This window comes from Lactiplantibacillus mudanjiangensis (assembly GCF_005405385.1).
GTDB lineage: Bacteria > Bacillota > Bacilli > Lactobacillales > Lactobacillaceae > Lactiplantibacillus > Lactiplantibacillus mudanjiangensis.
Genome location: NZ_BJDY01000007.1, coordinates 114,414 through 172,084, shown reverse-complemented (window position 1 = coordinate 172,084; position 57,671 = coordinate 114,414). Strand labels below are relative to the sequence as shown.

Here is a 57,671-nt window from a genome sequence, read left to right as displayed (position 1 = left end):
GTTGAAAGCTACTTTTTAGCAATAATTGTTGATGAGAAGAGTACTACTGATCAAAACTGGTCGTACTTGCCACCTACCGTTCGCCCACATTGAGCCGGAACGCTGTGGGCGGACCGGTTCAGCCAAAAGGCGGTCTGAACCGTCGTTTTTGAACCACCAACCCCGTGTTTCAAAAACGCCAAGCTCTAAGCGATAAATCGCTTAGAGCTTCCCACGGCTGGGTTCAATGTGGACTCACTCTCGGTTATGATGGTGATTGTTTGCGATATAACCGAAGTCAGCCAGTGATGGCACCGGCCGTGAAAATATCGTTGGTCCGGGTGGTTTTCCCGGGCTTACGAGGTGAAAGCCCGCATTTTGGCTTGAACCGGTCCCAACAGCCGGCAAAATCACTGGCTGGCGTAGGTTGACAATTTAATCCAACTTAAGTCAATGTTGGTAAGGTTTCGACCAACATATTTAATTTACCTTTAGGAAGTAATAAAAAACACCGTCATTGAGTCACAATGGCGGTGCTTCGCTTAAGCAATTTCAAATTCTGGATCAAGCAGTGTCACAGTTGCATCTGCTAAACCAACGATTTCAAGTTTCTTTTCTTTGGTGACAAAGATCGCACCATACAGGTCATCGCGATCAATACCCCAGTTATCTTCTGGTTGACCGGCGAAGAAGAGACGGGTCGTTTCAATTTCACCATCGATAGATTTTTTAGAAAAAATCGTTACACTAAGCAAATCGTTTTGCCGTGGATAACCCGTTTTTGAATCTAAAATGTGATGATAGGATTGACCGTTGATTTCAAAATGGCGTTCGTAGATACCGCTAGTCACAGCCGAACAAGCGCCAATTTTAACGCTGGCAATCGCATTACCACGTGGAGACAGTGGATTTTGAATGCCCACACGCCATTGGTGATCGTCATGTAGCGGTGAGTCGCCAACCATTAACAAGTTACCACCGAGATTAATCATGCCAGCGCGCTGACCAAAAGCTTCCCAGTAGTCTTGAATACGATCGGCGATGTAGCCCTTAGCGATACCACCTAAATCTAGCTCCATCCCAGCTTGGGTTAAATAAACACTAAAGAGCTGGTCGTCTAGTTCAACGCTAAAAGGATCAACGAGTTTTAAACGTGCGTCAATTTCAGCCTGGGTTGGTAGTTGAGCATCATCGAAGCCAATCCGCCAAAGTTTGACGAGTGGGCCGATTAACGCATTAAAGCCAAAGTGTTGTTGACTGAGTAAAATGGCTTGTTTAACTAACGAATACGTGGCCGCTGAGACTTGAACCGGATGCTGACCCGCGGCATGGTTAATCGCCATGACTTCTGAATGGAGTCGATTAACCGTTAGTCGATCTTCATATTGATCAATGAGCTGGTTGGCTTGGGTCAAGTAGTCGTTCGTATCGCTACCAAAAAGTGTTAAATCAATATCGGTTCCCAACGCGTAATGTGAGACGTGGCGACGTTGTTGTGCCAGTTCGGAAATCGCCGGTTGACCGGCATCGTTTAAAGTAGTCATGTGATCAGTCCTTATAATTAGTAGTCTTTAAATCAAAATACCGTGGCAATGATCAATTTCATGTTGGATAATTTGGGCGATCCAATCAGAAAATTGTTGTTGCTGTGGCTTGAAGTTGCGGTCCTGAAACTTGACGGTGATTTGATGGTAACGTGTTGTCGAGCGTTCACCGGTTAGTGATAAACACCCCTCGGTCGCTTGATAAGCATCATGCTTGTTGATGATTTCGGGATTAAACATGACAACTGCCAATGGTCCCATTTGAACGACAATGGCGGCCTTATTGCTACCAATCATGTTAGCCCCCATGCCGACGCACTCGTTGGCATGGGCTTTTAAGGTCTCTAAAAGGTCGGTGGCCAGTGGTAAGTCCGCTTTGGTGGCGGGAACGGCTGGATGAGCCAATTGGTTAGGATCATGAACGATCGGTTTAATCATAAATAACAGCCTCAGTTTCTTGATAAGTTTAGGTCTATTATAGGCGTGATTTTATGTCGATCGCAAGTTAAGAAAATGGCGGGTTCTATACTGGGGGAGGTAAGCTGGCGTGAGGTGTATAGGCCTCATTTTAACAGCGATTTAAAGTACAAGATTACCCCCTGTTAGCCCAAATTGCGTTAAACTTGAGACATCAGGTTTTGAGGAGGGCTTAATAGATGGCAGTATTTAGTGATGAAGAAAAAGTTCAAATTTTAGCGGACTTGGTACACATTGAATCCGTTAACGATCATGAAGCATTGGTGGCACAATATTTACAAAAGTTGTTTGCCGATCATGGGATTGATGCGCAACTCATGGCCGTTAGCGATGGCCGAGCTAATTTGCTTGCCGAAATCGGGACGACTGGGCCGATTTTGGGTATTTCTGGTCATATGGATGTGGTGACACCGGGTGATATCTCAAAATGGACGAGTGATCCGTTTACGTTAACTGAACGCGATGGCAAGTTGTATGGTCGTGGTGCGACGGATATGAAATCAGGCTTGGCCGCAATGGTCATTGCTATGATTGAAATTGAAGCGGCACACACATTGAAAAATGGCCGTATTCGTTTAATGGCAACGATTGCTGAAGAAGTCGGCGAAACTGGTTCACAGGCATTCTATGAAGCGGGGACGATGGACGATGTTGATGCCTTATTGATTGGTGAACCGTCTGGCTATAATATTGCATATGCGCATAAGGGGTCGATTGATATTGAATTAACGTCACAAGGTAAAACGGCGCATAGTTCAATGCCGGAGGCCGGCTACAATGCATTAGATCCGTTGATTGATATTTTGGCACAAGCGAACCATGTTTTCCGTGATAGTGATCGTACCAGCGATTTATTAGGAAAGCTGGTTTTCAATAGTACGGTTTTACAAGGTGGTAACCAGGTGAACTCGATTCCAGGTGAAGCGCATGCTGAACTTAATATTCGCTCGATTCCAGAGTTTGATAATGAGACGGCCATTGCCGCTTTGCAAAAATTAGTCGATCAACAAAATGCCCAAGGAGCCCAGGTTAACTTGAGCGTTTTCATGTCACAAGATCCGGTTGCGGCGCCTAAAGACACCCCATTGAGTGATTTGGCGGCCAAGATTGGTGAATCATATGCGGGCGAACCTATTCCAAAATTAGCCATTCCAGCAGTTACGGATGCCTCGAACTTGTTGAAAGACAAATCAGCTGATTTTCCATTTATCATGTTTGGTCCGGGGAACATGACGCCCCATCAAGTTGATGAAAACGTTGATCGGCAGATGTATTTGGACTTTATCAAATTATACGAACAACTTTTTGTGACTCATTTGAAGTAATCAACTAAAGGTTGAAAGTTAAATGTTATTGATCGAAACCATACCAACATTGACTTAAGTTGGATTAAATTGTCACCTACGCCAGCCAGCGATTCTGCCGGCTGTGGGGACCGGCTCCAGCCAAAGTGCGGGCTGCTACCTCGCTTTTGAGCCTAGCCAAAGCCACCAGTCTCAAAAGTCGTCCATATCGTAAAGTTCGGGAAGATCACCCGGACTAACGATATTTTCACGGCCGGCGTCATCACTAGCTGGCTCCGGTTAGATGTTAATCAAGTTTGTAGTCACTAACATAGCCGAGAGTGCCTCCACATTGAGCCCAGCCGTGGGAGTCTCTTAGCGATTTATCGCTTAGAGACTGGCGCTTTTGAAACACGGGTTGGGTGGTTCAAAACGACGGTTCGCCCACAGCGTTCCGGCTCAAGGTGGGCGAACGGTAGGCGGCAAGTATGACTAGTTTTGATCGATGAATGCTTATCATATCAACGATTATTGCTAAAAAGTAGCTTTCAACCTTTAGTAATCAATAAAAAATCAGCACCTCAGTCAATATCACTGGGTGCTGATTTTTTATTGATAATTAGGTTTTTTCAATGGTGTTGGTGTTGCTAATGAGGTGCCATTCAACGCCGTTTTAGTACTGGTTGGAATCTTTCCATGTTTCGGACTCCAACCCGTATCTTTAGTTAACTTAAAGGTGGTTTTCCCGCGGGTTAACGTCATTGTTGTGGCATCTTGTAAGGTCACTTTGATGGTGCCAAATTTAGCATGGGTCAAGGTTGCTTGACCATTGTCACCTAGCTTTAAGGTGACATGTCCCTTGACCGTGGTGTGATTTTTTTGGAACCACGCTGCTTTTTGATTGCTTGTTAAGTAAAGTGCGGCCCCTTGAGTTGTACTGACCCAGCGACCTAGATAGTCAGTTTTCCGAACTTTGCTGACTGCAGTTAGACTAGGTGTGGCTGATTGAACCGTTTGATCTTGATTGTTATTCAAAGAGTCATTGGCGACTGTTTGACATCCTGCTAATCCCAATGCCAACAGTACCATGACGCCGAGCATTCCCCGTAAATTTTTCATGCTGATTCTCCTCCGCCGTGCTAGCAGGGTTCGCCCCCCACACTTTTTTAATTATAGTAGAAGTGGCGGATGAACGGAACCGAAACGCCTAACTTTTTTCATTAAAAATATTGTCATCTGATACGATAAATTCGAGCTGATGCTTGGTTTTATCGGCATGTTGTATACGCCATCAAGCCCCTAAATTAAATATTCCGTTTATATAATTTCAGTAATATAACAAATAAATTTAAAGTATTTTTTAGCGTGATGAAAGCTTGAATCAATTACCTTTGTCGCGATTCAGGATAAAAACCAGATATAGGCAAAAATCGAGAAATGAGCTACTATATATAGTATCGAATTTGATTGAGAACACCATTGATTGTAGGACTGTACCAATGCTCAATTGAAGCCAACGAACGATTTTTGAAAAGTGGGGATTTTATGACAACGACAACAACGACGGATGTGTTAGACCAATTAAGAGCGTTGCCCGTGATTAAGCGTGACGGCACACAAATGGCTTTTCACCCATATAAACTAGATTTTGTGTTAACGCAATTAGTCACTGATGACGCGCAACGCGAAGCGATTAAGCAAGCGCTAGTGGCGCATTATCATGGTGCCACACAAATTGAAACGCGAGAATTGCGGCCAGCTTTAATGACGATTTTTAAACAACTTGGGTTACCGTTAGCTGCTAAAAAGTATCAAGATTATTTTGTGCAAGAACAACATCGCTTTTCACAAGCAACTAATGTTCGTGAACGAATTGAAAAGTTGTTTCAGCGTGATGCCAGTGTTGTTCATGAAAATGCGAATAAAGATAGTAATGTTTTTAATACCCAACGTGATCTTGAAGCTGGGGCGGCCAGTCGAGCGTTAGGTTTGAAGATGTTACCTGACATGGTAGCAAAAGCCCATTTACGGGGCGATTTACATTGGCACGACTTGGACTATTCACCGGTGACGCCAGAAACTAACTGTTGCTTGATCGATTTTGATGGCATGTTCAAAAATGGTTATAAGATTGGGAACGCAGAAGTCGCTTCACCACGCTCAATTCAAACGGCAACTGCACAAATGGCCCAAATTATTGCCAACGTGGCGTCACTTCAATATGGTGGTTGTTCAGCAAACCGGGTCGACCAGTTGTTGGCCCCATATGCCGAAATCAATTACCAAAAGCATTTGGCTGATGCCAAAAAGTGGGTGGCCGCTGATAAACAGACTGCTTTTGCTAAAGCGAAGACGAAAAAAGATATTTATGATGCCATGCAAGCTCTCGAATATGAAATCAATACTTTGTATTCATCACAAGGTCAGACGCCGTTTACGACGGTTAACTTCGGTCTTGGGACTAGTTGGATTGAACGTGAAATCCAAAAGTCGATCTTAGCGATTCGGATTAAAGGGCTTGGCAAAGAACATCGGACGGCTATTTTTCCGAAGTTAATCTTCACGATCAAACGTGGGTTGAACTTGAGTCCTAATGATCCTAATTATGATATCAAGGAATTAGCGATTGAATGTTCGACTAAGCGGATGTATCCCGATTTATTAATGTATGACAAGATCAAGGAATTAACAGGGAGTTTTAAAACCCCGATGGGCTGTCGTTCTTTCTTACAAGGTTGGCGCGATGAGAATGGTGTCGAAGTCAATTCTGGGCGGATGAACTTAGGTGTTGTGACCGTCAATTTACCACGGATTGCTTTATCAGCGCATGGTGATGTTGACTTGTTCTGGGAAATTTTAAACGAACGGCTTGGCTTATGTCATCAAGCCTTAGCTTATCGAATTGAACGGACGAAAGAGGCTAAGCCAACGAATGCCCCATTGCTCTATATGTATGGAGCCTTCGGTAAGCGACTCAAGGCTGACGATTCGGTTGATGAATTATTCAAGAACCAACGGGCAACCATTTCACTAGGCTATATTGGCATTTACGAAGTTTGCACGACTTTCTTTGGTCCCGATTGGGAAAGCCAACCAGCGGCGCGGGTCTTTGCCGAAAAGGTGGTCAAAGCCTTGCGTGATAAGTGTGATGACTGGGCGACTGAAAGTGGCTATCATTACAGTTTATACTCAACACCAGCTGAATCATTGACAGATACGTTCTGTCGTGATGATATTGAAAAGTTTGGGCGGATTCCAGATGTCACAGACAAAGAATACTATACGAATAGCTTCCATTATGATGTTCGTAAACACCCATCGCCATTTGATAAGCTAACAATGGAAGAAAACTTTCCACAGTATGCTTCTGGTGGTTTTATTCATTATTGTGAATATCCAAACTTGACCCAGAATCCAAAAGCTTTGGAAGCCGTATGGGATTGGGCTTATGATCATGTCGGTTACTTGGGAACAAATACGGCCATTGATCAATGCTTCAAGTGTGGCTTTAAAGGGGAATTCAAAGCGACCGCGCGTGGCTTTGTTTGCCCACAATGTGGTAATCATGATCCAAAATATTGTGATGTGGTTAAGCGGACTTGTGGTTATTTAGGCAATCCACAACAACGGCCGATGGTTCATGGTCGTCATGTTGAAATTGCGTCACGTGAAAAAAATATGTCTCCGGAGATGATTAAAAATGCCGCGCGCTATGAAAGGACCAAACAATCCGATGCCGAAAGAATGGCTGGCAGAGGAGTTAAGTGAACAATACGTCGCTGATTATAAGGCCTTTAACTTTGTTGATGGTGAAGGGGTTCGGTGTTCACTTTATTTAAGTGGTTGTCCGTTCCGTTGTCCAGGGTGTTATAACGTGGCCGCGCAAAATTTCCACTATGGGCAACCGTATACTCAGGAATTGGAAGATCAAATTATCGAGGACTTGAGTCAATCATATGTCCAAGGGTTAACCTTACTAGGTGGCGAACCGTTCTTGAATACGCAAGTTGGTATTCGGATTTGTGAACGTATTCGACAAGAGTTCGGTCATACCAAAGATATCTGGTCTTGGTCTGGCTACACTTGGGACGAATTGCTAAAGGATTCGGATGACAAGCTTAAAATGTTATCGTTGATCGATATTTTGGTCGATGGGCGTTTCTTACAAGATAAGATGGATTTGACGCTTCAATTCCGAGGCAGTTCCAACCAACGGATTATTGATGTCCCCAAGTCTTTAGCAGCCAATGAGGTTGTGATTTGGGATAAGTTAAAACGGTAAATAAAATTGCATGGCGCTGGGCAACGGCCAGGCCATGCTTTTTTTGACCCTAAATGAAGGTTGAAAGTTGACTTTGGTAATGATCACTGATCAAAAGTAGAGCGACTTGCTATCTGCCGTTTGCCCACAGCGGTTCGGCTCAATGTGGAGGCACTCTTGGCTGTGATGGTGATACGCGATTTATTGGTATTTGCAATACAAGCGGAGCCAGCCAGTGATGGCGCCGGCCGTGAAAACATCGTTAGTCCGGTGATTCTCCCGGACTTTACGATGTGGATGACTTTTAAGACTAGCGGTTTTAGCTAGGCTTAAAAGCGAGGTGGAAGCCCGCTTTTTGGCTGGAACTGGTCCCCACAGCCGGCAGAGAATCACTGGCTGGCGGAGGTGGCTAAGCACGACTTAAAGGTTTTACCGTCATATTTAAACGTCTAATTATAATCAGAAATGAGGAGAGTAAATAATGTTACAAGTTTTAAAGCAATGGCAAACACGGTATTCATATTTCTGGGATCATTTGAATGTTTTACGAGCGGGTATTTTGGGTGCTAACGATGGGATTATCTCCGTTTCAGGGATCGTGCTTGGAGCCGTTGGGGCTGATCTGAGTAACACCACTTTACTGATTAGTGGCATTTCTGGGATGGTTGCCGGGGCTTGCTCAATGGCGGGTGGCGAATACGTCTCTGTCAGTGCACAACGTGATGTCCAACTACAAAAGTTACAATTGCAAGCTGTGGCGGATCATCAAGTGATTGATTTAACACAAACGAAGATCCAGAAACGGGATGTTTTGAATCCATTACATGCAGCGGGGATGTCGATGGTTTCATTTATGTTCGGTGCCTTAATTCCATTATTAGCAATTAGTCTATCAAGTCCAAGCTGGCGCTTAATTAACACCGTGTTGGCGATGATGATTGCATTATCGTTGAATGCCACTGTGAGCGCGGGACACGCGGCAGTGCCAGTTCGAAAAGTGATTCTACGAAACATTTTGGTTGGTGTCGCGACAGCGTTAATCACCTATGTGATGGGCACATTGCTTGGTGGTCAAGTTTAAAACTGGTTAGTTGTGTACAAATTAATGATAGATTTGAGCTAAAATTCGGGATTTAAGGTCGAAATTTTAGTTATAAGAGGCTATACTAATAGTGTGTTAATATATATTGACACTTTAGTCATTGATGAAATGAGGTCCTTTATAAGATGTATCGCTTTTTTGTTCAACCACAAGTTGATCAACGTCAAAAGTCAATTTTTGGTTATGAACTATTGTTACGTAAGGAAAGTCATGGTCACTGGGCCGTTCCAGAAAAGTTTACGGAACTCCCTTTAGACAAACAAGCACATTTACTAGAAGAGCTAGCAACGCAATTAGCGACGAAAGCAACTAATCAAGTATTAGCCTTGAATCTGAATCGGGAACAAGCTGAAGATGATCTGATGATTGGCACGATTATTTACTTGAAAAAACGATTGAATCCGGCCGCACTAACGATTGAACTGACCGAAAGTGCCACGTTAGCTGAAATTCAAAAGTACAGCATGCTCTTCCATCAATATGGAATCAAGTTGAGCATTGATGATGTTGGTACGGGATCTAATACCTATGACAACATTAAAAATGCGTTGCCGTTTGTTGATCAGATTAAATTTGCCATGCAAAATTTGCGGATGAGCGGAAAAGCTAATCAAATTCCGACGGCGCTTGCTTTTTGGAACACGATTGCCCAAGAACATCATCTCGACTTGATATTAGAAGGGGTCGAAGATGAACAAGATCAGCAGATGGCACAGCAATTGGGGATTGATTTACATCAAGGATATTACTATGGTAAACCCCAATTAGCCGTCAAACATGCGCGGTCATTGGCGTGTCGAGCAAGCGAGGATCGTTAAGTAAGGAAGGTTAATCTATGACATGGTCTTACTGGCGGGTACCGCCATTTGTCACCAGCATCTTCTTTATTTTAGGAGTGTTGACCCTTTACTGGGTATTATTTAATTGGATCACATCTTGGGTGCACAACCGCCATATTAATATTGATGATGATGTCATCAATTCATGGCACGGGGTGCTGTACATGCTGGTGTTTGTCTTTAGCATGCAGTCGATGATTGTCGGGCAAAATGATGCCTGGCAATTCATGAATTTTCAAGTTATCGCGATGATTTTCTGTGCGTACTTCTTGAATATCCATATCCCCTACTATCTCTTTTTCCCAGTGGTCTTAGTTTACATGATCTTTAACCAATCGATTGGTTATTGGCAATCATGGGGACACGCAATTACGTTAGTGCTGTTTTTCTGGGTGTTGAACTATGTTCGAATTCACTTTCAAAATCATAAATTGGCGCCATTGATTTACATGAGTGTTGGTATTCCATTTGCTGGGGTGCTATGGCTCTGGATGAAAGTTAAATTCAACCTGCCTTGGGATACTTATTGGCAAGAATGGGTCTACTTAGTTATTTTCGAAGTTTTACTCTACGTCTACGTCACGATGTTGACTAAAGACAGTGAGTTCAAGTTACGGTTAGCGCAATTTGCGAGTCATGATGCGTTAACGCAGGCAGAAAACTTTGCGGCCTATACTGGCGAAATCAAGTTTCTGTTTGAAGACAGCTCACGGAATAACTTGAAACTATCGATGATGATGTTTGATATTGATCATTTTAAACACGTTAACGATACGTATGGGCATCTTGCAGGTGACCGGGTGTTACAGCATGCGACTGATGTGGTTCAAACAGTCATTAACGCCAATGATACGAAAGTTAAGCTTTATCGGACGGGTGGGGAAGAGTTTAATATCTTGTTCCCAGGATATGATGTTGAATCAACCCAAACAATCGTGCGGCAGATTTTTATCGCGTTGAATCATTTAGCGGTTAATTTCGGTGATCAACAAATTCCGATTTCAATTTCAGTCGGTGTTTCGGCGATGTCAAAAGATGACTTGTCACCAACTGATTTTTATAATCGGGTTGATCATAATTTGTATCATTCAAAACGTAATGGTCGAATGCGAATCACAGTTAGTTAAGTTTTAAAATTGACGGAGAGAGCTTATGGGGGAATACTGCCATAGGCTTTTTTTGTTAATTACTAAAGGTTGAAAGTTATTTATATAGCAATAATCGTTGATATGATAAGTGATCATCAATCAAACTTAGACTTACTTTCCACCTACCGTTCGCCTACATTGAGCCGGAACGCTGTGGGCGGACCGGACCAGCCAAAAGGCGGTCTGGTCCGTCGTTTTGAACCACCCAACCTGTGTTTCAAAAACGCCCAGCTCTAAGCGATAAATCGCCAAGAGCTCCCACGGCTGGGCTCAATGTGAGCTCACTCTCGGCTATATTAGTGATTACTCGGTTACGATATAACCGGAGTCGGCCAGTGATGGCGCCGGCCGTGAAAATATTGTTAGTCCAGGTAGTTTTCCCGGACTTTACGATGTGGACGACTTTTGAGACTAGCGGGTTTAGCTAGGCTTAAAAGCGAGGTGGAAGCCCGCACTTTGGCTGCAACCGGTCCCCACAGCCGGCAGAATCACTGGCCGACGGAGGTGACTATTAGCATAGTTTTTTACCGTTATGTTTGTTCATTACCTTTATGAACTAATGTTAACATTTGTAAACCTTTGACAATCAGTTTAGAAAGTAGGTAAATTTAGTCAAAATATGGTACAGTCATCATAGTAAGTATCGTTGAAGCCATCAACTAATATGACGATGGTTGGTTTGGGCTAGTTAGCCTAAAGGAAGTGGCTCCCGTGTCAGTGACAACAAGTACAATTGTTCCAGTAGTGGCGCCCAAGTTTGGAATGGTGATGGGATTAGTTCCAGTGACGTGCACGGCTTTTTCGCGGGGCTTACTTGGTTCCGGTTGTGGTGTGATTCCACAACCGGATCAAATGGTCGCACCGATGGCCGGTCAGGTGATGCATTTTGCTAAAACAAAGCGAGCCTTAGCTTTTCAGACACAAAATGGGTTAGCACTATGGTTACGGTTGGGCCTAGATAGTCCGACTTGGACTGAAAGGTGCTTCAAATTGGTGGTTAAAGTTGGGGATCATGTTCAAGCGGGCCAAGTGATCGCCGTTGTTGATCGCTGTCCACAACGGGTGGTGCATCGCTGGACATCGGTTATTCTGATGAATCCGGTTGTTCAAGCGGCGATGCGCGCATTGCGGTGGCAACCGCGAAATCTGATTGATCCGGCTGGGACCGTTAGCACGAAGATTACGCTGGATTTAGCAGCGAATCATGAAGTGGCAACGATTGGTCCACCTGATCGGACAATGGTCGTTGAGGCTTAGGACTGGATCATCGTTAACGATGTGTGCGGGTTGCAGTTTAACGGGGTGTTAATAACTGCAACGGCCCAGTAGTCGAGTTTAACGGTCAGTTAAAAAATTAAGCAGTGGCTGAGGTGTAGACGACCAAGTGTCGTCACGCGGGGTAACTCTTAGTTTGTCAGCAACTATGAGGATGATGAGGTGTTGTTTTTAGCCGAGTACCCGGTTCAAAGCAACACGGTGATAACGCTGAATCATCAGGCTTGTGACGTTTAAGTGAAGGTATTTTGGCAGCATTTAAACAGATGTCGCGGGTTATTGATGATGAACAACGCAATCAATGAAGTAGTGGCCATAGTTAGGCACAATGCAATAATTGTTCATTAAATAAGCAATCAAATAACCTGTGCGGTGGGGCCGTACAGGTTATTTGGCGCGGTCAAACGGATTGCTTGCATTTGTTAGCGCATACAGTTTATGATTAAGCTATTCGGATAGGAGTGATTTAATGAGTAATGAAACTTTTAACCAAACCACGTTAGCAAAATATAATGGTCAAGACGGTCAACCAGCCTATGTGGCGGTTGATGGTGTTGTTTATGATGTGACTGGAGTCGCCGCTTGGACAGGTGGTAAGCATCATGGCAATTTGGCTGGTCAAGAATTAACTAAAGTTATTGATGAGCATTCACCACACGGTCGCAAGGTATTACAAAACTTGCCGGTTGTGGGTAAATATACGGATTAAAATCAATGGCGTTTGGGAGCTAATCCTGAACGCTTTTTTTGACCGATTTGTCATAGGTCTAAAGGTTGAAAGCTACTTTTTAGCAATAATTGTTGATATGGTCATGCTTGCCACCTGCTGTTCGCCCACCTTGAGCCGGAACGCTGTGGGTGGGACCGGTTCAGCCAAAAGGCGGTCTGAACCGTCGTTTTGAACCACCAACCCCGTGTTTCAAAAACGCCAAGCTCTAAGCGATAAATCGCTAAAAGCTTCCCACGGCCGGGCTCAAGGTGGGCTCGCTCTCGGTTATATTCGTGATCACAAAACGATTTAACATCTGCAATACAGCCGGCAGAATCACTGGCTGGCGTAGGTGACAAATTTAATCCAACTTAAGTCAATGTCGGTAAGGTTTCGACCAATACATTTAACTTTCAACCTTTTGTCATAGATTTTGATGAAATGCAAGGAATTATGAAAACGCTCTATAATTTGTTACACAATTGTTACTTATGACACCCCAAGTGGTTGTGCTATAGTAAGCAACTGTAACCAAACGATAGGAGTGTTGAATAGAAATGCCACGTAATTGGAAAGAAGAAGTTGTGTTTACTGCGATCATGGCAGGGTTGATGGTGTTCGTTATGACGGCCTACAATGTCACGATGGCGCAAGGATTTAGCAACGGTTTGATCCTTGCAATCTTAAGTGGGTATCCACTAGGATTGTTGGTGGCAATTATTTTAGACATGTTGGTCGTTGGACCAATCGCGAAAGGTTTAGCTTTTAAATATATCATTAATGATTACATGCGCAAGCGGGTCGTTTTAATTGGGATTACTATCTCAGTTTTAATGGTCTTAGGCATGGTAACCTGCATGTCCCTCTTTGGGATTGCAGTGGAAGGTGAATTGAGCGGCGCCCATGTATTGGCAACTTATGGTCATACTTGGATCTTTAATTTAATTGTCGCCCTACCGTTACAACTACTCATCGTCGGCCCAATTGCTCGTGCCGTTTTAGGCAAGATGCAACAAGCAACCGCTAATCGTGAAGAAACTGCGATTACGGAAGATGAGGACTAATTTAAACTTAATAAAGATTATGATCTTTCAGAGACGTCATTCAGTTGAATGGCGTCCTTTTTTTGTCTAATTTGCGTACAAATTAAAGCAAATAACTAAAGGTAAAAAAATTGATGTTCATTTTTAATAAAGAAATTCAGGTGGTCATCGGTTGGGAGAGAAGGGATTCGGGCTGTTTAAGACAAAAGGTTGAAGATAATTAACTTAGTTAGCGAAAACTAGACTATGAAAACGGTTACCAGTTACAATGAACGTGTTAAATGATATATCAAATTTATAAGCATAAGCAATCATAATCGTTAATCGTGGAAGGAGTCAGTAAGATGGCTGAAATCGCACTAGAACATATTTATAAGAAATACGATGGGAATCCCGAGTATTCGGTAACCGATTTTAATTTACACATGAAAGATGATGAATTCATCGTCTTTGTCGGCCCTTCAGGTTGTGGGAAGTCAACGGTATTGCGCATGATCGCTGGTTTGGAATCGATCACTAAAGGAGATGTCCGCGTTGGCGATAAAGTGGTGAATCGGATGGCGCCTAAGGATCGCGATATCGCGATGGTTTTCCAAAATTACGCCTTGTATCCAAATATGAATGTTTACAATAACATGGCGTTTGGCTTGAAGATCAAACATGAGAACAAGGATGAAATCGATAAGCGTGTTAAGAATGCGGCCGAAATCTTAGGTCTAGAAGAGTTCTTAGACCGGAAACCGGCCGCGTTGTCTGGTGGTCAACGTCAACGGGTGGCATTAGGTCGAGCAATTGTTCGGGATGCAAAATTATTCCTATTAGACGAACCCTTGTCAAACTTGGATGCCAAGTTGCGGGTTCAAATGCGGACGCAAATCGCCCAACTCCATCAGCGGTTAAAAACTAACATGATTTATGTGACGCATGATCAAGTTGAAGCGATGACGATGGCGGATCGGATTGTCATCATGAAGACCGGGGTTGTCCAACAAATCGGGACACCAAGTGAGCTGTATAACGAACCAATTAATCAATTTGTGGCTGGCTTTATTGGTTCACCAGGAATGAACTTCTTTGATGCCCGTTTAGAAGATGGTCGGGTGGTCAACGATGCCGGCTTATCAGTGGCGGTACCAGGTGGCAAGCTCAAAGGGTTAATCGATAAAGGCTACGACGGTAAAAAGATAACGGTCGGGATTCGACCAGAAGATATCCATACTGAACAAGTCGCTTTACAAGCCATGCCGGATGCAGTCGTTGACGCCAAGGTTCAAGTTTCAGAGCTGTTGGGTGCCGAATCGATGCTATATTCCAAGATTGGGGATAATGAATTTGTGGCCCAAGTCGATGCGCGAGATTATCACGAACCAGGTTCGCAAGTGAAAATGGCGTTTGAAATGAGTAAGGCCCATTTCTTCGATGCCGAAACAGAATTGACGATTGAATAGGGGATGACAACATGCAATTAGGCGCAATTGAAGCTGGCGGTACTAAATTTGTTTGTGGAATTGGCGATGAAACGGGTCAAATTATTGAACAAATTCGGATTCCAACCACGACGCCAACGGAAACGTTAGCCGGTGTGACGGCGTTTTTCAAACAACATCCAGTCGCGGCCATCGGGATTGGGTCGTTTGGCCCGATTGGGGTTAACGCCAAGCATCGTGACTTTGGTTATATTACCAATACACCCAAGGCTGGTTGGGAAAACTTTAATTTTTTAGGTTATATTCGGACACATTTGAATATTCCAGTTTACTGGACCACCGATGTGAATGTCGCGGCTTACGGTGAGTATCAACTGGGTGCTGGCAAGGATATTGATAACTTGGTTTACTTTACGGTTGGGACCGGGATTGGCGCTGGCGTTATTTATCAAGGGAAGTTTCTCCGCGGCTTCAATCACTTGGAAGCCGGGCATATCTTGATTAAACATTTACCAACGGATCACTTTGCTGGGGTTTGTCCCTATCATGCGGATTGTTTAGAAGGCTTAGCTTCAGGACCAGCGCTGGAACAACGTTTTAACGCCCCGGCTGCCGAACTAGCTAATCGACCAGAAGTGTGGCAGTTAGAGGCAACTTATATTGCGCAAGCTTGCGTGAATTACACCTTGAGTTATTCACCTGATCGAATCGTGATCGGTGGTGGGGTGATGCATCAAGAACAACTCTTCCCATTGATTCGCGAGGCCTTTACCAACTTATTAGGCCATTACACGGAAACGCCGGATGTGATGAATTATATTCAACGCATTAAATTAAATGATGATGCTGGGTTAACGGGATGCTTACTATTGGCCAATGAACTCATTGCGACTGGTCAGACGGTCGGATCTTAATTATTTACGCTAAGACCTTAAATTTGTGTCTAGGTTACTCAATATGTAAGCGCTACAATTTTAATTGTTAAGTTAGGAAAGGAGCGGGAATCATGCAAAATGTACAACCAGAAATGCCCGCAATGCGACCGGAAACACCGGAAGATAAAGCACGGCGAAAACAAGAACGACGTGAAAACTTTTGGTACAGTGTCCGAGATAACACCCCGTTAGTTCTATTCGTTATTCCTGGGGTCATCTGGATGCTATTCTTCTTCTACATTCCAGTTTTTGCTAATGTGGTGGCCTTCAAAGATTTTCAATTTAATCCGAATGGCTTTATTGCCAGTCTACAAAGCAGTCCCTGGGTGGGATTCAATAACTTTAAATTCTTATTCAGTTCGAATGCGGCTTGGCTGATTACACGAAATACGGTGCTCTACAATTTAGGCTTTATTTCGTTGAATTTAATCATTTCAGTGTTCTTTGCTATTGTGATGAGCCAGTTACGAAATAAGCGATTGACGAAGGTTTATCAGACGTCAATGTTACTGCCTTACTTCTTATCATGGGTTATTATTAGTTACTTCGTTTACGCCTTCTTAAGTCCTAGTCAAGGGTTGTTGAATTCCTTATTGACGGGTAACGGTGGTAAGGCAATCAGTTGGTATAACGCGCCTAAATACTGGCCATTTATTTTACTCCTAGTTGGGACATGGAAAGGGATTGGATACAACAGTATTCTTTACTTTGCCAGTGCCATGGGGATTGATCCGACCTTGTTTGAAGCTGCTGAAATTGATGGTGCAAACAAGTGGCAACAGATTAAGAATGTTACGATTCCAGCGTTAGTCCCATTGATGACCTTAATGACGATTCTAGCCATTGGGAATATCTTCCGGGCCGACTTTGGACTGTTCTATCAAGTCCCACAAAATTCTGGTAGTTTATATAATGTGACATCGGTATTGGATACGTATATTTATAACGGGTTAACGTCTACTGGTGATATTGGGATGTCAAGTGCGGCGGCCTTGTATCAATCGTTAGTCGGATTCGTCTTATTGATGATTAGTAACTTTATCGTTCGCCGAATCGATTCAGATTCAGCACTATTCTAAGGAGGGGTGTAACATGTGGCATAAAAAGGAAATTTCGACCGTTGAAATCCGATCTTTTGGTCGAGGGGCGAATGTCTTCTTTAATATTTTAGTGGCGCTGTTCGCCATCTCTTGTTTATTACCATTGATCTTTATTATTGTCATCTCACTATCTAGTGAACACTCCTTGGTCACGAATGGCTATCAATTCTGGCCGTCACAATGGAGCACGGCTGGGTATGAGTACTTAAGTAAAATGAGTGGTCAATTGATGAACGCATTGGGCGTGACGGTGCTTGTCACGGTGTTAGGGACGGCAATTAACGCGACCTTCACCTCGACGTATGCGTATTCGATTTCACGTTCAAGCTTCAAATATCGGCGTTTCTTCACGATTTTCTGTCTGATCACGATGTTATTCACACCAGGGATGGTTGCAAACTATATTGTCATGACCAATCTGTTGCAATTGAAAGATACGATCTGGGCATTGATCTTGCCAATGGCAGTGAGTCCATTCAATATCATCGTCATGCGAACGTTCTTCAAACGACAAGTTAATGAGTCAATTATTGAAGCGGCCCGGATTGATGGGGCTAGTGAAATGCGGATCTTTATCCAAATTGTCTTGCCACTAGCGGTACCCGGGATTGCGACGATTAGTTTGTTTGCGGCACTGGGCTATTGGAATGACTGGTTCAACGCGTTACTTTACATTCAAAATACCCATTTAGTTCCATTGCAATATTTATTAATGCAGATTCAATCCAACATTGAAATGTTATCGCAAAATGCCACTCAAGGCGCGCAATATGCGAGTGGCCTGGCCAACATTCCAAAGGAAGCTACTCAAATGGCGATGGTTGTAATTTCGGTTGCGCCAATTGCTTTGAGCTATCCATTCTTCCAGAAGTATTTTGTCCGTGGTTTAACTATTGGTGGGGTCAAAGAATAGTCAAAAATTTTAGGTGTCAAAAAAGGAAAGGTGCGAAATTATTATGGCAAAATGGCAAAGAGTAGTCGCTGTTACGGGGTTAGCAGCTGGCTTAGCATTAACGTTATCCGCTTGTGGAAGCAAAAAATCAAGCAGTGATACAAGCTCAAACGGCACGACAACCTTAACGATGTATCAAATCGGGGACAAGCCTAAACATTATGATCAATTAATCAAACGAGCTAACAAAATATTGGTAAAAAAAGCCAATGCTAAGTTAAAGATCAACTATATTGGCTGGGGTGACTATTCACAAAAGATGGCGGTTATTGTGTCATCTGGTGAACATTACGATATTGCAAAAGCCGATAATTATACCGTTAATGCACAAAAAGGGGCCTATGCTGATTTAACCAAGCTATTGCCTAAGTACGCACCAACGGCCTACAAGCAATTAGATTCAGCTTACATTAAAGGTAATAAAATCAACGGCAAATTGTATGCGTTTCCGGTTAATGGGAATGTCTATTCAACGCAAGTCATTGCCTTTAACAACCGGTTAGTTAAAAAATACAATATCGATATTAGTAAGGTGAACTCTTATGCGTCACTGAATAAAGCCTTGAAACAATTCCATGCTAAAGATGCCAAGACCGTAGCGTTAGCGGCCGGTAAAGGGTTCAAAGTTGAATCGAACTTTGATTATCCATTAGGCAATACCTTACCATTTGGGGTTGATGTCAGTGATGGTGGTAATACCAAGAAGATTGTTAATCAATATGATAACCCACGAATGATCGCGAACTTAACGGCAATGCATCAAGCCTATGAAGCTGGGTATATCTCACAAGATGCGGCAACGAGTAACACCGATTATCCAATCAACAGTTTAACTTGGTTTGCACGTCAAGAAACCCAAGGCCCATTTGATTATGGCGACTTCCAATTAAATAATACGGCTGGTCAAAAGGATGCAATCGTATCAAAGAAGATCACCATGCCATTGAAGAGTGTGTCACAATCACAAGTCTTTAACTGGGTTGTTGGTAACGGGTCACAACATAAAAAATTAGCCGTTAAAGTGCTAGGCTTAATTAACTCTGATAAGAAATTACTCAACGGATTAGTTTGGGGTGAAAAAGGTGTTGATTACAAGCAAGCGGGTACCGACAAGATTAAATTGACTAGCAAATATAGTTCAGATAATCAAATGGCTGCTTGGATGACCGGGAACAACAAGAACCTTTACACAACCACCGATATTACGTCGAAGATGATTAAAGAACGGAATAGTAGTATTGCGAGTGCGAAGTCATCACCATTACTTGGTTTCACACCAGATACGAGCAGTGTAAAAACTGAAATTACCAATATCCAAAATGTCATGAATCAATACATTGACGGTTTGAATACTGGGACTTCCGATCCAAAGCCAACCATCAAGAAGATGGACAAAGCTTTGAAGGCTGCTGGCTATGACAAGGTTCAAAAATTATTACAGAAACAATATACTGAATTTTTAGCTAAACAATAAAGATAACCGTTGGTCTGAGCAATCTCTATCAGGCTCGGACTGAGGCGCTGGCATGCAAAATGCGAGCGCCTTTGGTAGTTATCCAAGCGAACCCGCGCAGTTTGAGGGCGACTAACAGACAGTGTTTTGAAAAGAGGATAAGATAATGTTGAGTACGGGCTTACAAAAAGCGTTTATTCGTTTATATACGATTATTAAATTGAGTTTGTTCTTTTGGCTATTTAGTTTTTGTGGTTTACTGATTCTAGGGATTGGACCATCATTGTTAATGATTAGTGACCTGTATCATTATAATGGGTGGCATTACCAATTAGATAGCTTTAAGGCGGCTTGGCAGCTATTTAAACAATATTTTAAAGTTGGTAATGCGTATTTTTATAGTTGGGTTGGCTTGTTAGTGTTGCTTAGTTTCAATCTCTGGTATTCCGTTCGGCTACGCGGCCTGATTTTTTTGATATTAGACTTTGTGATTATTTTTGCGATTATTCTTGTAATCTGCGTCTTTAATGGGCTGATTGTGTTAGCTGGGGCCTATTCAACCAGCACGATAAATCTGTTGAAGTTGGCATTTATTCAATTTTTCAGCAACTTTTTCAATGTCTTAAAGACGGTATTGGGTTACGTGATTATTTTGGGATTCACTTACAAGTTTCCTGGATTGATTTTGTTCGGCACCGTCCCAGCGATTTTAATCTGGACGGCGTTTATTGGTCGGCCTTGGTACCAAACGTTAAAAGGGCAATTAGCTTAATTTAGGATAGGTAAGGGGCGGACGTAGGTGAAATGGCGACGAAAGTATAATTTTTTACAGTTAATGGTTTATTACGCTATTTTGTTGAGCGTGGTGATCGGCTTGTTTACGATCTATATGGCGACTAGTACGACTGTGGCTAATAATCGGGCAATTAATGGAAGTTTAACGAACGCACTAGACAAGGTTGGCGATCAAGTGACCGCCAATGATCGTGAAGTTCGTGAGATTGGACAGCATTTAACGGGGACCAATAATCAGGTTGATAATTTATATAAATATTTTGAACTCAGCCCAGCTAATTATCTGACCTATAGCCAAAACAATGCGTATAGTGATGTTTTTTACTATTTGCCAACGGAGACCTTACAAGCTTTTACTGGGAACAATGACATTCGAAAAATCATGATTTCGATGAGCGATTATGATAAAAATTTTGTGGCGACGCGACAGCATCCAGGTGGTTATAAAACGACTAAAGCATTGGATTTAACGGATCAATTTAGTTTTAATTACACCTTTGTAAATAATGCGAATTTAAAAAACTACGGTACTTTATATATGGTTTATCAAACAAGTGCGTTAACGGCCTCGCTAAAGAAATTGTCGCAAGCCAATAATTTGCAGCTGGTGGTTTTGTCGTCAGCGGGTATTCCAGTTTACCAATTTCGTGGGCCTAAAATTACGGTCAAACAAGCCACTGCAACGACACAATTAGTACGACAGACTTTTGGTAGCCAAGAAAAATCAAACGAACAAGTGGATCAGACCTATCGTTATCGTGTTTCTGAATTAGCAAATGGCGAGAAGATCGTTGCATTGGTTAATAAGACAGCTATTCGACGAACACATCTTTGGCGTAACGTCATTTTCTTAGGAGAAGCACTCTTGATTGATGGCATCCTATTGGGCGGCTTGTGGATGACTTTTCGGAGTTATCGACTGCAATTACAGGGCATGATTCGGTCAATGACGTTAGTCGGAACGGGCGATCTAGATGAACGCTTGCAGATTCCTAATCAATCAGGTGATCTAAAAACATTGGCAACTGGGATTAATCAAATGTTGGATGAAATCAATCATTATATTTATCAAATCTATCAACTACAAATTGAACAACAGGCTGCTAATATGAAGGCTCTGCAGTCGCAAATTCAACCACACTTTTTGTATAACACGTTGGAGTATATTCGGATGTATGCCGTGGCTGAAGATGAGCCAGAATTGGCGGAAGTCGTTTATGCTTTTGCAGCACTATTGCGAAACAATACGGACCAATCGCCAACAACGACGTTGGCTAAAGAAGTTGAGTTTGTCGAAAAGTATATTTACTTGTACCAAATGCGGTTTCCAGACCAAATTGCCTATGGGGTTCAGATTGATCCGCGCTTAGCCAGTTTGGAGCTGCCCAAGTTCAGTCTTCAGCCGTTAGTTGAAAACTACTTTGCACATGGTATTGATTATTTACGCATGGATAATGCCATTAGCTTAAAAGCTCAGTTAATCGCTGATCATACGGTTTACTTGGAAGTTCGGGATAATGGTAAAGGAATGGATGAAGCGACATTGGCCGCCGTTCGGGCAAAGGTTCGTGGTGAAGCTGGATTAGTTGCTAAACAACAACACACTACTATTGGCTTACGAAATGTGATTGAACGGCTACAAGGTTACTTTGGGCCGGCAGCACAGCTCATGATTGAACAAAATGAATTAGGCGGTGTGACGGTCAGTTTACGTTTTAAATTACCGCAGTGATGGGATTTGCCAGGATGAGGGGGAATTGAGTGATGGAACGTGTGATGATTGTCGATGATGAGTACATGATTTTAAAAGGGATGACCAAAGTAATCGATTGGCAACAACATGGGTTTGAAATCGTTGCGACCGCTAGAAATGGTCAACAAGCGTTGGCGACACTCCAAACGCAGTCGGTTGATTTAATCATTACAGATGTACGAATGCCTGAAATGACGGGGATTGACTTGATGCAAGCTGTACAGCACTTACCCCAGGTGCCGGCAGTGATTGTGTTGTCGGGCTATCAAGAATTTGATTATGTGAAATCAGCGCTACGTTTAGGGGCACTGGATTACTTGTTGAAACCGGTCAATGCAAAAGAGTTAGGTGATGTTTTAAATAAGGTACAACAGCAGCTGGCCCAACGGCAGCAACAAACCTTAAGTCAACGATATTACTTGGAAATGCAAACAGAACGACTATTGGCCGGCGAATTAACCACTACTCAGATGGCGGATCTATTAGATCGGGCGGGAATTGCCGCTGATGAACATGAATTTACCGTTGTTTGTTGTAATGTCTTAGCCGATTTTGAAGCGGTGATGGCGGCTTGTCAACAGCAACAGCAGTCACTGTTTTATACCAATGCGGATCAATTGATTTTATGTTTCGCGGGGACACATACGGCGTTGAATCAGTTTGTGCGTCAACTTGAACGTGATCAATTGATTGCCGGTGACTCGTTTATTACGGTGGGACAACATGTCAATCAGATGGAGCGGTTAGCCGAAAGTTTGGAACAAGCGCAAACGCTGGCGGAACTCTATCAATTCTATGAAGAACGGGCGCCATTTTTATCCAACGCTGCGCGAACAGAATGGTTGCGACAGGCCGAGATTCCTAAAATTTCGTTGGCTGGGTTCAAGCAAGCAGTGATGGTCGCCAATCAGTCCTTGATGGCGCAAAGTGTACAAAAGATCTTTGCACAGTTGAGTGATGAACATGTTGCACCATCGTATGCTCGTCAGATTGCCTTTTTAATCTTGAATGTGATGAGTAATTATCAATCATTGAGTAATCGAGACTACGAGCAACAACTGACGGCAATTGATGTTGCCACCACGATTGGTGAGTTAGAAGCCGCTGTCCAAGCCATGATCGTTCAATTCGAACCACGTCAAGCCTATGCTTTTTCCCAAAATATCAATCGGGTAGTGGACATGGTGGCACAAGAATATGCACAAGATTTATCACTAACCCAAGTTGCTGATCGCTTGCATCTTAATCCAGTTTATTTAGGGCAATTATTTAAAAAAGAAGTTCATACGAGTTTTTCAAAATATTTAAATCAATATCGGATTGATCAAGCTAAGCAGATGTTGGCGACAACCAATGAGAGTATTAATAATATTGCTTTGGCAATTGGCTACACGAATAGTGGCTACTTTTATAAAAATTTCCGCGTCATCTGTGATATTTCACCGAAAGAATATCGGCAACAACGGCAAGGCAAGCTACAAATTAGTTGAGCAAGCGCCCAAAAAGATCCTCGTAACGTTAACGCGTTGCGAGGATCTTTTTCTTGTACTTGCCACCTACCGTTCGCCCACCTTGAGCCGGAACGCTGTGGGCGGACTGGTCGAGCCAAAGAGCGGTCTCGACCATCGTTTTGAACCACCAAGCCCGTGTTTCAAAAGCGCCAAGCTCTAAGCGATAAATCGCTAAGAGCTCCCACGGCTGGGCTCAATGTGGACTCACTCTCGGTTATGATGATTACAATATTGATTGGTAGTCGCAATACAACCGGAGCCAGCCAGTGATGGCGCCGGCCGTGAAAATATCGTTAGTCCGGGTGGCTTTCCCGGACTTTACGATATGGACGACTTTTGAGACTAGTGGTTTTGGCTAGGCTCAAAAGCGAGGTGGAAGCCCGTACTTTGGCTGGAACCGGTCCCCACAGCTGGCAGAATCACTGGTTGGCGGAGGTGACTCATTTAAGCGTTAACTAGGCACTAAGCCTAACCGAGTGGTCAACTGATGTGCTTTAAGTAAGTCAGCGTGGCTGATCTTGTTGGCGGTCATTGGGCTTGTTTCGAGTTGACGTTGTTGCACAAAATTGTTGTGATCATGATTATTTTGCGTGGTTAACGTCAAGTCGTGATCTGCCAAATGAATGACTACTTCATCAAAGGCCGGAATCCCAAAGACATATTCAGCATCGGCTGGGCAGACCGGATAGAATCCGAGACAAGCAAAGATGAACCAACCAGCCATGGAGCCATTATCTTCATCACCTGGGAAACCGGTTGGGCTAGCATTGAAGAGCCGACGTAACTGTTTAACGGTGACTTGTGTTTTTTCAGGATGACCGGCAACTGCAAATAGGTATGGCAGATGGAAACTAGGTTGATTTGAAATTGCGAGTTGACCGTAATCAACTGCTGCCATTTCGGCCATTTCGTGAATAACCATGCCATAGCCACCAACTTGATAAGAAGGTGCGGTGTTGCATAGCTTAGTTAATTGAGCGTTAAATTTAGTGTCACCACCGAAAGCGTCAATCATAGTTGGCAGATCGTGGACCGCCGCAAAGCTATTTTGCCAAGCACTGCCTTCTGTATAATCGGTGCCCCAGCGATCAGGGATGAAGTTGGGTTTAAACGACCCATCAGCATTTTTCGGCCGCAAAAAGCCGGTTTGGGGGTCTAAGAGTGCCAAGTAACGATGAGATTGTTGCCAATAGTTGGTCGCCAATTTTGACTGGCCTAAAACATCGGCAACTTGACCGATGCAGTAATCACTATAGGAGTAGTCTTGGGTCCAGTTCACACTTTCGTTGTATTGATCGGCCGGAATATAACCGTATTTCTCGTATGCGTCCGCGCCCTGGCGACCATAGCGGGTGTTGGTTGCCGCGGTGTCACTGGCCTGCATAGCGGCTAGTAACGCTGGCATTAAGTCTTTAGCCAAGCCTTTTTTGGCACTCTCAGCAATGACTGAATCTACCAAGTTCCCGGGCATCATGCCACGTTCATCTGGGGCCAACCAGCGAGGGAGAAAGCCGGTTTCTTGATAGCTGGTTAAGAAGCCTTTGAGAAACTTCGGCAAGAGTTCAGGTGCCAAAATGGTAAACAAACTGTAGACCGTTTTAGCGGTGTCCCAGAAACCATTATTTGTATAAAGGAGCCCTGGCTTAGATTGGTGCGCGGTGGTGTCGTAATGAATGGGTTGTTGATTGGCATCAAGTTCGTAAAATCGCTGTGGAAACAGGAATAGTCGATATAAACAAGTGTAGAATGTCTTCACCGTAGCGGGGTGATGATCAGTTACCGTCACCCGGTTGAGATAGTGAGCCCATTGGTCAGCGCTTTCATTTAATAGGGTTTCAAATGATTGATCGCTAAGCCGTGTGCGATTTAACGTAGCTTGATCAGCGCTGACGTAAGAGGTGGCTAAACGAGTTTCAAAAGTCATTGCAGTTGTTGCAATTAAGATGGTTAAGTTTTGACCAGTGGCTTGGGTAGTCGCATGCCATTGTTGATCGTGATCATAATAGCCAGAATGAGCCAAATCAATGTCTGGTAAGGTGAGGGAAGCATAGAGCTTCAAATCGGGATCTTCGCCACCGTGATAATCATTGGTATAAAGGTCAATTCCAGTAGCGGTCAACATGAAGCTGCCTTGGTCTGGCAATTGAATGGCAAGGCCATGATGCTCAGCAATCAATTGATCAAACTGATAACGACTAGCAGCGCCGTAAGCGGTGGGGGTTAGCTCGGTTCGGACACGGAAATGGTCATCGACTAACGCCAAATGATGGGCATTGAACGTCGCGGCAGTTGGCCGATAATTACCGACCAAATCGGGTTTAGTTGCTGACGATTGCCATTGAACCGCGGTCATTAAGAAATAGCAATAGTCGCCAATCCAAGGGCTAGGTTGATGAGTCAGCCGAATGCCCTCAAAACGAGGACTGTCAGGCTGGAAGAACCAGCTGCCAGCTGAGCCATCGGTTTGCACACTAAAATAGTTCATCCCAAATGGCACGCCGACGTACGGTAGACAGTTACCGTGTGACCGTTGTGGGGTGTTGGCGGTGCCTTGTCGAATATCAAGTTGATCAATTTGCATGAGTTAATCCTCCTTTGAATAAGGGACCATTGGCCGCGTGGAATCGCGGGTAATCAAACGAACAGGTAACTTGGTTAATTTTGGTGCTGGCGTTGAACTTAAAAGTAAATCGACTGCTTGGGCGCCGATGCCAGTAAAGTCTTGAGCAATCGTGGTTAGCGCTGGATACGTTAAACTGGCAGCTTGGATATTATCAAAGCCAACGACCGATAAACGTTGACTAAGCGCTGGGTCGGCAGCGCGGAGTTGATTCATTAATTTAATGGCAACTAAATCATTTTCAACGACAATGGCGGTAATTTGCGTGTCTTTTAGATACTGTACCCATTGGTCAGCCGTGTAAGCATGTAACTCAGGTAGGTTAGCTAAAGCCGCGGCTGGCTGTAATTGAGCTGCTTTGAGTGCGGTTAAATATCCAAAGTAACGTTCATAGACTGAACTTGGAAAAACGGCTTGTTCTGCTTGCGCATAGAAGAGAATCTTTTGGTGATGCAAGCTAATCAGGTGTTCAGTAGCCAAACGACCGCCGTTAAGGTTATCGGCACACACGACTGGCAGGTCCAATTCAGGCAGTTGTTTATCAAGCAAAACTAGTGGAATACCGGCTAACTTGAGTTCATATAAATGTTCAGCATCTTGATAGAGATCTTGAGACAAATAAATAACGCCCGCGTAGGTTGCTTGAATAGTCGCTAGTGGGAGCTGATTGAAACTATCAGGGTCCATGGTTAGCGCTTGATACCCTTGCTTTTGGGCCGCTTGACTAACCCCAGCCGCATAGTCACCAAGTCCGGCATCGGTTGGAAATGGGAGGACTAGTAGAACTTGTTTGCTAATGGTTGACGTTGTCGCAGCCGTTGACTGTACGAAACTGCCACTGCCTTGTTGACGATAGATCAGCCCTTGGCTTTCAAGTTCAGTTAAGGCCCGTTTTGAGGTAATCCGACTGACCCCATAAGTCTTAGCTAGTTGAAGCTCGGTTGGTAATTGTTGATCAGCTTTAAGGTCGCCCGTTTTAATTTGCGTTTTTAAGTGATTATAAATTTTGAGATACATCGGTTCGCTTTTTGGCATTGTGAGTCACTTCCGTTGGTTATTGTTTATAGTTAATATATCATTTGTCAGCGAAAATAGAAAGAAAAAACGTGTATTTGATATATACAAAAGCGACCAGCATGCTATAATAGCATAAAATGATATATCAAATTGATGAGGTGAACAAAATGACCACTAATTATGTCGATGAACAAGTTCAAGACTTTGTTGCAAAGATCAACCAGTTGAGCCAACCGTTAAATCCTAAATGGGGAACCGTTTTTGAGAAGACGTTTTTAAATACACTCGCAACCACTATTTCAGATGATGAATTAGGCACTGCTTTTATTTTGACCGGTGATATTCCCGCTATGTGGCAACGTGATTCCACGGCCCAAGTCAGACCTTATTTAGCTTTGGCGCGTGAGCATCCTGGAATTAGGGATTTAATCGTCCGGATTGTGCAACGCCAATTCTTTAATATGACGTTAGATCCGTATGCCAATGCGTTCAATGAAACCGCCAATGGTCAGGGCCACCAAAGTGACAAAACCGATATGGGTCCCTGGATTTGGGAACGTAAATTTGAAATTGATTCTCTGTGTTATCCCGTGCAATTAGCTTACTTGTTGTATAAAAATACGGGGGCAACGGCGCAATTTGATGATCGTTTTGTAACCGGTGTCAAAGCACTGTTAACTACTTTTGAGGTTGAGCAACATCATGAAACCTCACCATATCGATTTGAACGGACCGAAGATCGCCCTGAAGATTCATTGGTTCGCGATGGTCGCGGGACGCCAGTTGCCGATACCGGCATGATTTGGTCCGGATTTCGCCCAAGTGATGATGCCTGTGAATATGGGTATTTGGTGCCTGCAAACATGTTTGCCGTGGTGATTTTAGGTTATTTACAAGACATCTTTAGTCAAATTTTAGACGATCCGGCTATTGTGGCGCGCGCTAAAGCTTTAGCAACGTCAGTGCGTGAGGGGATTGAAACGTATGGCTATACGACGAATGCCAAAGGTGAACAAGTTTATGCGTATGAAGTTGATGGCCTCGGTCAAGCGAAGTTAATGGATGATGGGAATGTGCCAAGTCTTTTGAGTGCGCCTTATCTTGGTTACTGCGACTTGACTGATGCCGCTTATCAACGGACGCGACAGACGTTGTTGAGCTCAGAAAATCCGTATTACTACGAAGGCACGCTGGCAGCTGGACAAGGCAGTCCTCATACACCAGTTAATTACATTTGGCCAATTGCCATTGCCATGACTGGACTCACCACGACGGATACTGAGCAGCAACATCAAGCATTACAGACGTTGGTTCAAACGACTGGTGGGACGGACTTGATGCATGAATCATTTGATGTGAATGACGATCACCAGTTTACCCGGGAATGGTTCTCTTGGGCCAACATGATGTATTGCGAATTATTGCTAGACACATTGGGTTTTAACATTGAAGGGTGACTAAAATGACTAAGAAAAAAGTATTTATTATTTCGCACAGCCACTGGGATCGTGAATGGTACATGCCATTTGAACAACATCACATGCGGTTAGTGACCTTGATCGATAACTTATTAGATATCTTTAAAAATGATCCTGACTTTGATAGTTTTCATCTAGATGGTCAGATGATTGCCCTAGATGATTATTTAGCGGTACGACCCGAACGCAAACCTGAATTGGCTGCGGCCATTACAGCGGGCAAATTACAAATCGGTCCGTTCTATATCTTGCAAGATGATTTCTTGATTAGCCCGGAAGCCAATGTTCGTAACATGATCATCGGTCGTGATCAGGCGCGTGAATACGGACAAGAAGTAAAGTTAGGTTACTTCCCAGATACGTTTGGTAATATGGGACAAACCCCACAAATGATGCAACTAGCGAATTTGGACACAGCGGCCTTTGGGCGTGGCGTCACCCCAACTGGATTTAATAACCAAGTGAGTGATGCCAACTACGCGTCCCAATATTCAGAAATGTGGTGGCAAGGTCCTGATGGCACGAAGATCATGGGGTTGCTTTTTGCTAACTGGTATAGCAATGGTAACGAAATTCCGGTAGATCGGGCCCAAGCTAAAGCTTACTGGGATCAAAAATTAGAGGATGCTGAAAAGTATGCGGCTACCGATAACCTATTAATGATGAATGGTGTCGATCACCAACCGGTTCAAAGCGATGTGACGGCCGCCATTAAAGTTGCCAACGACCTATATCCCGACTATGAATTTATTCATTCTAATTTCAATGATTATTTGGCTGCCTTGAAAGCTGATCTGCCAACCGACTTAAGTACGATTCATGATGAATTAACGAGTCAAGAAACGGATGGTTGGTATACGTTGGCGAACACGGCGTCTAGTCGTGTTTATTTGAAGCAAAAAAATACGGTCAATGAACGACTCCTAGATAGTGTGGCGGAACCATTAGCAACGATGGCTTATCTGGCAGCGGATTATCCACATGATCGGTTCCGCTATGCTTGGAAATTATTGTTACAAAATCATCCACATGATAGTATTTGCGGTTGTTCAGTGGATGAGGTTCATCGTGAAATGTTGACGCGTTTTGCCAAGTCGAGTGAGGTTGGCCGTTATATTGCACAAGATGCCTTAACGGTGCTGGCTAATCGAATCACGACTACTGGTTTTAATGCCGATGCGAAGCCGTTTGTGGTTGTGAATACAAGTGGCACTGCCAAGACGGGGCGTGTGACCGTGACGATTGAATGGGCTCGACGTAACTTTAGTGAAGCGGGCACCATTCAGTCACAACGCGCTGAATTAATGGCTGAGTTAAAAAAATTACCAACTTTACAAGTCGTTGATTCAAAAGGTCAACCTGTCCCATTTAGACTGGAAAAATCGGAAGTTGACTTTCATTATGATCTGCCTAAAGACCGCTTCCGTGTCGCTTATCAAGCGATTGAACTCACTATTACGGTGGCTGTCACAGCGTTACCGGCATTTGGCTGGCAAGTCTTAGCTTTAGCACCAGCGGTTACGTCAACTCCAGCTTTGCCAAGCTTAGTGGTTGATGAGCAAACTGTTGCGAATGATTGGGTAAATATTCAGGTTGCTAAAAATGGGAGCTTAACGGTTACCAATCGTGAGACCGGTCGGAAATATCAAGGGTTACTCGTCTTTGAAGATACTGGTGACATGGGCAATGAATATATTTACAAGCAAACGGCCGATAACCAGGCCATCTTGTCAACTGATTTTCCATTTGATTGGCGGGTGGTCCATGCGGATGATGTCGGAGTTACCTTGGAATTTGTCCATCATTTACAAGTACCGGTCTCAGCTGATGATCAGTTGTTGGTTGAGCAGCAAGCCGTGGTCGATATCACTCACCGGACCGCAAAACGATCTAGCGATGTTCGACCATTAGATATCACCACCACGGTCACATTGAGTCGGGACAGTCGCCAAGTCCAATGTCGATCAACGTTTAATAACCAAATGCGTGATCATCGTCTGCGTGTTTTATTTAAAACTGAATTAGCGACGATGACGAACGACGCTGAATCTATTTTTGAGGTGGTCACACGACCTAATCGTCCGGCCGCAACTTGGCAGAATCCAACGAATCCGCAACACCAACAAGCTTTTGTGAATTTACATGATGCCAATGATGGCCTAACTGTTGGTAACATTGGTCTCAATGAGTATGAAATTCTACCAGACAGTCGTACCATTGCCATTACCTTGTTACGTTGCGTTGGCGAAATGGGCGACTGGGGTTACTTTGCAACACCGGAAGCACAATGCCAAGGCCCCATTAGTTGTGACTATAGTTTTGAATTACATGATGATAGCGATGACCAACGGTTGGCTAGTTATCAACGTGCACGCGACTTCCAAGTGCCATTTAGTGTGATGCAGACAACAGCCCATACTGGTGAGTTACCAGTTGCCGGCCAATATTTAACTAATCAAACGCCAGAATTAGCCATTACCAGTTTAAAACGAGCAAATAATACTGACGGCGTGACGTTGCGCGGGTATAATCTAGATAAGCAACCGGTTACATTACAGGTGAAACGGGCAGATTGGCAAGCCAGCGCGGTGAACTTCTTTGAAGAAGCGTTACCGACAGTGCCTGTTGATCAGCTAGGACCGGCTGAAATCAAAACGCTGTTATTGGCGCAAAAATGAGGGATACCAGATGCAAAAATTAGGCATTATTGACGTTGGCGGCACGACCATTAAGTTTGCAACTTGGGATGGGCAAGCTATTCAAGATCACCATGCGATTGCAACGCCTAAAACTAAGGCAGACTTTTTCGAATTATTAACGGCTGAAGTGAACACGATGAAACGGCAACGGGCTATTGAAGGTGTAGCCATCAGCGCGCCAGGTGCCGTGAATAAACTAACCGGCGTGATCGAAGGTGCCAGCGCGTTACCTTATATTCATAATTTTCCAATTCAAGCGGAACTTGCGGCGGCTTTTGGGTTACCAGTAAGCATTGAAAATGATGCCAACTGTGCTGCTTTAGCTGAATTAGCCAGTGGCGCTGGGCGTGATGTCGATAGCTTAGTCTTTCTGGTGATTGGTACTGGCGTTGGGGGTTCGGTGATTGTGAACCATCAAGTGTGGCATGGTGCACATCTATTCGGTGGCGAATTTGGGTTCATGCTGATGGACGGCGAACATATTTTAAGTGAACTCGGAACGGCTCCTCAAGCTGTTAACCGTTATTTAGCCGTCCGTCCAGAAGTAGATAACATCGATGGTAAGCAACTCTTTGATTTAGCCGCGCAAGGTGATACTGACGCACAAGCATCGATTCAAACGATGTACGATGCTTTAGGGCTAGCGATTTATAATTTGCAATACAGTTTTGATCCTGAAAAGGTGGTCATTGGCGGGGCAATTTCTAATAACCCGGCCTTGATCCCTGGGATTGAACAAGCCATTGAAAAAATCCGGGCACGGGTTGAAATCGCGTCTGTCAAACCAACAATTGTGCCGTGTGACTATCACGATGAAGCCAATTTACGTGGGGCGGTCGTTGATTTTGAGCAGACTTATGCAGCAGTTTAACTTCAGACTAACAGAAAGGTGTTAACGATATGCCAACTTTTCCAACGAACTTTGTTTGGGGTGCGGCGACATCTGGCCCCCAAACTGAAGGTAATTTCCAAAAGCCACATCAAAATGTATTTGATTATTGGTTCGCAACGGAACCGATGGCGTTTGATAGTGGCGTTGGCCCAGATGTCGCATCTGATTTTTACCATGATTACGCGAGTGATTTAGCGTTAATGGCCCAAGCAGGAATTCATGGGTTAAGAACATCTATTCAATGGACTCGATTAATTGATGACTTTGAAACGGCGAGTTTGAATCCCGTCGGAGTGGCTTATTACAATCATGTGATTGATGCGATGCTAGCCCAAGGCATTGAGCCTTATATGAATTTACACCACTTTGACTTACCAGTTGAACTCTACCAAAAGTATGGTGGTTGGGAATCCAAACATGTCGTTGAGTTATTTGTTAAGTTTGCCGAACAATGTTTCAAATTGTTTGGTGACCGCGTTAAAAACTGGTATACGTTTAATGAACCTAAAGTCGTGGTCGATGGGCAATACTTGTATGGTTGGCATTATCCACAAGTCATTGATGGCCCTAAGGCGGTGCAAGTGGCGTATAACATGAACTTGGCGTCGGCTAAAACAATCGCGGCTTTTCGACAATGTTGTCCCCAAGATGATCACAAAATTGGAATTATTCTGAACTTAACACCAGCGTACGCAGCCTCAGACGATCCAGCTGATGTGGCTGCTGCGGAATTTGCTGAACTGTGGTCGAATAATTTGTTCTTAGATCCAGCGGTTTTAGGTCATTTTCCAGCTAAATTGGTTGAAACGTTAGACCGTGATGGGGTTTTGTGGGAGGCCACGCCGGACGAATTGGCGCTTATTCAGGCTAACACGGTCGACTGTTTAGGGGTAAATTACTACCATCCATTTCGGGTACAGCGGCCAGATATTTCACCACAGAGCTTGCAACCGTGGTTACCAGATATTTATTTCAAAGAATATGACATGCCTGGTCGCATCATGAATGTCGATCGTGGCTGGGAGATTTATCCAGAAGCTTTAACTGATATTGCCAAAAACATTCAAGAAAACTACCATAACATTCCGTGGTTTGTGTCAGAAAACGGGATGGGGGTTGCCAACGAAGAACGGTTCTTAGACGAACAAGGCGTGGTCCAAGATGATTACCGCATTGACTTTATGCGTCATCATCTGCAAGCTTTAGCCAAAGGGATCGCGGCTGGGTCTAATTGTCAGGGCTACTTCGTCTGGACGGCGATTGACTGTTGGTCGTGGAATCATGCGTATCATAATCGCTACGGTTTGATTCGCGATGAGTTACACACGCAAACGAAAACGTTAAAGAAATCAGCCGCTTGGTTTAATCAATTGAGCCAAACGAACCAATTTGACTAATTAAAGATTAATAGGGTAGTAGAAGCTTTAACATTATTGGCTTATGTCATGCTAAGTTAGCCACCTGCGTCAGCCAGTGATTCTGCCGGCTGTGGGACCGGCTCCAGCCAAAATGCGGGCTTTCGCCTCGCTTTTGAGCCTAGCTAAAACCGCTAGTCTCAAAAGTCGTCCACATCGTAAGCCCGGAAAAATCACCCGGACTAACGATGTTTTCACGGCCGGCGCCATCACTGCCTGACTCCGGTTATCACGTGGATACTAATCAATTAGTGATCACTATTATAGCCGAGAGTGAGCCCACATTGAGCCCAGCCGTGGGAGTCTCTTAGCGATTTATCGCTTAGAGACTGGCGCTTTTGAAACACGATTTTGGTGGTTCAAAACGACGGTTCAGACCGCTTTGTGGCTGAATCGGTCCGCCCACAGCGTTCCGGCTCAAGGTGGGCGAACGGTAGGTGGCAAGTTGATCTGCTTTTGATCAGTAACTTTCCTGTTGTGAATATTGTAAAAAATAACTTTCAACTGTTATTTGATTATTAAAAAAAGTCACGTTAACTGAAAATAGTTAGCGTGACTTTTTATAAACAGATTATTTTAATGAGTTAACGGTGGTGCCAACGCCGTAAATAGATTCCCAATCAGTCGTGAAGTCTTTAACGGCAGCGCCAATCGCTGGTGCGGTTAGGGCGGTCTTGAAGATGTCGGCGCTCATGGTTGCGGCTTGTGCCCCCATCTCAAAGGCTGAGTTAACTTGCTGAACGGTGTGGAAACTAGCGGCTAAAATCTTGGTGGAACGACCTTCGCGGCAAATTTGAGCGGCAAGTTCGCCGATTACTTCGTCAGCATTGATATTCATATTAACCATCCGGTTGTAGTAAGGAGCCAAATAGTCGGCGCCGGCAGCCATTGCAAGATAGCCTTGGAACTTGGTATAAATGGCGGTAGCGGTGACATTGACACCTTCTTGTTTCAATTGTTTGATGGCAGCCAAACCGGCTTCATTGGTTGGAATCTTGATGAAAACATGGTCATCGACATTTTCCAAAATCGTGTGAGCATCCGTAATCATCGCTTCGGTGGTCTGACCCACAACTTGAATGTGGAACGTCGCATCCATGCCAATGATTTGGCGAATGGCGCGCATATGATTGAAAAAGTCGATTTTACCTTCTTTTTTGACAATTGAAGGATTTGATGTGACGCCGCTCAATGGGATAATCCCAGCGTATTTTTTAATATCATCAATGTGTACTGTATCTAATAAGAATTCCATGATTTTCACCCCTGTTATTTTTTGACACTCTTAATATAACTGGAAATGAAAACGCTGCCTATGAAATTGAAATTGAATTCAAGTACTAAGTCGGTCTGGACCACTAACGACCGCTTACGAACGAAAGGTACTTCTTTCGAATTGCACATATGTGCTATTGATCTAAATCTAAGATTCTTTGTGCGGTTTCGGCATCGGTAATCAAAGTGGTTAAAATGCCCATCTTGAGCAACGCTAAGATAGATGGGGCTTTCGTGAGTGAGCGGGCAATGGCGATTGAATTTGGCACTTGTTTGAGTTGTGGTAACGGGATGGCAATTGTTCGATTTAACAAGTCACCGCGTAAAATTTTACCGTGTTTATCAAAAAAGGTGCAGCAACAGTCCCCGATGGCTTGGCGGTCTTTCAACAAAGCCCGATCTTCAGTTGTCAGTAAATCACGCCAGCGGCTACTGGTGTTGGTTAAGGGGCCACCAATCCCGAGGAGGGCAATGTCGAGACTATCCCAACAAGTTTTGATTTCACGAAAGTATTGCGAATCCGTAATGCCATCACGAATATATTGCGATTCTTGCACTGCGGCCGCATCAACAAAACGGCTGTGTCCACCAAAAGCTCGAGCGGCATCATAAACGATCCCATTGACGTGGTATTGAGAATTAGAAGGACTGGGACCGCCAACTAAGGGCACAAACGTCGCATCGGTTTGAATGGGATGGTGTAATTGACCAATCATGCCGGCCAAGATCGAGCCCCAAGCAAAGCCAACGATATTGTGTGGTTTGATGATTTGTTTTAAATATAAGGCCGCTTCGTAGGACAACCGCTGTTCCTTAGCTTGATGATCGGCATGCGGTTCATTAGCAATCACCACGGCGTTTTTTAGGTGATAACGTTGTTGTAACTGTTCTTCTAGACTAAAGAGATCGGTATTGAAATCGTTGATTTTAATATCAACGACGTGGGTTTCACGGGCCTGCTTAAGCATCCGGCTAATGGTCGTGCGATAAATATTTAATTCAGCCGCGATTTGAGCCTGGGTATAATCGCGAACATAATAGAGATAAGCGACTTTGGCGAGTAGACGCCGGCGATTATCGTTCATTTGAGAAAACCTCCTTGTGGTCACGTTTTCAATTGTTAGTATAACGATTAATGAGTCGCGACGCATTAAATTTCAAATCGGTCGGCTTAGCTTGGGAGATGTTTAATTGTGTACGCGGTAATCTTGACTTGCCGGTTGAATCCGTCATACTGACACTATCTTAAAAGTAGGTGAAGGTGACAAGATGCAAGTCTATACTGGTCAAACGGATATTAAATTATTTGAGAATCTCGTCGAAACACCATCGCAAGTTGTCACTCATTTGGTGTTAGCGGCTGGACAAGCAACACCTGAACATTTTGTGAATTATGAGGTCATTGTGGTCCCCATTAAAGGAAAGGTCACGTTTGCGAGTGAGTCACAAACAGCCATCATTTATCCGGGTAGAATTGTTCAAATGCGGCCTAATGAAAAGCATCAATTGACGGCCATAATGGATAGCGAACTAATGGTTATCAAATCAATTTTGAAATAAAGGAGTAGTTAACTGATTGTCTGTGTTATGCAGATGATCAGTTTTTTTGTCGCTCAGTTAATTGGTACAGTTGTTATTTGGACCTAAGGCGCTGTGCCAATTAACACTGTTCAAAGTAAGTTAAATTGGTCTATTTATTTAAACATAGATGATTTTGAGATCAACAAATTAATTATGATTTTATACAAAATAATTCATTAATAACGGTTGAATATTGCCGGAAAAAGCGTGAGAATAAAGGGTGATTAAAAGGATTTTAGGGAACTATAATTTTTTAGTGGGGTGTATGTATGGAAAGTAAACGGACGCATTTTAAGATGTACAAAATTGGCCGTAAGTGGGCGTTTGCCTGTGCGGTATTATTAACGTTAGGTGGGGCGAGCGTTACGGTGCAAGCTGATGCTAACGCCGATAGTAGTAACAGTAACGTTGAAGCAAATGACGCTAGTTCAACAAGTGAGTCGAGTACGGTAACGTTGAAGTCAACGGCTACGACTCAAAAACAAGCGGCTACAACTGATGACAACGCGACGAGTGAATCTAAAGATGCCAGTCAATCTAGTAATGAACAGGCTGATAGTCAATCCAATCAAAGTAGTCAATCAAGTCAAACTGACGTTAAGGACGACCAATCAAGTCAAACGCCAGCAACGAGCGCAGATACCACTAAGGTGACTGCTGACAAGACGGATACGACTAATCAGAATCAAGCTAAGACGGCTCAAACGGATACGGCCAAGACTGCAGAATCGACTAAAACTGATGTGCAAACACCAGCTAAAACCACATCAACAACGGATACTCAAGATCAAACTGCTGATGCTAGCGATGCCGCTCAAAAAGTTCAAACAACTAGTATTGATCTGGGTTCAACAGCCTCTGATTTTGGGACGTTTAAATCAAATGCTAAAGTGACTGCTGCGGTCAATGATGCCGTGCAAGATGGTGGTTCAGTTTATGATGATTATGCTGATTTGCACAATATCTTAGGCATTTCATCGCAATTCCATATTTTTGCGAATGAAGCTGAATTAAATGCACATACGAATGGGAATATCGCGGTTGGTAACTTAATTGGTAACGTTAACTTTGGGACCAATATTATCGAAGAATTGCTTGATAAAGATATTTCATATATTCAAAATATTACCAACATCGCGAATAGTTCTTTTGTATCTAATGGGGATACTCGTGTCAATAAGGTTATCTTTGGTGAAGGTATTGAAATCGATGTTAGCAATCCCAACCGGCCCATGGTTAATGGCACCTATATTGATCATTTGCTAGCAGAAGAAGTCTATCAAGATAAAGCTGGCAATGTTTATATTGATTTTGAAAAAGAATTTGCACAATTAAAGAAGACTAACGCCGCTTTAGCGGTTAAAGACAGTAATGTGAGTTACACCAATAGTGACTTCACGGATATGAATAATCGGGTCATTGACGTGAGTGATCTAGAACCTGATGAAAATGGTCAAATTGTGATTAATTTATCAGCCGATGTGCTTGCTGGCAATACACCATTGACGATCAAGGGACTTTCTTCAGATAAAGATGGGAATACCATTATTATCAATGTTGATACGGAAGGCCAAGCTGATTACAATGTTAATTCACAAATTAAGGTTGTTTATGATGATGGTTCCGATCGAAATAATCATGAAACCGAAGACTTTGGGGATAACCATTTACTTTGGAACTTCTTTGATTCAACGGCCAGTGATAAGCAATACGCTGGCACAATCAATGTTAATGCGGCCTTCCAAGGTAGCGTGTTGGCACCATCCGCTGAAGTGATTGCTAACCAAAACTTAGATGGTAATATTATTGCCAATAAAGTAGTGGTTAAAGCTGAAACTCATCGTTGGGATTTACAAGATAACAAAGATAATGAGAATGATCCTAAAGAGCCAGATCCAGATCCTGAGTTCCCTGATGAACCAGGAGAAACTGAAGAGCCAGAAGTTCCAGAAGTTCCAACAGAACCTGAAGAACCAGAAACACCAACAACTGAAGAACCCGAAACGCCAACTGATCCTGAAGAACCAGAAGAACCAACAACTGAAGAACCAGAAACACCAACCGATGTTGATGAACCTGAGGATTCCGAAGATCCCAATACGGCGGTTCCTGATGAACAAACACCGGATGAAGAAGAACATCTCTATTCCGAAGATTATGATCAAGCGGTTGAAGAAAGTTTTGAAGATAAGTTTGATGAAGCATTAGCATTACCTGCTGATGAACAGGCAGCGGCGGAAGAAGCACTGTTATCACAGTTAGATGCAGCTATTGCTCAGGCTAAAGCTAATGGCGACCAAGCCTTGGTTGCTAAGCTGGAAGCCTTACGTGCTCGGGTAGTCGCAGCGCTAAAAGGTAAAGGTTTGCCACAAACTGATGAAACGCAAAATCGGACTGCTTCAATGCTCGGTTTAGTTTTGGCTAGTGCGTTAACACTGGGTGGCTTTGCTGCTCGACGTCAACGGCGCCACTAAACGATTTTGATAACTAATGTTTAATCAAAAAGTAGCTTGGAAATTTTTCCAGGCTACTTTTTTTATGCTTATATTTAGCAATCAGTTCATGATCTAATCATGATAACGTCCCCAAACGTGATTGCTAATGCTCCCTGACCTTAACCGCATTCTAAGTGATAAATTGATTTGATCAATCATCTAGCACTTATATGGTGAATAGTATATCGATGATTAACTAAATTGCCAAAAATTGTCGACCAAATTGTTCATGAATTCACGAGCCAACGAATTACGTTTGGTTGTTGACCGAATTTGATTAAATAAAAATCACCAACGTAGCGTTTGGGTTAAGCTGGTGACAACTGAACTCCTATGACCTTGTAATCCCCCAAACCGACCAGCCTAACTTGTTGATAGGTTCAAAAGCTAACCCCCATTAGCTTTTATAACCATTATTATAATCCGAAACATCAAATAGTCAATATTTGTTCGAATATATATGTCAAAATGATTTGAAACAAGTGCAACCACTGGACAAAAATAATTAGTAAAACCCCTGTAATAATTAAGAATTCCCACGGTCACTGACTCGTGGGAATTACTTTGTAAATTTTAATTACGAATTAATTGGTTGAAGACAAATTCATTAGGAATGAAATGGGATTCGGTATATTCGAATTGGCGGCCAGTATCATTGAAGGCAATGCTAATCATGTTGCCCACACAATTATTCTGACCGAGGTCGAGGTATTTTAAATCGACCATTTCGGCGGAATCTACTCGAAGCATCCGTTTGACGACTGCAATTTTAATCTTTAAGTCGTGTTGGAGATAATGATAGATGGATTTACGGGCAATTTCAGCATTAATACCGGGAGTGAGTTGCGCATTGAAGTAGTTGATATCAATCACTGCTCGTTTGCCATTAAATAGCCGGACGCGTTTGATCGCATAAACGGGAATGCCAATTTCAAAAGCCGTTTTAGTGCTTAGATCAGCATCGACAATCTCTTGTGTAAAACTAACCACGTCAGTTCGATAATCTAAGGTCTTATCAGTATTTAAAGCCTTGATGCCGGCCAACTGACCCAAATTTAAATTAAACTGTTGGGTTTGCGGGGTATGCTCTAATAGCACGACCCCACGCCCTTTAACGCTGTAGACTAAACCATCATCGGCCAATTGGCGAATCGCCTTGCGAACGGCGTAGCGACTGGCTTCAAATTCGGCAATTAAGTCGTCTTCGATGGGGAGTCGCATTTTAATACTGTATTTACCGGCCAAAATCCGGTCTTTTAGTGTGGTGTAAATGGATTCAAAAGTCTTTTCTACCATGTCGTCACCTTCGTGATCATTAAGATAGTTCTAGTATAACAAATGTAAAGGCTTTTATATATAAATAAGCGAATAAATACAAAAATTTGTGCGAATAAAATTGACGGTCATCGGTTATTAAATTTATAATGTAAGCGTGAACAACTTGCGGATTAACTTAGGAGGAAACAAGCCATGCAAATTGAAGCAGCAACGATAGCAGGTAGAAGTGGCTCATTTAAAGTGACGGCGTATTGGCTCGATCAAATTGCAGATTTTAAGGCAACGGTCGACTATCCGGTCGTGATTATTTGTCCTGGCGGTGGCTTTACCTATCACTCGGAACGTGAAACGACCCCGATTGCGTTACGTTTTTTGGCAGCAGGAATGCATGCAATTGTCTTGCCATATCAAGTGATAACGGCAGATAAAACCGTTTATCCAACTGCCATACAGCAAATAGCCGAGACCCTAAACTGGATTACCAAACAGGCTGAGCAACACCATGTCGATTGTCAACGTCTGATTTTGGCCGGCTTTTCAGCTGGCGGTCATGTGGTGGCAACTTATAATAGTATCGCCACCAATGCCACGTTACGCGGCCAATATCAATTAGACCAAGGTCAGGGGCAGCATGCGGCCATTATTTTGGGATATCCGGCGATTGATTTAACGGTAGGGTTTCCAACCGATGCGGCTACTCGGCAACAAATTACCCCCGACGAAACGTTGTGGGCTGCTCAAAAGACCGTAACATCAGCTGCTAAACCAGCCTTCGTTTGGCAAACGGCCACTGACGCACTAGTCCCGGCCGAAAATTCGTTACGGTATGTACAGGCTCTATTACGAGCAGGGGTACCAGTTGAATATCATCTGTTTGGTGATGGAAAGCATGGATTGGCCTTAGCTGATCATGTGACGACACACCCGACTAAACCGGCCTATTTAAATGCACCAGCGGCGGAATGGGTGACGATGGCTTTGCATTGGTTACAACGACAAGCCTTATTGCCGAAAGATGAATCATTTTAGGAAAGACTGCCTGTTATGGGTGGCCTTTTTGTATGGGACTGACATGCAATCGAAATTCTGCGGTATAATTTAACTTATCGATACAGTTAGTTATCGTCGGTTTTATTTAAATAAAGGAGTGATTTCCAATGGCGACTAATCAGCACTTAGTGATTATTTCGTTGGATGCCTTAGGTTTTCGTGATCTACGCGAGCATCGGGCTGAATTACCAGTTTTGAATCAGTTAATGACGGATGGCGCTTGGGTTAAGGCGGTTACCGGGGTATATCCAACCTTAACTTATCCGTCACATACGACCATTGTGACCGGACAATATCCGAAGACTCACGGGATTATCAATAATACGAAATTACAACCAACACGACGTTCACCAGATTGGTTTTGGTATCAAAAAGATGTGAAGGTGCCAACGCTATACGATTTGGCACGCCAAAAGAAATTAACGACCGCGGCCTTTTTATGGCCTGTCACAGCCGGTAGTAAAATTACATATAATTTGGCGGAAATTTTTCCAAACCGAATTTGGACGAACCAAGTACTAGTTTCACTTAAAGCAAGTTCGCCATGGTTTTTACTGAAAATGAATCATCGTTATGGTCATTTGCGGCGCGGTATTCAACAACCACAACTCGATGAATTCATTACGGCCTGTGCCGTGGACACGTTGGTTAATCAAAAACCTAACTTGACCATGATTCACTTAGTTGATATGGACAGTATGCGGCATCGTTATGGGGTGCGTTCTAAAGAAGCCATGGCCGGGTTGCATCGGCTAGACAAGCATGTCGGACAATTGATTCAGGCCACGAAAAAAGCGGGAACGTTTGTGGATACGAACTTTGTTGTTTTAGGCGATCATTATCAGATTAATGTTGATCACATGATCCATCTCAATACGTTATTCGCCCAAAAAGGGTGGTTAAGGCCGCGTGCTGATCAAACGTTCGAAAGCGATTGGACGGTGATGGCGAAGTCAACGGATGGTTCAACCTACATCTATACACAAGGTTTTGATGATATCGCAACCTTAAAAGCAATGATCGAACAAGTCCCTGGGGTGGAAAACGTGATTGATGGTGCCGCCGCTGCTGAACGTGGGGCCGATCCGACTTGCACGTTGATGGTAGAGGCCAAGGAAGGTTACTACTTTACCGATGAAAGTCGGCGGCCATTAATTGTGGAACCGGTACATCCAGATACGTTAGGACAACCGGATCGGTATCATGGCGTCCATGGATATGATCCTGATAAGCCCGATTATCAAACCACGCTAGTCTTAAACGGTCCAGCCATTAAAGCTGGGGTCCGTATTGATCGTGCTAACTTGGTAGACGAAGCGCCAACTTTTGCACGTTTGTTAGGGTTGAAATTCAAACAACCCTTGGCAGGTCATGCCTTAAATGCTGTCTTTAAGGAGGGCCCTGATGAAGTTTAATAAGCAGCAGTGGAGTTGGATCTTTTATGATTGGGCCAACTCCGGCTACGGTATTATTGTCACCACCGCCGTGTTACCGGTGTATTTTAAAGCGATTGCGCAAGCTGACGGGGTTAGCCCGGCTAATGCGACGGCCTATTGGGGCTATGCCAATAGTTTTGGCACACTATTGGTCTCAATTCTAGCACCGGTATTAGGGGCTTTAGCGGATTACCCACAAGCTAAGAAACGCCTATTAAACCTGTTCTCGATAGTTGGGATGGTCATGACGCTAGGCCTAAGTATTGCGCCACCAACTGCTTGGCGGTGGTTGTTGGGCATTTATATTTTGTCGATTATTGGCTATTCCGGTGGTAACTTGTTTTATGATAGTTTCTTAACCGATGTGGCCCCTAATAAAGATATGGATCGTTTGTCATCGTATGGGTACGGCTTCGGCTATCTCGGTGGCGTCTTAGCCTTTATCTTGTTCTTAGTCCTACAGTTAACGAGTGGCTTTGGCTTGTTGTCTAGCTATGGCGTAGCCCGCTGGAGCTTTGTGTTAGCGGCGGCTTGGTGGATTATCTTTTATGTGCCAATTTTAAAAAATGTTCATCAAGTGTATGCCTTGAAACCTAGTGCCCATCCGATTACGGCTAGTTTTAAACGGGTTTGGCAAACGTTGAAGCATATTCGGCAATATAAAGCAGCAGCTTGGTTTTTAGTGGCGTATTTCTTCTATATTGATGGTGTCGATACAATCTTTACCATGGCGACGTCAATCGGGATGGATATGGGCATTACGACGACGACACTAATGATTGTGTTATTAGTTGTTCAATTGGTGGCCTTTCCGTTTTCACTACTTTACGGGTGGTTGGCGAATAAAACGTCGACGCGAACCGGTATTTTAATCGGTATTGTCATTTATTTAGGCATTTGTTTGTATGCCTTACGATTAAACTCAACAGTTGATTTTTGGATTTTAGCGGTGTTAGTTGGGACTAGCCAAGGTGGGATTCAAGCCTTGAGTCGGTCATACTTTGGTCGTTTGATTCCTAAGCAAACGGGGAGTGAGTTTTTCGGCTTTTACAATATCCTTGGAAAGTTTTCCGCTGTGATGGGGCCAGTCCTCGTCGGGATTGTCACCCAAATGACGGGCAAATCAACGATTGGGGCCGCTTCATTAAGTGTCCTATTCTTGGTTGGACTCGTGATTTTCTTATCTTTGCCACATTTGAATCAGCAAAAATAGCAAATAAAGCCCCAGCAATTGAACGATCATTGCTGGGGGCTTTTGCTATTTGGATTTGTTTGCCGCCTACCGTTCGTTCACTCAGGGCCGGAACACTGTGGGTGAACCGGTTAAGCCAAAGGGCGGCCTTAACCGTCGTTTTGAACTGCTAAAACCGCGTTTCAAAAGCGCCAGACTCTAAGCGATAAATTGCTAAGAGTCCCCACGGCTGGGCCCTGAGTGAACGAACTCTCGGCTATATTTGATGTTGTTTGGATAGTTCATGAGTCAATCTATCACTAGCTGACGTAGGTGATTAATTCGATTCATTAAAACGAGCCAAATGTTGCTTTAAATAGTGCCCGGTGATGCTATCTGGATTGTCACTAACGGCCATTGGTGTACCGGTTGCGACGATGTGACCACCATCGATCCCACCAGCTGGACCCATATCAATCACGTAATCAGCGTTGGCAATGACATCTAAGTCATGTTCAATCGCAATCACTGTCGCACCTTGTTGAATCAGTTGGTCGAATACTTTGATCAGCTGTTGAATATCCAATGGGTGTAACCCAACTGAAGGTTCGTCAAAGACAAATAAGGTCCCGTTTTGGCGTTTACCGATACGAGAGGTCAGCTTCAGTCGTTGGGCTTCACCGCCTGAAAGTGCAGGGGTACTTTCGCCAAGCAAAAGATAGCCAAGACCCATTGATTGTAGAATCTGCAAGGTATTGGTGATGCTAGTCTCTTCCGCAAAAAATGGTAAAGCTTCATCAACAGAAAGTGCTAAAATCTCAGCGATATTCTTGTCATGCCAGGTCACACTAAGGACATCTTTATTATAGCGTTGCCCGTGACATTGTGGACAAACTTCCGTGATGTCGGGGAGGTACTGAACATCTAATGAAATCTGACCGGTCCCACCACACATGGGACAAGCACCAGCTGCGACATTATATGAGAATTCGCTGGCCGTCCAACCGTGAGCTTTAGCTGCCGGCGTGGCCGCAAATAAGCGACGTAAGTGATCCAAAATATTGGTATAAGTCGCTACCGTTGACCGGACATTTTTACCAACGGGAACGGAATCGACTTCCACGACATGGCGGATATGATCATTATGGAAGCTTTTGACGTGGGTTGGTAACGGTTCATGTTTTGCGGTCGCCGTTAATGCTGGGATCAAACTATCCAAGATTAACGTTGTTTTACCAGCACCACTCATGCCCGTCACGGTCGTTAAGCGGTTTTTAGGAAAGTGAGCGGTGATGTCTTGAATATTAAATCGATGGGCGACTTCAAGTTCAAGTTGCCCTTTTTGCCACAAGTCAGTTTCATTGAGGACTGGCCGTTCACGTAAAGTCGCAGTGCCGTTTAAAAATGGGGCAATGAGTGACGTGGGCTGTTGGCGAATCTCAGCGACCGTACCTTGATCAACCAAAGTGCCACCACCTTTACCGGCAGCTGGACCGATCTCTAAGACGTAATCGGCTGCATCAATGATACTGGTATCATGATCGACTACCACGACTGAATTACCTTGGGCGATTAATTCACGAAAAGCTTTAATTAACCCCTGAACATTGGCCGGGTGGAGCCCTACTGAAGGTTCATCAAGGACATAGAGCACCCCGGTTGTGGCACTGCGAAGTGTCCGACCTAATTGAATGCGTTGGAGTTCACCAGTCGATAAAGTAGCACCAGGACGACTTAAGGTTAGGTAATCTAGGCCTAAATCTTCCATTGGTTTGAGACTTAATAATAGTTCGTCGACTAACGATTGACCAAGGTCGTGCATCTCATCCGGCAACCAGTTGACGATTGTCGTGGCAAATTGATGCAAGCCAGCCACGGTGAGGTCACTGGTTTCGGCAATGTTTTGACCATTAAGTAATTGGGTTAACAAGGCTGGCTTGAACCGAGAACCATGACAATCTGGACACGTATCGAAGGTATAGAAGCGATTGAGTCGTTTGATGGTTCGTTCATTTTTGGTGGTAGCGAGACTATCTTCAACGGCAGCAAAGGCATTTTCATAGACGGCGTTATCCATGTGGAAAATTTTGCCCTTGGCACTTGGAATATTAATGGCAACGGTCTGTTTCGGGCCGTGTAAGACTTTTTCTTTGTCCGTATCACTGAGGTTTTGATATGGCACATCGATGGGAATTCCTAGGGCATTGGCGACAATCGGCATGAAGTTACGACCGGGAAGGTGCCAGGAGGCTACAGCACCTTCTTGAATGGTTTGGGTGGGATCAGCAATTAATCGATTCGGGTCGAGTTGGCGAACCTCACCTAAACCACCGCAAGTTGGACAAGCACCGTTGGAGTTGAACGCAAAGTCTTCAGCGCCGAACGCTCTAAACGTCACGCCGCAAGTCGGACAGGTCACGTAACCATCATTTTCAGCGATGGCTAACGTTGGTTGCACGCGATGCCCATTAGGACAGACTGGTGAACCAAGTCGTGAGAAGACCAGCCGTAAAATGTTTAAACTTTCAGACATGGTGCCGACAGTGGAACGGACGCCGGGGACTTGTGGTCGTTGTCGCAAAGCCAAGGCAGACGGTAAGTATTGCACGTCGTCAACGGCGGCTTTGCCAACTTGATTGATGCGTCGCCGAGTAAACGTTGAGAGTGCATTTAAGTAGCGTCGGGCCCCTTCGGCATAGAGTACGCCCATAGCGAGGGATGACTTGCCAGAGCCACTACGGCCGGTGATGGCCACGAATTTATTGAGGGGAATGTCTACATCTAGATTTTTTAAATTATTGACATGGGCCCCACGAACTTTAATATGTGTTGGGATAGTTGTAGCTGACACTGAGAAAACCCCTTTCGATAAGTTAAGCTGATAAGTCTATGCTACAACAGACCGCCAGATTTGCCCATGGAAAGGGTCCCACTTGCGGCGTTGACCGGGGATTGATACACTTGGCAGTAAATGGGGGAAAGTAGGGGATAACGATGCGGTTAACAAAACGTTGGTGGCTAGTTGTGATGAGTCTAGTCAGTGCCTGGGGTGTGTGCCTACTTGGGGTACCACTGATCGCCCACGCAGACTATACAATTAATCATTATAATGTCCATATTGATGTTCAAAAAAATGGCAATGCCAAGGTCACACAAGCGATGACGTATGAATTCGATGATGATTATCATGGTGTTTTTAATGTCCAGGATTTACGAGGATTAAAAGGCGCCCAGGTTGAACAAGTCACGAGTCGCTTGAATCAAGGTAAAAGCCAAATTGCTCAAGCCAATCAGACCGGGGCTAATAATACGTATCAACTGACTAAAACGAGTAAACAAATGCGTTTTAAACTGTATCGTCAGGTGAGCGATGGCGATCAGTTGCAGGTGACTTATCGCTATCGGCTCAATGGGGTAGTGACCAACTATGCAGATACCGCCGAACTTAATTGGAAGATTATTGGGACTGGGTGGGATGTGGCGTTAAAGAACGTCAAATTAACCGTGCAATTGCCGGCCAAAAAGATCACGGCCTTGCAAGCGTGGACACATGGTCCTTTAGCTGGTCAGACGCAAGTTAACCGTCAAGCAGGACGGGTTGTGATGACCGTGGCTCGCAATCCTGCCAATCAATTTGTCGAGAGTCACCTCGTCTTTCCAACCAGTGTCACGGCAACGAATTCACGGACAAGTTCCAAAAAAAGATTGGCTGCAGTTCGCAAACAAGAAGCAGCCTTAGCAAAAGCCGCCAATCAGCGGCGGCAACGTCGACAACTGATTCGCCGGGTGATTTATGGTGCGGCGGTTGGCAGCTTAATGATGGCTTTAATAGGCATTTGGTGGTGGCTTCGTCGACACCCCGCTAATCGCCATCAACGGCCAATACCAATTAACCATTCGTTTGAGGTGCCAGCGGTGACGCCAGCAGTTGCGCAATCACTATGGCGGACACGCCGACCTGATACGCGGGCATTGGCAGCCGAGATCTTGCAAGCGGCGGCTAATCGGGAATTAACGATTACAACTGAACCTGGACGGAAACAACCGATTGTGGTTTTAACAAAATTAAAACCGTTGACGAATTCATTTTTAGCAACGTGCTTTGAAAAAGTGACGGCTAGTGAAACGTTGACCTTGTCGCAATTGAAGGCTTTTGGTGAAAAGGACAAACAGGGCCGCTTGAATGATTGGTTTGACGATTGGCAGTGGTCCGTTGATCAAGAGGTGACCGATTATCAAGATATGAATAACTATGCGTTAACACGTAATTGGCTAGGATTTGGTTGGCTGATCACCGTGCTCAGTCTTGTGGTCACCGGGACCGGTTGGTTAATTAGTCCGAAGGTTTCGTTAATGAGTGGTGCGGTGACTGGAATAGTCGCGGTGGCGTTTTGGATATTAGCGTTAACCAAATACCGACAAATTGCGATTAATACGGATGAAGGTTTGATCTTGGTCAATCAAATCAATGGCTTTCGTCAAATGTTAAAAGATATTGGGCACTTTAATACTGCTGAAATCGGCGATTTAGTTTTGTGGGAAGCAATTCTCCCTTATGCAACTGCTTTCGGACTAGCGGAAACTGTGGCTGCTAAACTCCAAGTCGACTTTGGTACGGAAGCGTTAGCTAGTGGTTTGCTCATCTACTACCCGTTATTTTATGGTGATTTGGGTGGCTTGGATCTATCGGGAACATTAGGAGATAGTTTATCTGGCGCGCTAAGTGCCTCGAGTACGGCTAGCTCACCATCAGGCGATTCTGGAGGCTTCTCAGGCGGTAGCTCGGGTGGTTTCGGTGGTGGTTCTGGCGGTGGCGCCTTTTAGATCACGATTATACCAGTTTGTTTGTTAGTCGTGATGTGTGAAAAAGACCGGTTTTACCGGTCTTTTTTTGCGCAATCGCTTGCATTATTAACCGTTTATCGGTAAGCTAGATCAGTAAAGAAAACGCTTACATAATTTTAAATGAATGGATGATCGTGATGGCAATTAGATTAATCGCATCAGACCTCGATGGGGCCTTTTTAAATAATCAAGGTGGCTATGACCACCGCCGGTTTACCCAACTTTACCAACAATTACAACGTCGTGGGATTCAACTAGTCATGACTAGCCGTCGTTCAGCGACCATGATGGCGACTCAGTTTGTAGATTATCCAAATTTGTGGTTGGTAGGTGGCAACGGTGCTGAGTTGATGCAACCGACCACTGCTATTTTGGCAAGCACCTTTCCACGGCCGGCTGTTGTTAAAATCTTGACTATTTTGGCGGCGTATTCGGAAGTGCAACTTGCGGTTTGTGGGTCACAAGTCGTGTACTTGTCACAACAAGCAACGCCAAGTTTTGTGGCGCGGGTGCAGCATGATTACCCGAATGTTCGCTTAGTGCGCATGCTGCGTCAGGTTTGCGATGCAGTGGTTAAAATTGAAGTGGCGTGCGATCCGCAAGTCACTGAACAATTAGTTTATGAACTCACCCCAAAATTGGCTGGACTGGCGATGCCCGTGATCAATGCAGCTGGACAGTTGGACTTGCTACAACCAGGACGTGATAAAGGGAAAGCCGTACATCGCTTAGGGCAGCGACTTGGTATTGGCGCTCATGAGATGCTGGCTTTTGGTGCTGGTCTTAATGCTCAGACGTTATTACACCAAGTGCACACCGGGGTGGCGATGGCGAATGCACCAATTAGTCTGCAATCACAAGCAGATGCATTGACTGCGACGAATGATCAAAATGGTGTTTGCACGTATCTAGAACGTCATTTGTTACCGAGCCTGCAAAAAAGTACCGTCTTTTCAGAAAATTAACGTGGCTTTAGTTGCCAAAAGGGTTTCCGGCGTGCTAAACTGCCATAAGGATTAAAAATCGGGTGTCAACCGACCGAATGAGGTCAGTTGGCTTTTTTAATGGAAAGACGAGGAAATTAATTAATGCTAACCGTGAATAATGTCAGTATGCAGTTTTCAACTCGCAAACTTTATGACGATGTGAACTTAAAATTTACGCCGGGTAACTGTTACGGCGTTATTGGCGCAAATGGCGCGGGTAAATCAACCTTTTTGAAGATTTTGGAAGGTAAACTCCAACCTACTAGTGGGAATGTTTCAATGGGGCCCAACGAACGGATGTCTAGTTTAAACCAAAATCACTTTGCCTTTGAAGATGAAGAAGTCTTGTCAACGGTGATTCAAGGTCATGAAAAGCTTTATGCGATCATGCAAGAAAAGGATGCTTTATATGCTAAGCCTGACTTTAGCGATGAAGATGGGATTCGGGCCGCTGAACTTGAAGGTGAATTCGCTGAAATGGATGGCTGGAATGCCGAAGCTGAAGCTGATCAAATGTTACAGGCTTTGGGCATTGATGAAGCGATGCAACATCAAAAGATGAGTGAATTGACGGAACCACAAAAGGTTAAAGTCTTATTAGGCCAAGCCTTGTTTGGTAATCCGGACGTCTTATTATTGGATGAACCGACCAACGGGTTAGATGTCCAATCGATTAGCTGGTTAGAAAACTTCTTAGCTGACTATGACAAGACCGTCATTGTTGTTTCTCATGACCGCCATTTCTTAAATCAAGTTTGTACCCATATGTGTGATGTGGACTTTGGTAAGATCACGTTATTTGTTGGGAACTATGACTTCTGGATGGAATCTAGTCAATTAGCTGCCAAGTTACAAGCAAATGCGAATGCAAAGAAGACCGAACAAATTAAAGAATTGCAAGAATTTGTGGCTCGGTTTAGCGCCAATGCCTCGAAATCTAAGCAAGCCACGTCTCGGAAGAAACAATTGGAAAAAATTACGCTGGATGATATCAAACCTTCATCACGTAAATACCCATTCATCAAGTTCACGCCGGAACGCGAAATCGGGAACGATTTGGTGCGGGTGGAAAACGTCTCTAAGACGATTGATGGTGTCAAAATTTTAGACAACATCAGCTTCACATTACGCCCTAATGAAAAAACGGCCTTGATTAGCCGTAGTGATGTGGCCACAACCACTTTAATGCAAATCATCTCCGGCGCCATGGCACCAGATTCCGGTGAAGTGGTTTGGGGTCAAACAACGTCTCGGACGTACTTGCCACGGGATATCAACGATGAATTTACCGATGATAGCTTGACGATCATTGATTGGTTGCGGCAATATGCGCCTAAAGAAGAAAGTGACAATACTTTCTTGCGAGGTTTCTTAGGGAAGATGCTCTTCTCTGGTGAAGATGTGACGCGGAAGATCAATGTCTTATCTGGGGGCGAAAAAGTCCGGGGGATGTTATCTAAGATGATGTTGAGTAAAGCCAACGTCTTACTTTTAGATGATCCGACCAACCATTTGGATTTGGAATCCATTACGGCGTTAAATGATAGTTTGATCGATTTTACTGGTGCGATCATTTTCACCTCTCATGATCATGAATTCATTCAAACGATTGCGAACCATATCGTAGAAGTGAGTGCTAAAGGGGTCGTTGATCGTGGTGACACGACTTATGACGAATACTTGGATCATGAAGCGACACAAGGTCGCGTGCAAGATCTGTACTAAATTAAATAATGACTAACTAAGCGTTTCATCAAAATCCCCCAATCTGGTATGATTAACTTAACACCAGATTGGGGGATTTTTTTGATGCAAACAGAGGTTGATCAACAGTTACGTCGCTGGTACGGTGTCCAGTTAGGGATACTAGTTGGCGCGTTTTTGTTACAGCTTATTTTAAACGGTCATGGGGGGAGCTTACTCGGACCAATCATCATTTTATGGTTGTTTAGCGCTTATATTCCGATGGTTGAAAAACCAGAATTAGCTAACACTTGGTCGCGTCGGCGACGAGTGAATCATTATTTACAAACGATTATTCAATTTACGTTTTTACCATTACTGTTAGGCAATTTAGTAGTCGTGATGAGCCGCTATACGCCACTGAATGAACGTGGCGTAGTGGCGATGGCCTTTGCTTACTTAATCATCATGTGGATTCCGGTTGGTTATGTGCTCTTGGTGCCAATTAAAGCGCTTATTGGGCGAATCTTGTTATTAATTTCGATTGTGTTTAGTGGTGTTATTGGTGCCCACGAGATGTTAACGTTATTGCCCAACTTAACGATTCCGGCAAGTTTTAAAATAGTTGGTAATAGCGGTGTCTTTGGGGCTGTGGCCTTAGTGTTGATGCTCGGAGTTGTCATGCAAGGTTGGGGTTATTATTGGCCGACTTGGCGCCTGAATCGACAAGCCAGCTGGCCGGTTCTAACGCTTATTGGCGTGGTTGCTGGCGCTTTTGTGATCTGGAATGCCTTTGGTACTGGTGATAACTGGGCGACTGTTTTTACCAAGTTTTCGTTTAAGATGCAGTCACCATCCTTGAAGATGTTTTTAAGTGGGTTAGAACCCGGAATTGCTGAAGAATGGCTGTACCGGTTTAGTATCTTAAGTTTGTTACTATGGCAATTTCGGCAACATCGTCATCAAGTGGCGTGGGCAGTTGGCTTGAGTAGTGGGCTGTTTGGCCTCTGGCATAGTGCGAATATTTTGGCTGGTCAAGCGGTGTCAGCAACTTTAGAGCAGATGATTTTTGCGGCGGCATTAGGGAGCTTTTTAGCCGCCAGTTACCTCTATACGGGTAGTTTTTTAGTCCCCATTCTGATTCATACTTTAACCGACAGTTTGTCGATGATGGCTTCGGGGACTGAATCGATGAGCCATCCCGACCTATTCGAATGGCAAACAACAGGGTTTATCGTGATTGTCTTTGTTGGTTTGACGATTTTCTTACTGACAGGCACTCGACGTCAGGTGATTCAGAGGCAAGTTAAGCAACGGTTACAGCTAACGGATGCTTCAGTTGATTAAGTAAGTTGACGAAAGGTCAGCGGATTGCGAAACGCCGTCTGCTGGCCTTTTTTTCTGGTCTGAACCAATATTTAGCGGTCTATACAATTCGTAACACTTTTGTAATGTAACTGTTATCAATGCGCAACGCGTACTCGTTATACTGTTGTCAATTGTTAAATTGTGATGTTAAGCAGATCTTAAAAAAGAGGGGTAACCGTTAATGACTAAACTGCGACATTTATTGCTAGTAATTGCCATGATGACTGGATTAACTTTTGGTGGGTTAACCTTGTTGTCAGATGCGCAACAAACTAATACCGTAGCAGCTGCCACGACGAAATCAGCTAAAACCTTATTTAAAGCCAATGTGGCTAAAAATGCGGTGATGTCAAAATCTGTTTTTAAGATGCAAGGCCGAGTTAAATGGCAAAAAAAGGTGTATACATATTATTCGCCAAATGGTTCGGGAATGTATGGGATGGGACGTTTTACGTCTGATGGCACTTATACATTGAATGGTTACGACAAAGACGGCTATTTAATTTTAGCGAACAATAAAAAGTTTGGCACGAAGATTAAAACACCGCTCGGCATGGGCAAAGTTCATGATCGGGGCACATACGGCAACCACTATGATATTGTGGTTCAATAATAAAATAACGAAAAGGGTCGTTGGGCACTAGCTCAGCGACCCTTTTTGCGCGTATGATAGAAGATAAGGTAATCAACACCCTGAAAAATTGTTACAGGTATACGGTTAAGAGAGTAGGAGTAGGGAGTATGACTTATTTTTTGTACACATTATCATTGATTTCGGGTAGTTATGAAATGATTATGTTGATGTTGGCTTTTCGGGAGTTATTAACGTGGCGTTTAGCGGTGACTTGGGTAACTTTAGTGATTGCCTTTCAATTTATTGAGCAATTAGCGACAGTGGTTTTCCCACATGTGCCATTGGTGTTCATTTGGATTGTGCCACTCACGATTTTACATACGGTAATGAGCGCGCGGTTGTTATATACGAAGTGGATCTTAACTTTGCCAATTGTCCTGTTTCTAAATGCTTTAAAACGGTTAATTAGCGGTATTTCAGGTAGCATTTTAAAGTTTATATTTGCGTCCAAAGATTTGATGTTGCCGCGACAAGCGATTGGGTTACATGATTTAACGGCAACGGTTAACTTGGTGGGAGCGGTTGTGATGTGTTTGCCGATGGTTGTTTTGATCGGTATTTTTGCTCATCACTATGTGGTGCGTTTTGCGACAGTTGACTTTTTTCAGCATGTTAAGATCGAACGTAGTGATTATTGGTTGATTCTATTAAGCTATGGTTTTTATATCTTGGCTTATCGATATGCTATGGAGATGTCCGTGGTGTCGCAGACCTATGTTGCCAGTGTGGCGAGCTTGATCTTTGGCACGATTACGACGTATTTGGTGATCAATAAGAATAATCGATTGACGGATGCGCAACTTTTGGCTGAAGTGTCGCAGTATAATACAGCATTAACCCGGCATAATCAGCAATTGTCATTATTTAAGCACGATTATCAAAATATTTTGTTGAGTCTGAGTCAGTATATTCAAAATGAGGATATGCCAGGATTGAAAAAATACTTTGAAGAGGCAGTTTGGCCAAATAGTCAGCAAGTCGCAACTGATCCTAATCTTGTACAATTACGCCAGTTAAGTGCACCTGAGATCAGTGGGCTATTGTACGCTAAGGTTGAGGCTGCCTTTGAGCGAAACTTAAATTTAAAACTCACGATTTTACAACCAGTTGAGGTCCCTGAAGTGAATCAGGTGAGTGTTGTTCGAATCCTGGGTAATCTAATTGATAATGCGTTAGACGCGGCTGCACAAGCTGATCAGAAGGTGTATTTGGACGTTAGTCAGTTGCCGTCACAAGCGATTCAATTTCGAATTGCCAATCAGTTACCGGCTCATGCCGAAACCGATTGGCGCAAACTTAATCAACACCGGTTTACGACTAAACCAGGTCATTTTGGCTATGGGTTAGGTATTATTCAACAATTAACGAATCAGCAACTTAAAGTGGACTATCAAGTAACAGCCACGGATTTTGTCGCCTTATTGACGATTGAATCAGCGGTGGATAAGTGAATTGGGACGTCTGTTATGACGAGGATTAGTACAAGGGCATTATGCTTTTTAGCGTAATGCTTTTTTTATACAAAGAACATTATTTTTCCGATTAATCTAGTTTATGTTGCCAGTTTCCATGACGGATCATGTTAATGTAGTGGCGATTTTCTGATGGTGGCTGATATAGACTTTGTAAAATACGTTAAATTGTTAAGTTAATCGAAAAAAAGGATTAACTTAATTAGCCTTATTTGTTGAATGAAAAAAAGTAAAATACTGGAATACGTGGGATTACACTAAATGTGAAGAAATTGTGAAGATATAAGTAGCTATAATTAAAGGGATTAACTAAAATAACAACGAACGCTGTTTTGCAGGCATTTGTTGAGAATGATAGTATTTTCGATTTTTAGTAGAATTAATATTTTTAATAATGAAACGATACCATCTTAATTATATAATTATCTTTTTAATAATTAATTTATAATAGATGCCAAATTATTTTTTAATTGGACTACTAGACAAATTACTGATGTATCAATGCATTTTGCGCTATTGCTTTTTAATTGGTTTAGAAAATATAACGGTTTTTATCGATAATTAACAATCAGTTTCACAAAAAAGACACAAAAAAGTAAAAAACTCTTATAAAAATATTGATATCCATTGTAAACATGCTAAACTATAAATATAGATAAAAGCAAAAGGGGAGTATCAATCATGAATAAATTAATTAGCGGGCTATTATTATCAGGGGCTTTATTAATCGGTGCTGTATTACCAACTGTTGCAAATGCTGACACAACGACACCAGCGGCTGAAAACCGGACTGGGAATACAACTGTTATTGCTGGGTTTACGGCTAATACAGACGGCGTTAAGCCAGTTGATCCATCAAACCCAGGCACTGGTGATGGCTCTGGCGGTGATGGCGGTAACGGTGTTGACGTTCCTAACGGTGGTGGCTTGTCATTGATTTATGTGACCAACAACTTGAACTTTGGGACTCATGAAATTGATGTTTTGAAATCCAATGATTATTACGCCAATGATACAACTGGTAATAGCACATCCGCACTTTGGAATGACAAGGCAGTTATTGAAGTTTCTGATGTACGTGGTACTAAAGCAGGCTGGAGCCTTGGCGTAACTGGTAGCGAACTAACTGGCAAGGATGCAGATGGCAAGGCATTAGCTGCTATCGATGGTGCTGAACTCACACTACCTGCTGGTGCTGTAAGCAGTGCTGACAGTATTGATGGCAATGGCTCTGTTGCTACTGCAACAACTAATGTTTTGGGTAGCACTGCCACGGTCTTAACTGCCGCTAAGGGTTCTGGTTCTGGGGTCACCATTGATCAATTAGACCCTAGTGCAATTAAATTGACTATCCCAGCCAACAGCGCCGAAGCTGGGACTTACACGGCAACATTAAATTGGAATTTAGCTAGTTTACCTACTGAATAAATAACTTATTAGTAATCACAAAAAGGTGCTTGGTCCTAAGCACCTTTTTGTTACATAATGGTATGATAGTCATAAACGGATTAGGGTGTGAAATAATGACAACTAGTAAACATTTTGGGTGGTGGCTCCTGGGCTTAATGGGGGTCGCTTTAGGCCTCACTGGCATGTTTAAAGCACAAGCTGCCAGCAGCAGTAAACAAACCAATAATATTGGTTATAGTGTTTCAGCTAAATTACCTAAAAATCAACTTAATAAAAAAGAATCATTTTTTGATCTAAAAATGAAAACGGGTCAAAAAGAGACGTTGAAAGCGGTTATTTATAATGTGACAAATCGTGATATTAAGGTGCAAACTGCAATTCACACGGCATATACGAATAACAATGGGACTATTGAATACGTGACACCGGCTAAAAGTTTCGATGCATCGTTAACACATAAAATGGCCGATTTAGCTAAATTATCGGGACCTAAAACAGTAACTGTACCAGCAAATGGGTCCAAAACCATTAAAACAAAGGTCTCCATGCCGACTTCGCCATTTAACGGTGTGATTTTAGGTGGTTGGTATTTCAAGCGTGTTGATCAAAAGGTGACCGGCCAAGTCAAAGGTTCTATGAATGTTCGTAATGTTTATTCATATGTCATCGGGATGAAATTCTCAATGGGGAAGACCCCAGCACCCAAACTACAACTAGACAAAGTTAAAGCCGGTTTGGAAAACTATCATCAAAGTATTTTTCCATATTTAAGGAATGTTTCCGCGGTGATTGTCCCACAGCTTAATTTAAAAACCACGATTACTAGCAAGAATTCTGGCAAAGTGGTCAAAACCGCAACTAAGAAGAATGTTCAAATGGCACCAAACTCGGTTTTTAAATACCCCATTCAATTAGGTAATACGAATTTGCAAGCTGGTCGTTATCATTTACGAATGGTGGCGAAAAATAGCGATCATCGTTGGGTCTTTGATCGTGACTTTACGATTACGGCTGCCGAGGCCAAACAATATAATGGTAAAGCGGTTAATAATCGAGGCATGAGTATCTGGTGGTTAATTGGCATTGGTGCTTTAGCGATGTTAATTATTGTGCTACTAGTCTTGTGGTTCATTTTCTGGTTACGGCGTCGACGTCAAAAACGAGAAGATTAATTAATATCGAGTGGTAACGGGGGTAGGCCTGATGAAACGACTATTGATAGGGTGTCTACTAATATCAGCGCTATTATTGGGCTTTAGTCGCCCTCGGCTGAGTTATGC

Annotated in this window: 44 protein-coding genes (1 of these 44 only partly in view); 35 read left to right on the top strand and 9 right to left on the bottom strand. The window is 43.5% G+C overall.

Features of this window, described 5'->3' with window-relative positions; genetic code table 11:
• Positions 1 to 521: 521 nt before the first annotated feature.
• Positions 522 to 1,523 carry an FAD:protein FMN transferase gene (locus tag FFM84_RS14160; RefSeq protein ID WP_130845930.1) on the bottom strand — a complete coding sequence of 334 codons (1,002 nt, stop codon included), beginning with the start codon at positions 1,521 to 1,523 and terminating at the stop codon, positions 522 to 524.
• Between the two features lie 27 nt (positions 1,524 to 1,550).
• Positions 1,551 to 1,961 carry a peptide deformylase gene (locus FFM84_RS14155; protein ID WP_130845929.1) on the bottom strand — a complete coding sequence of 137 codons (411 nt, stop codon included), beginning with the start codon at positions 1,959 to 1,961 and terminating at the stop codon, positions 1,551 to 1,553.
• 218 nt (positions 1,962 to 2,179) lie between these two features.
• On the opposite strand from FFM84_RS14155, the gene FFM84_RS14150 reads away from it, so the two are divergent.
• On the top strand, positions 2,180 to 3,325 hold the full coding sequence (locus tag FFM84_RS14150) for an ArgE/DapE family deacylase (RefSeq protein WP_130845928.1): 1,146 nt from the start codon (positions 2,180 to 2,182) through the stop codon (positions 3,323 to 3,325).
• 567 nt (positions 3,326 to 3,892) lie between these two features.
• On the opposite strand, the gene FFM84_RS14145 is transcribed toward FFM84_RS14150, so the two are convergent.
• Complete coding sequence (locus FFM84_RS14145) at positions 3,893 to 4,402, bottom strand: hypothetical protein (RefSeq protein ID WP_130845927.1); 510 nt, start codon at positions 4,400 to 4,402, stop codon at positions 3,893 to 3,895.
• 426 nt (positions 4,403 to 4,828) lie between these two features.
• On the opposite strand from FFM84_RS14145, the gene nrdD reads away from it, so the two are divergent.
• The 16 genes from nrdD (at position 4,829) to FFM84_RS14065 (ending at position 23,565) form a co-directional block, all read left to right on the top strand.
• Complete coding sequence (gene nrdD, locus FFM84_RS14140; RefSeq protein ID WP_130845926.1) at positions 4,829 to 7,051, top strand: anaerobic ribonucleoside-triphosphate reductase; 2,223 nt, start codon at positions 4,829 to 4,831, stop codon at positions 7,049 to 7,051.
• Entirely contained in the window at positions 6,984 to 7,565 is a 582-nt protein-coding gene (gene nrdG / locus FFM84_RS14135) for an anaerobic ribonucleoside-triphosphate reductase activating protein (RefSeq protein ID WP_130845925.1), read from the top strand. Before nrdD ends, nrdG begins: the two co-directional genes overlap by 68 nt.
• A 460-nt stretch (positions 7,566 to 8,025) precedes the next feature.
• On the top strand, positions 8,026 to 8,625 hold the full coding sequence (locus FFM84_RS14130) for a VIT1/CCC1 transporter family protein (protein ID WP_130845924.1): 600 nt from the start codon (positions 8,026 to 8,028) through the stop codon (positions 8,623 to 8,625).
• Positions 8,626 to 8,771: 146 nt separating this feature from the next.
• A complete protein-coding gene (locus tag FFM84_RS14125) occupies positions 8,772 to 9,464 on the top strand; it encodes an EAL domain-containing protein (protein ID WP_130845923.1) in 693 nt (230 codons plus the stop codon).
• Positions 9,465 to 9,481: 17 nt separating this feature from the next.
• Positions 9,482 to 10,612, top strand: a complete 1,131-nt coding sequence (locus tag FFM84_RS14120; RefSeq protein ID WP_130845922.1) for a GGDEF domain-containing protein — start codon at positions 9,482 to 9,484, stop codon at positions 10,610 to 10,612.
• A gap of 732 nt (positions 10,613 to 11,344) precedes the next feature.
• Entirely contained in the window at positions 11,345 to 11,890 is a 546-nt protein-coding gene (locus tag FFM84_RS14115; RefSeq protein WP_130845921.1) for a PTS glucose transporter subunit IIA, read from the top strand.
• Between the two features lie 487 nt (positions 11,891 to 12,377).
• Complete coding sequence (locus FFM84_RS14110; RefSeq protein ID WP_130845920.1) at positions 12,378 to 12,617, top strand: cytochrome b5 domain-containing protein; 240 nt, start codon at positions 12,378 to 12,380, stop codon at positions 12,615 to 12,617.
• 557 nt (positions 12,618 to 13,174) lie between these two features.
• A complete protein-coding gene (locus tag FFM84_RS14105) occupies positions 13,175 to 13,681 on the top strand; it encodes a DUF2798 domain-containing protein (RefSeq protein WP_130845919.1) in 507 nt (168 codons plus the stop codon).
• Between the two features lie 323 nt (positions 13,682 to 14,004).
• Complete coding sequence (locus tag FFM84_RS14100; protein WP_130845918.1) at positions 14,005 to 15,108, top strand: ABC transporter ATP-binding protein; 1,104 nt, start codon at positions 14,005 to 14,007, stop codon at positions 15,106 to 15,108.
• Positions 15,109 to 15,119: 11 nt separating this feature from the next.
• Complete coding sequence (locus FFM84_RS14095) at positions 15,120 to 16,001, top strand: ROK family protein (protein WP_130845917.1); 882 nt, start codon at positions 15,120 to 15,122, stop codon at positions 15,999 to 16,001.
• A 92-nt stretch (positions 16,002 to 16,093) separates the two neighbouring features.
• Positions 16,094 to 17,101 carry an ABC transporter permease gene (locus FFM84_RS14090; RefSeq protein ID WP_371852226.1) on the top strand — a complete coding sequence of 336 codons (1,008 nt, stop codon included), beginning with the start codon at positions 16,094 to 16,096 and terminating at the stop codon, positions 17,099 to 17,101.
• 13 nt (positions 17,102 to 17,114) lie between these two features.
• Entirely contained in the window at positions 17,115 to 18,035 is a 921-nt protein-coding gene (locus tag FFM84_RS14085) for a carbohydrate ABC transporter permease (protein WP_130845916.1), read from the top strand.
• Between the two features lie 43 nt (positions 18,036 to 18,078).
• Positions 18,079 to 19,548, top strand: a complete 1,470-nt coding sequence (locus tag FFM84_RS14080; protein WP_130845915.1) for an ABC transporter substrate-binding protein — start codon at positions 18,079 to 18,081, stop codon at positions 19,546 to 19,548.
• Between the two features lie 145 nt (positions 19,549 to 19,693).
• Positions 19,694 to 20,299 carry a DUF624 domain-containing protein gene (locus tag FFM84_RS14075; protein WP_130845914.1) on the top strand — a complete coding sequence of 202 codons (606 nt, stop codon included), beginning with the start codon at positions 19,694 to 19,696 and terminating at the stop codon, positions 20,297 to 20,299.
• A gap of 27 nt (positions 20,300 to 20,326) precedes the next feature.
• Complete coding sequence (locus FFM84_RS14070) at positions 20,327 to 22,054, top strand: sensor histidine kinase (protein WP_130845913.1); 1,728 nt, start codon at positions 20,327 to 20,329, stop codon at positions 22,052 to 22,054.
• 32 nt (positions 22,055 to 22,086) lie between these two features.
• Complete coding sequence (locus FFM84_RS14065) at positions 22,087 to 23,565, top strand: response regulator transcription factor (RefSeq protein WP_130845912.1); 1,479 nt, start codon at positions 22,087 to 22,089, stop codon at positions 23,563 to 23,565.
• A gap of 472 nt (positions 23,566 to 24,037) precedes the next feature.
• Here FFM84_RS14065 and FFM84_RS14060 read toward each other — a convergent pair whose 3' ends face one another.
• Both FFM84_RS14060 and FFM84_RS14055 read right to left on the bottom strand, forming a co-directional pair.
• Positions 24,038 to 26,167 (bottom strand): GH92 family glycosyl hydrolase, encoded by a 2,130-nt coding sequence (locus tag FFM84_RS14060; RefSeq protein WP_130845911.1) that lies wholly within the window; start codon positions 26,165 to 26,167, stop codon positions 24,038 to 24,040.
• A 3-nt stretch (positions 26,168 to 26,170) separates the two neighbouring features.
• The gene (locus tag FFM84_RS14055) at positions 26,171 to 27,241 is read right to left on the bottom strand and encodes a GntR family transcriptional regulator (protein ID WP_130845910.1); all 1,071 of its coding nucleotides are present in this window, start codon (positions 27,239 to 27,241) and stop codon (positions 26,171 to 26,173) included.
• Between the two features lie 149 nt (positions 27,242 to 27,390).
• Between FFM84_RS14055 and FFM84_RS14050 the strand changes: the two genes are divergently transcribed.
• The 4 genes from FFM84_RS14050 to FFM84_RS14035 are packed head-to-tail and all read left to right on the top strand — an operon-like array spanning position 27,391 to position 33,689.
• Positions 27,391 to 28,680 carry a glycoside hydrolase family 125 protein gene (locus FFM84_RS14050; protein ID WP_130845909.1) on the top strand — a complete coding sequence of 430 codons (1,290 nt, stop codon included), beginning with the start codon at positions 27,391 to 27,393 and terminating at the stop codon, positions 28,678 to 28,680.
• Positions 28,681 to 28,685: 5 nt separating this feature from the next.
• Entirely contained in the window at positions 28,686 to 31,379 is a 2,694-nt protein-coding gene (locus tag FFM84_RS14045; RefSeq protein ID WP_130845908.1) for an alpha-mannosidase, read from the top strand.
• Between the two features lie 10 nt (positions 31,380 to 31,389).
• Positions 31,390 to 32,271: an ROK family protein gene (locus FFM84_RS14040; RefSeq protein WP_130845907.1), complete on the top strand. Its 882-nt coding sequence runs from the start codon at positions 31,390 to 31,392 to the stop codon at positions 32,269 to 32,271.
• A gap of 29 nt (positions 32,272 to 32,300) precedes the next feature.
• Positions 32,301 to 33,689 (top strand): glycoside hydrolase family 1 protein, encoded by a 1,389-nt coding sequence (locus FFM84_RS14035; RefSeq protein WP_130845906.1) that lies wholly within the window; start codon positions 32,301 to 32,303, stop codon positions 33,687 to 33,689.
• 589 nt (positions 33,690 to 34,278) lie between these two features.
• Here FFM84_RS14035 and FFM84_RS14030 read toward each other — a convergent pair.
• Positions 34,279 to 34,962, bottom strand: coding sequence for a fructose-6-phosphate aldolase (locus FFM84_RS14030; protein ID WP_130845905.1), 684 nt, complete (start codon positions 34,960 to 34,962; stop codon positions 34,279 to 34,281).
• Between the two features lie 154 nt (positions 34,963 to 35,116).
• On the bottom strand, positions 35,117 to 36,067 hold the full coding sequence (locus FFM84_RS14025; protein ID WP_130845904.1) for a sugar-binding transcriptional regulator: 951 nt from the start codon (positions 36,065 to 36,067) through the stop codon (positions 35,117 to 35,119).
• A gap of 184 nt (positions 36,068 to 36,251) precedes the next feature.
• On the opposite strand from FFM84_RS14025, the gene FFM84_RS14020 reads away from it, so the two are divergent.
• A complete protein-coding gene (locus FFM84_RS14020) occupies positions 36,252 to 36,542 on the top strand; it encodes a cupin domain-containing protein (protein WP_130845903.1) in 291 nt (96 codons plus the stop codon).
• 290 nt (positions 36,543 to 36,832) lie between these two features.
• Entirely contained in the window at positions 36,833 to 39,037 is a 2,205-nt protein-coding gene (locus FFM84_RS14015; RefSeq protein ID WP_130845902.1) for a collagen-binding domain-containing protein, read from the top strand.
• A gap of 594 nt (positions 39,038 to 39,631) precedes the next feature.
• On the opposite strand, the gene FFM84_RS14010 is transcribed toward FFM84_RS14015, so the two are convergent.
• On the bottom strand, positions 39,632 to 40,354 hold the full coding sequence (locus FFM84_RS14010; protein WP_130845901.1) for a UTRA domain-containing protein: 723 nt from the start codon (positions 40,352 to 40,354) through the stop codon (positions 39,632 to 39,634).
• A gap of 174 nt (positions 40,355 to 40,528) precedes the next feature.
• Here FFM84_RS14010 and FFM84_RS14005 point away from each other — a divergent pair, with 174 nt between their 5' ends.
• The 3 genes from FFM84_RS14005 (at position 40,529) to FFM84_RS13995 (ending at position 44,035) form a co-directional block, all read left to right on the top strand.
• Positions 40,529 to 41,365, top strand: a complete 837-nt coding sequence (locus FFM84_RS14005; protein WP_130845900.1) for an alpha/beta hydrolase — start codon at positions 40,529 to 40,531, stop codon at positions 41,363 to 41,365.
• 128 nt (positions 41,366 to 41,493) lie between these two features.
• Entirely contained in the window at positions 41,494 to 42,801 is a 1,308-nt protein-coding gene (locus tag FFM84_RS14000) for an alkaline phosphatase family protein (RefSeq protein ID WP_130845899.1), read from the top strand.
• Positions 42,791 to 44,035: an MFS transporter gene (locus FFM84_RS13995; RefSeq protein WP_130845898.1), complete on the top strand. Its 1,245-nt coding sequence runs from the start codon at positions 42,791 to 42,793 to the stop codon at positions 44,033 to 44,035. Before FFM84_RS14000 ends, FFM84_RS13995 begins: the two co-directional genes overlap by 11 nt.
• A 295-nt stretch (positions 44,036 to 44,330) precedes the next feature.
• Here FFM84_RS13995 and FFM84_RS13990 read toward each other — a convergent pair whose 3' ends face one another.
• Positions 44,331 to 46,844 carry an excinuclease ABC subunit UvrA gene (locus FFM84_RS13990; protein ID WP_130845897.1) on the bottom strand — a complete coding sequence of 838 codons (2,514 nt, stop codon included), beginning with the start codon at positions 46,842 to 46,844 and terminating at the stop codon, positions 44,331 to 44,333.
• 143 nt (positions 46,845 to 46,987) lie between these two features.
• Here FFM84_RS13990 and FFM84_RS13985 point away from each other — a divergent pair, with 143 nt between their 5' ends.
• From FFM84_RS13985 to FFM84_RS13945, 9 genes are all read left to right on the top strand, one after another.
• Complete coding sequence (locus FFM84_RS13985; RefSeq protein ID WP_130845896.1) at positions 46,988 to 48,817, top strand: DUF2207 domain-containing protein; 1,830 nt, start codon at positions 46,988 to 46,990, stop codon at positions 48,815 to 48,817.
• A gap of 158 nt (positions 48,818 to 48,975) precedes the next feature.
• A complete protein-coding gene (locus FFM84_RS13980) occupies positions 48,976 to 49,803 on the top strand; it encodes an HAD hydrolase family protein (protein WP_165444402.1) in 828 nt (275 codons plus the stop codon).
• A 123-nt stretch (positions 49,804 to 49,926) separates the two neighbouring features.
• Positions 49,927 to 51,549, top strand: a complete 1,623-nt coding sequence (locus FFM84_RS13975) for an ABC-F family ATP-binding cassette domain-containing protein (protein ID WP_130845894.1) — start codon at positions 49,927 to 49,929, stop codon at positions 51,547 to 51,549.
• An 84-nt stretch (positions 51,550 to 51,633) separates the two neighbouring features.
• Positions 51,634 to 52,854, top strand: a complete 1,221-nt coding sequence (locus tag FFM84_RS13970) for a CPBP family intramembrane glutamic endopeptidase (protein ID WP_130845893.1) — start codon at positions 51,634 to 51,636, stop codon at positions 52,852 to 52,854.
• 202 nt (positions 52,855 to 53,056) lie between these two features.
• A complete protein-coding gene (locus tag FFM84_RS13965; protein WP_130845892.1) occupies positions 53,057 to 53,488 on the top strand; it encodes a hypothetical protein in 432 nt (143 codons plus the stop codon).
• Between the two features lie 128 nt (positions 53,489 to 53,616).
• Positions 53,617 to 54,960, top strand: a complete 1,344-nt coding sequence (locus tag FFM84_RS13960) for an ATP-binding protein (protein WP_130845891.1) — start codon at positions 53,617 to 53,619, stop codon at positions 54,958 to 54,960.
• A gap of 702 nt (positions 54,961 to 55,662) precedes the next feature.
• Entirely contained in the window at positions 55,663 to 56,409 is a 747-nt protein-coding gene (locus tag FFM84_RS13955; RefSeq protein ID WP_130845890.1) for a WxL domain-containing protein, read from the top strand.
• Positions 56,410 to 56,504: 95 nt separating this feature from the next.
• The gene (locus FFM84_RS13950) at positions 56,505 to 57,563 is read left to right on the top strand and encodes a WxLIP family cell surface protein (RefSeq protein WP_225425323.1); all 1,059 of its coding nucleotides are present in this window, start codon (positions 56,505 to 56,507) and stop codon (positions 57,561 to 57,563) included.
• 31 nt (positions 57,564 to 57,594) lie between these two features.
• A protein-coding gene (locus FFM84_RS13945; RefSeq protein WP_130845889.1) for an EF2685/EF0750 family sortase-dependent surface protein crosses the window boundary here: on the top strand, positions 57,595 to 57,671 show its beginning. 346 nt of this gene lie beyond the right edge of the window; only the first 77 of its 423 coding nucleotides appear in the window; it begins with the start codon at positions 57,595 to 57,597; its stop codon lies beyond the right edge, outside the window.

What these genes read in the sequence shown, in the direction of transcription:
- FFM84_RS14160 (WP_130845930.1), bottom strand. Translation starts at nt 1,523, where the DNA reads ATGACTACTTTAAACGATGCCGGTCAACCGGCGATTTCCGAACTGGCA.
- FFM84_RS14155 (WP_130845929.1), bottom strand. Translation starts at nt 1,961, where the DNA reads ATGATTAAACCGATCGTTCATGATCCTAACCAATTGGCTCATCCAGCC.
- FFM84_RS14150 (WP_130845928.1), top strand. Translation starts at nt 2,180, where the DNA reads ATGGCAGTATTTAGTGATGAAGAAAAAGTTCAAATTTTAGCGGACTTG.
- FFM84_RS14145 (WP_130845927.1), bottom strand. Translation starts at nt 4,402, where the DNA reads ATGAAAAATTTACGGGGAATGCTCGGCGTCATGGTACTGTTGGCATTG.
- nrdD (WP_130845926.1), top strand. Translation starts at nt 4,829, where the DNA reads ATGACAACGACAACAACGACGGATGTGTTAGACCAATTAAGAGCGTTG.
- nrdG (WP_130845925.1), top strand. Translation starts at nt 6,984, where the DNA reads ATGCCGCGCGCTATGAAAGGACCAAACAATCCGATGCCGAAAGAATGG.
- FFM84_RS14130 (WP_130845924.1), top strand. Translation starts at nt 8,026, where the DNA reads ATGTTACAAGTTTTAAAGCAATGGCAAACACGGTATTCATATTTCTGG.
- FFM84_RS14125 (WP_130845923.1), top strand. Translation starts at nt 8,772, where the DNA reads ATGTATCGCTTTTTTGTTCAACCACAAGTTGATCAACGTCAAAAGTCA.
- FFM84_RS14120 (WP_130845922.1), top strand. Translation starts at nt 9,482, where the DNA reads ATGACATGGTCTTACTGGCGGGTACCGCCATTTGTCACCAGCATCTTC.
- FFM84_RS14110 (WP_130845920.1), top strand. Translation starts at nt 12,378, where the DNA reads ATGAGTAATGAAACTTTTAACCAAACCACGTTAGCAAAATATAATGGT.
- FFM84_RS14105 (WP_130845919.1), top strand. Translation starts at nt 13,175, where the DNA reads ATGCCACGTAATTGGAAAGAAGAAGTTGTGTTTACTGCGATCATGGCA.
- FFM84_RS14100 (WP_130845918.1), top strand. Translation starts at nt 14,005, where the DNA reads ATGGCTGAAATCGCACTAGAACATATTTATAAGAAATACGATGGGAAT.
- FFM84_RS14095 (WP_130845917.1), top strand. Translation starts at nt 15,120, where the DNA reads ATGCAATTAGGCGCAATTGAAGCTGGCGGTACTAAATTTGTTTGTGGA.
- FFM84_RS14090 (WP_371852226.1), top strand. Translation starts at nt 16,094, where the DNA reads ATGCAAAATGTACAACCAGAAATGCCCGCAATGCGACCGGAAACACCG.
- FFM84_RS14085 (WP_130845916.1), top strand. Translation starts at nt 17,115, where the DNA reads ATGTGGCATAAAAAGGAAATTTCGACCGTTGAAATCCGATCTTTTGGT.
- FFM84_RS14080 (WP_130845915.1), top strand. Translation starts at nt 18,079, where the DNA reads ATGGCAAAATGGCAAAGAGTAGTCGCTGTTACGGGGTTAGCAGCTGGC.
- FFM84_RS14075 (WP_130845914.1), top strand. Translation starts at nt 19,694, where the DNA reads ATGTTGAGTACGGGCTTACAAAAAGCGTTTATTCGTTTATATACGATT.
- FFM84_RS14065 (WP_130845912.1), top strand. Translation starts at nt 22,087, where the DNA reads ATGGAACGTGTGATGATTGTCGATGATGAGTACATGATTTTAAAAGGG.
- FFM84_RS14060 (WP_130845911.1), bottom strand. Translation starts at nt 26,167, where the DNA reads ATGCAAATTGATCAACTTGATATTCGACAAGGCACCGCCAACACCCCA.
- FFM84_RS14055 (WP_130845910.1), bottom strand. Translation starts at nt 27,241, where the DNA reads ATGCCAAAAAGCGAACCGATGTATCTCAAAATTTATAATCACTTAAAA.
- FFM84_RS14050 (WP_130845909.1), top strand. Translation starts at nt 27,391, where the DNA reads ATGACCACTAATTATGTCGATGAACAAGTTCAAGACTTTGTTGCAAAG.
- FFM84_RS14045 (WP_130845908.1), top strand. Translation starts at nt 28,686, where the DNA reads ATGACTAAGAAAAAAGTATTTATTATTTCGCACAGCCACTGGGATCGT.
- FFM84_RS14040 (WP_130845907.1), top strand. Translation starts at nt 31,390, where the DNA reads ATGCAAAAATTAGGCATTATTGACGTTGGCGGCACGACCATTAAGTTT.
- FFM84_RS14035 (WP_130845906.1), top strand. Translation starts at nt 32,301, where the DNA reads ATGCCAACTTTTCCAACGAACTTTGTTTGGGGTGCGGCGACATCTGGC.
- FFM84_RS14030 (WP_130845905.1), bottom strand. Translation starts at nt 34,962, where the DNA reads ATGGAATTCTTATTAGATACAGTACACATTGATGATATTAAAAAATAC.
- FFM84_RS14025 (WP_130845904.1), bottom strand. Translation starts at nt 36,067, where the DNA reads ATGAACGATAATCGCCGGCGTCTACTCGCCAAAGTCGCTTATCTCTAT.
- FFM84_RS14020 (WP_130845903.1), top strand. Translation starts at nt 36,252, where the DNA reads ATGCAAGTCTATACTGGTCAAACGGATATTAAATTATTTGAGAATCTC.
- FFM84_RS14015 (WP_130845902.1), top strand. Translation starts at nt 36,833, where the DNA reads ATGGAAAGTAAACGGACGCATTTTAAGATGTACAAAATTGGCCGTAAG.
- FFM84_RS14010 (WP_130845901.1), bottom strand. Translation starts at nt 40,354, where the DNA reads ATGGTAGAAAAGACTTTTGAATCCATTTACACCACACTAAAAGACCGG.
- FFM84_RS14005 (WP_130845900.1), top strand. Translation starts at nt 40,529, where the DNA reads ATGCAAATTGAAGCAGCAACGATAGCAGGTAGAAGTGGCTCATTTAAA.
- FFM84_RS14000 (WP_130845899.1), top strand. Translation starts at nt 41,494, where the DNA reads ATGGCGACTAATCAGCACTTAGTGATTATTTCGTTGGATGCCTTAGGT.
- FFM84_RS13995 (WP_130845898.1), top strand. Translation starts at nt 42,791, where the DNA reads ATGAAGTTTAATAAGCAGCAGTGGAGTTGGATCTTTTATGATTGGGCC.
- FFM84_RS13985 (WP_130845896.1), top strand. Translation starts at nt 46,988, where the DNA reads ATGCGGTTAACAAAACGTTGGTGGCTAGTTGTGATGAGTCTAGTCAGT.
- FFM84_RS13980 (WP_165444402.1), top strand. Translation starts at nt 48,976, where the DNA reads ATGGCAATTAGATTAATCGCATCAGACCTCGATGGGGCCTTTTTAAAT.
- FFM84_RS13975 (WP_130845894.1), top strand. Translation starts at nt 49,927, where the DNA reads ATGCTAACCGTGAATAATGTCAGTATGCAGTTTTCAACTCGCAAACTT.
- FFM84_RS13970 (WP_130845893.1), top strand. Translation starts at nt 51,634, where the DNA reads ATGCAAACAGAGGTTGATCAACAGTTACGTCGCTGGTACGGTGTCCAG.
- FFM84_RS13965 (WP_130845892.1), top strand. Translation starts at nt 53,057, where the DNA reads ATGACTAAACTGCGACATTTATTGCTAGTAATTGCCATGATGACTGGA.
- FFM84_RS13960 (WP_130845891.1), top strand. Translation starts at nt 53,617, where the DNA reads ATGACTTATTTTTTGTACACATTATCATTGATTTCGGGTAGTTATGAA.
- FFM84_RS13955 (WP_130845890.1), top strand. Translation starts at nt 55,663, where the DNA reads ATGAATAAATTAATTAGCGGGCTATTATTATCAGGGGCTTTATTAATC.
- FFM84_RS13950 (WP_225425323.1), top strand. Translation starts at nt 56,505, where the DNA reads ATGACAACTAGTAAACATTTTGGGTGGTGGCTCCTGGGCTTAATGGGG.